At 69.4% G+C, this 56,399-nt stretch carries 51 protein-coding genes and 2 pseudogenes (2 of these 53 cut by a window edge); 27 read left to right on the top strand and 26 right to left on the bottom strand.

Going from position 1 to position 56,399, the window contains the following annotated elements:
* The 5 genes from NAEX_RS09180 to NAEX_RS54435 form a co-directional block, all read right to left on the bottom strand.
* Nucleotides 1–481: the 5' end (the start) of a hypothetical protein gene (locus tag NAEX_RS09180; protein WP_096327126.1), read on the bottom strand. The gene continues 1,187 nt to the left of window position 1, outside the view; only the first 481 of its 1,668 coding nucleotides appear in the window; the start codon lies at nt 479–481; its stop codon lies beyond the left edge, outside the window.
* Nucleotides 482–601: 120 nt separating this feature from the next.
* Entirely contained in the window at nt 602–1,831 is a 1,230-nt protein-coding gene (locus NAEX_RS09175) for an ABC transporter permease (RefSeq protein WP_096327125.1), read from the bottom strand.
* Nucleotides 1,828–2,562 (bottom strand): ABC transporter ATP-binding protein, encoded by a 735-nt coding sequence (locus NAEX_RS09170; RefSeq protein WP_096327124.1) that lies wholly within the window; start codon nt 2,560–2,562, stop codon nt 1,828–1,830. The genes NAEX_RS09175 and NAEX_RS09170 overlap by 4 nt, the downstream gene beginning before the upstream one ends.
* 15 nt (nt 2,563–2,577) lie before the next feature.
* Nucleotides 2,578–4,119 carry an efflux RND transporter periplasmic adaptor subunit gene (locus tag NAEX_RS09165; protein ID WP_096327123.1) on the bottom strand — a complete coding sequence of 514 codons (1,542 nt, stop codon included), beginning with the start codon at nt 4,117–4,119 and terminating at the stop codon, nt 2,578–2,580.
* A gap of 60 nt (nt 4,120–4,179) precedes the next feature.
* A complete protein-coding gene (locus NAEX_RS54435; protein ID WP_211302384.1) occupies nt 4,180–4,677 on the bottom strand; it encodes a tyrosine-type recombinase/integrase in 498 nt (165 codons plus the stop codon).
* Between NAEX_RS54435 and NAEX_RS49890 the strand changes: the two genes are divergently transcribed.
* A complete protein-coding gene (locus tag NAEX_RS49890) occupies nt 4,585–5,307 on the top strand; it encodes a DDE-type integrase/transposase/recombinase (RefSeq protein ID WP_170135582.1) in 723 nt (240 codons plus the stop codon). The genes NAEX_RS54435 and NAEX_RS49890 overlap by 93 nt on opposite strands.
* 508 nt (nt 5,308–5,815) lie before the next feature.
* Here the strand turns inward: NAEX_RS49890 and NAEX_RS09155 are convergent.
* The 5 genes from NAEX_RS09155 to NAEX_RS09135 form a co-directional block, all read right to left on the bottom strand.
* Entirely contained in the window at nt 5,816–6,187 is a 372-nt protein-coding gene (locus tag NAEX_RS09155; protein WP_096327121.1) for a hypothetical protein, read from the bottom strand.
* A gap of 859 nt (nt 6,188–7,046) precedes the next feature.
* Complete coding sequence (locus tag NAEX_RS09150) at nt 7,047–9,326, bottom strand: bifunctional SulP family inorganic anion transporter/carbonic anhydrase (protein ID WP_096327120.1); 2,280 nt, start codon at nt 9,324–9,326, stop codon at nt 7,047–7,049.
* Nucleotides 9,327–9,793: 467 nt separating this feature from the next.
* Nucleotides 9,794–10,696 (bottom strand): bestrophin family protein, encoded by a 903-nt coding sequence (locus tag NAEX_RS09145; RefSeq protein ID WP_096327119.1) that lies wholly within the window; start codon nt 10,694–10,696, stop codon nt 9,794–9,796.
* 349 nt (nt 10,697–11,045) lie between these two features.
* Nucleotides 11,046–11,414, bottom strand: coding sequence for a recombinase family protein (locus NAEX_RS54430; RefSeq protein WP_096327118.1), 369 nt, complete (start codon nt 11,412–11,414; stop codon nt 11,046–11,048).
* A gap of 584 nt (nt 11,415–11,998) precedes the next feature.
* On the bottom strand, nt 11,999–12,364 hold the full coding sequence (locus NAEX_RS09135) for a hypothetical protein (protein ID WP_096327117.1): 366 nt from the start codon (nt 12,362–12,364) through the stop codon (nt 11,999–12,001).
* A gap of 734 nt (nt 12,365–13,098) precedes the next feature.
* Between NAEX_RS09135 and NAEX_RS09130 the strand changes: the two genes are divergently transcribed.
* The 3 genes from NAEX_RS09130 to NAEX_RS09120 all read left to right on the top strand — a co-directional run bounded on the left by NAEX_RS09130 (nt 13,099) and on the right by NAEX_RS09120 (nt 16,776).
* Nucleotides 13,099–13,392 carry a hypothetical protein gene (locus NAEX_RS09130; RefSeq protein WP_096327116.1) on the top strand — a complete coding sequence of 98 codons (294 nt, stop codon included), beginning with the start codon at nt 13,099–13,101 and terminating at the stop codon, nt 13,390–13,392.
* 204 nt (nt 13,393–13,596) lie between these two features.
* Nucleotides 13,597–16,509, top strand: a complete 2,913-nt coding sequence (locus NAEX_RS09125) for an ATP-binding protein (RefSeq protein WP_170135581.1) — start codon at nt 13,597–13,599, stop codon at nt 16,507–16,509.
* A 54-nt stretch (nt 16,510–16,563) separates the two neighbouring features.
* Nucleotides 16,564–16,776 carry a chromate transporter gene (locus NAEX_RS09120; RefSeq protein ID WP_245913648.1) on the top strand — a complete coding sequence of 71 codons (213 nt, stop codon included), beginning with the start codon at nt 16,564–16,566 and terminating at the stop codon, nt 16,774–16,776.
* On the opposite strand, the gene NAEX_RS09115 is transcribed toward NAEX_RS09120, so the two are convergent.
* Nucleotides 16,716–17,219: a hypothetical protein gene (locus NAEX_RS09115; protein ID WP_096327113.1), complete on the bottom strand. Its 504-nt coding sequence runs from the start codon at nt 17,217–17,219 to the stop codon at nt 16,716–16,718. The genes NAEX_RS09120 and NAEX_RS09115 overlap by 61 nt on opposite strands.
* Nucleotides 17,220–17,757: 538 nt before the next feature.
* Here NAEX_RS09115 and NAEX_RS09110 point away from each other — a divergent pair.
* From NAEX_RS09110 to NAEX_RS09085, 6 genes are all read left to right on the top strand, one after another.
* Nucleotides 17,758–19,242, top strand: a complete 1,485-nt coding sequence (locus tag NAEX_RS09110) for an SLC13 family permease (RefSeq protein WP_170135580.1) — start codon at nt 17,758–17,760, stop codon at nt 19,240–19,242.
* A 696-nt stretch (nt 19,243–19,938) separates the two neighbouring features.
* The gene (gene coxB / locus NAEX_RS09105; RefSeq protein ID WP_096327111.1) at nt 19,939–20,940 is read left to right on the top strand and encodes a cytochrome c oxidase subunit II; all 1,002 of its coding nucleotides are present in this window, start codon (nt 19,939–19,941) and stop codon (nt 20,938–20,940) included.
* Complete coding sequence (ctaD, locus tag NAEX_RS09100; protein WP_096327110.1) at nt 20,937–23,447, top strand: cytochrome c oxidase subunit I; 2,511 nt, start codon at nt 20,937–20,939, stop codon at nt 23,445–23,447. Before coxB ends, ctaD begins: the two co-directional genes overlap by 4 nt.
* A gap of 11 nt (nt 23,448–23,458) precedes the next feature.
* Nucleotides 23,459–23,821 (top strand): hypothetical protein, encoded by a 363-nt coding sequence (locus NAEX_RS09095; RefSeq protein WP_096333563.1) that lies wholly within the window; start codon nt 23,459–23,461, stop codon nt 23,819–23,821.
* Nucleotides 23,821–24,495 carry a cytochrome c oxidase assembly protein gene (locus NAEX_RS09090; RefSeq protein WP_096327109.1) on the top strand — a complete coding sequence of 225 codons (675 nt, stop codon included), beginning with the start codon at nt 23,821–23,823 and terminating at the stop codon, nt 24,493–24,495. The genes NAEX_RS09095 and NAEX_RS09090 overlap by 1 nt, the downstream gene beginning before the upstream one ends.
* On the top strand, nt 24,492–25,565 hold the full coding sequence (locus NAEX_RS09085) for a c-type cytochrome (RefSeq protein ID WP_096327108.1): 1,074 nt from the start codon (nt 24,492–24,494) through the stop codon (nt 25,563–25,565). The genes NAEX_RS09090 and NAEX_RS09085 overlap by 4 nt, the downstream gene beginning before the upstream one ends.
* A 602-nt stretch (nt 25,566–26,167) precedes the next feature.
* Here NAEX_RS09085 and NAEX_RS52815 read toward each other — a convergent pair.
* The 3 genes from NAEX_RS52815 to NAEX_RS09065 all read right to left on the bottom strand — a co-directional run bounded on the left by NAEX_RS52815 (nt 26,168) and on the right by NAEX_RS09065 (nt 28,693).
* Nucleotides 26,168–27,010: an LDL receptor domain-containing protein gene (locus NAEX_RS52815; RefSeq protein WP_096327106.1), complete on the bottom strand. Its 843-nt coding sequence runs from the start codon at nt 27,008–27,010 to the stop codon at nt 26,168–26,170.
* Between the two features lie 542 nt (nt 27,011–27,552).
* Nucleotides 27,553–28,188 carry an IS630 family transposase gene (locus NAEX_RS09070; protein WP_170135336.1) on the bottom strand — a complete coding sequence of 212 codons (636 nt, stop codon included), beginning with the start codon at nt 28,186–28,188 and terminating at the stop codon, nt 27,553–27,555.
* A complete protein-coding gene (locus tag NAEX_RS09065; RefSeq protein WP_096325583.1) occupies nt 28,121–28,693 on the bottom strand; it encodes a helix-turn-helix domain-containing protein in 573 nt (190 codons plus the stop codon). Before NAEX_RS09065 ends, NAEX_RS09070 begins: the two co-directional genes overlap by 68 nt.
* A 188-nt stretch (nt 28,694–28,881) precedes the next feature.
* On the opposite strand from NAEX_RS09065, the gene NAEX_RS09060 reads away from it, so the two are divergent.
* The 6 genes and pseudogenes from NAEX_RS09060 to NAEX_RS54425 form a co-directional block, all read left to right on the top strand.
* Nucleotides 28,882–30,264 carry a transposase gene (locus NAEX_RS09060; protein ID WP_096325674.1) on the top strand — a complete coding sequence of 461 codons (1,383 nt, stop codon included), beginning with the start codon at nt 28,882–28,884 and terminating at the stop codon, nt 30,262–30,264.
* A gap of 107 nt (nt 30,265–30,371) precedes the next feature.
* Nucleotides 30,372–31,814, top strand: a complete 1,443-nt coding sequence (locus NAEX_RS09055) for an IS1380 family transposase (protein ID WP_143825749.1) — start codon at nt 30,372–30,374, stop codon at nt 31,812–31,814.
* 386 nt (nt 31,815–32,200) lie between these two features.
* Nucleotides 32,201–33,583 (top strand): transposase, encoded by a 1,383-nt coding sequence (locus tag NAEX_RS09050; protein ID WP_096325674.1) that lies wholly within the window; start codon nt 32,201–32,203, stop codon nt 33,581–33,583.
* A 399-nt stretch (nt 33,584–33,982) separates the two neighbouring features.
* Complete coding sequence (locus tag NAEX_RS09045; protein WP_143825521.1) at nt 33,983–34,429, top strand: helix-turn-helix domain-containing protein; 447 nt, start codon at nt 33,983–33,985, stop codon at nt 34,427–34,429.
* A complete protein-coding gene (locus tag NAEX_RS09040) occupies nt 34,339–34,944 on the top strand; it encodes an IS630 family transposase (RefSeq protein ID WP_245913942.1) in 606 nt (201 codons plus the stop codon). Before NAEX_RS09045 ends, NAEX_RS09040 begins: the two co-directional genes overlap by 91 nt.
* Nucleotides 34,941–35,180 (top strand): annotated as a pseudogene (locus NAEX_RS54425) (transposase); the annotation flags it as partial. The gene NAEX_RS09040 and the pseudogene NAEX_RS54425, both read left to right, overlap by 4 nt.
* A gap of 73 nt (nt 35,181–35,253) precedes the next feature.
* Here the strand turns inward: NAEX_RS54425 and NAEX_RS09030 are convergent.
* Complete coding sequence (locus NAEX_RS09030) at nt 35,254–36,165, bottom strand: lamin tail domain-containing protein (RefSeq protein ID WP_096327105.1); 912 nt, start codon at nt 36,163–36,165, stop codon at nt 35,254–35,256.
* Nucleotides 36,166–38,098: 1,933 nt separating this feature from the next.
* Between NAEX_RS09030 and NAEX_RS49885 the strand changes: the two genes are divergently transcribed.
* Nucleotides 38,099–39,361 (top strand): hypothetical protein, encoded by a 1,263-nt coding sequence (locus tag NAEX_RS49885; RefSeq protein WP_096327103.1) that lies wholly within the window; start codon nt 38,099–38,101, stop codon nt 39,359–39,361.
* Between the two features lie 246 nt (nt 39,362–39,607).
* Here the strand turns inward: NAEX_RS49885 and NAEX_RS09015 are convergent, their stop codons facing one another.
* The 6 genes from NAEX_RS09015 to NAEX_RS09000 all read right to left on the bottom strand — a co-directional run bounded on the left by NAEX_RS09015 (nt 39,608) and on the right by NAEX_RS09000 (nt 44,390).
* Nucleotides 39,608–39,868: a hypothetical protein gene (locus tag NAEX_RS09015; RefSeq protein WP_096327102.1), complete on the bottom strand. Its 261-nt coding sequence runs from the start codon at nt 39,866–39,868 to the stop codon at nt 39,608–39,610.
* 400 nt (nt 39,869–40,268) lie between these two features.
* A complete protein-coding gene (locus NAEX_RS49880; protein WP_170135579.1) occupies nt 40,269–40,412 on the bottom strand; it encodes a huwentoxin-IV family protein in 144 nt (47 codons plus the stop codon).
* A gap of 608 nt (nt 40,413–41,020) precedes the next feature.
* The gene (locus tag NAEX_RS09005) at nt 41,021–41,641 is read right to left on the bottom strand and encodes a hypothetical protein (RefSeq protein WP_096327100.1); all 621 of its coding nucleotides are present in this window, start codon (nt 41,639–41,641) and stop codon (nt 41,021–41,023) included.
* Nucleotides 41,642–41,668: 27 nt separating this feature from the next.
* Nucleotides 41,669–41,791 carry a hypothetical protein gene (locus tag NAEX_RS53735; RefSeq protein ID WP_256254135.1) on the bottom strand — a complete coding sequence of 41 codons (123 nt, stop codon included), beginning with the start codon at nt 41,789–41,791 and terminating at the stop codon, nt 41,669–41,671.
* Between the two features lie 496 nt (nt 41,792–42,287).
* The gene (locus NAEX_RS49875) at nt 42,288–42,452 is read right to left on the bottom strand and encodes a hypothetical protein (protein WP_170135578.1); all 165 of its coding nucleotides are present in this window, start codon (nt 42,450–42,452) and stop codon (nt 42,288–42,290) included.
* 75 nt (nt 42,453–42,527) lie between these two features.
* Nucleotides 42,528–44,390, bottom strand: coding sequence for an NHL repeat-containing protein (locus tag NAEX_RS09000; protein ID WP_143141572.1), 1,863 nt, complete (start codon nt 44,388–44,390; stop codon nt 42,528–42,530).
* A 386-nt stretch (nt 44,391–44,776) separates the two neighbouring features.
* On the opposite strand from NAEX_RS09000, the gene NAEX_RS08995 reads away from it, so the two are divergent.
* Complete coding sequence (locus NAEX_RS08995) at nt 44,777–45,040, top strand: hypothetical protein (RefSeq protein WP_096327098.1); 264 nt, start codon at nt 44,777–44,779, stop codon at nt 45,038–45,040.
* An 807-nt stretch (nt 45,041–45,847) separates the two neighbouring features.
* Here NAEX_RS08995 and NAEX_RS08990 read toward each other — a convergent pair.
* Nucleotides 45,848–46,864 carry a heme-binding protein gene (locus tag NAEX_RS08990; RefSeq protein ID WP_096327097.1) on the bottom strand — a complete coding sequence of 339 codons (1,017 nt, stop codon included), beginning with the start codon at nt 46,862–46,864 and terminating at the stop codon, nt 45,848–45,850.
* 249 nt (nt 46,865–47,113) lie between these two features.
* Between NAEX_RS08990 and NAEX_RS53730 the strand changes: the two genes are divergently transcribed.
* The 5 genes and pseudogenes from NAEX_RS53730 to istB all read left to right on the top strand — a co-directional run bounded on the left by NAEX_RS53730 (nt 47,114) and on the right by istB (nt 49,899).
* The gene (locus tag NAEX_RS53730; protein ID WP_275937634.1) at nt 47,114–47,239 is read left to right on the top strand and encodes a hypothetical protein; all 126 of its coding nucleotides are present in this window, start codon (nt 47,114–47,116) and stop codon (nt 47,237–47,239) included.
* Between the two features lie 102 nt (nt 47,240–47,341).
* The gene (locus tag NAEX_RS08985) at nt 47,342–47,653 is read left to right on the top strand and encodes a hypothetical protein (RefSeq protein ID WP_143825545.1); all 312 of its coding nucleotides are present in this window, start codon (nt 47,342–47,344) and stop codon (nt 47,651–47,653) included.
* A pseudogene (gene istA, locus NAEX_RS08980) lies at nt 47,650–48,354 on the top strand (IS21 family transposase); the annotation flags it as partial. The gene NAEX_RS08985 and the pseudogene istA, both read left to right, overlap by 4 nt.
* 218 nt (nt 48,355–48,572) lie before the next feature.
* Nucleotides 48,573–49,157 (top strand): Mu transposase domain-containing protein, encoded by a 585-nt coding sequence (locus tag NAEX_RS54420; RefSeq protein ID WP_420814115.1) that lies wholly within the window; start codon nt 48,573–48,575, stop codon nt 49,155–49,157.
* The gene (gene istB, locus NAEX_RS08975) at nt 49,138–49,899 is read left to right on the top strand and encodes an IS21-like element helper ATPase IstB (RefSeq protein WP_096327095.1); all 762 of its coding nucleotides are present in this window, start codon (nt 49,138–49,140) and stop codon (nt 49,897–49,899) included. The genes NAEX_RS54420 and istB overlap by 20 nt, the downstream gene beginning before the upstream one ends.
* Nucleotides 49,900–50,817: 918 nt before the next feature.
* Here istB and NAEX_RS54885 read toward each other — a convergent pair.
* Entirely contained in the window at nt 50,818–51,009 is a 192-nt protein-coding gene (locus NAEX_RS54885) for a CPCC family cysteine-rich protein (RefSeq protein WP_476703773.1), read from the bottom strand.
* A gap of 267 nt (nt 51,010–51,276) precedes the next feature.
* On the opposite strand from NAEX_RS54885, the gene NAEX_RS49870 reads away from it, so the two are divergent.
* From NAEX_RS49870 to NAEX_RS08960, 3 genes are all read left to right on the top strand, one after another.
* Entirely contained in the window at nt 51,277–51,810 is a 534-nt protein-coding gene (locus NAEX_RS49870) for a hypothetical protein (protein WP_170135577.1), read from the top strand.
* A 189-nt stretch (nt 51,811–51,999) separates the two neighbouring features.
* Nucleotides 52,000–52,566, top strand: coding sequence for a hypothetical protein (locus NAEX_RS08965; RefSeq protein ID WP_096327094.1), 567 nt, complete (start codon nt 52,000–52,002; stop codon nt 52,564–52,566).
* 309 nt (nt 52,567–52,875) lie between these two features.
* Entirely contained in the window at nt 52,876–53,238 is a 363-nt protein-coding gene (locus NAEX_RS08960; RefSeq protein WP_170135576.1) for a DUF309 domain-containing protein, read from the top strand.
* A 237-nt stretch (nt 53,239–53,475) separates the two neighbouring features.
* Here the strand turns inward: NAEX_RS08960 and NAEX_RS08955 are convergent, their stop codons facing one another.
* Genes NAEX_RS08955 through NAEX_RS08945 form a run of 3 tightly spaced genes read right to left on the bottom strand, consistent with a single transcriptional unit; the run spans nt 53,476 to nt 54,894 of the window.
* Entirely contained in the window at nt 53,476–53,907 is a 432-nt protein-coding gene (locus NAEX_RS08955; RefSeq protein ID WP_096327092.1) for a carboxymuconolactone decarboxylase family protein, read from the bottom strand.
* A complete protein-coding gene (locus NAEX_RS08950) occupies nt 53,904–54,521 on the bottom strand; it encodes an FMN-dependent NADH-azoreductase (RefSeq protein ID WP_096327091.1) in 618 nt (205 codons plus the stop codon). The genes NAEX_RS08955 and NAEX_RS08950 overlap by 4 nt, the downstream gene beginning before the upstream one ends.
* A gap of 1 nt (nt 54,522) precedes the next feature.
* The gene (locus NAEX_RS08945) at nt 54,523–54,894 is read right to left on the bottom strand and encodes a GNAT family N-acetyltransferase (RefSeq protein WP_096333561.1); all 372 of its coding nucleotides are present in this window, start codon (nt 54,892–54,894) and stop codon (nt 54,523–54,525) included.
* 139 nt (nt 54,895–55,033) lie between these two features.
* Here NAEX_RS08945 and pdxR point away from each other — a divergent pair, with 139 nt between their 5' ends.
* Nucleotides 55,034–56,399, top strand: partial view of a MocR-like pyridoxine biosynthesis transcription factor PdxR gene (pdxR, locus tag NAEX_RS08940; RefSeq protein WP_096327090.1) — the 5' portion only. The gene runs 53 nt beyond the window's last position; the window shows 1,366 of its 1,419 coding nt (coding positions 1–1,366); it begins with the start codon at nt 55,034–55,036; its stop codon lies beyond the right edge, outside the window.

Here is a 56,399-nt window from a genome sequence, read left to right as displayed (position 1 = left end):
CGACCGCGTCGCGGTCCTCGTGGTCGGCCGCGAGCAGCGCCCAGCCGAGGCAGCGCAGCTGCAGGCGCTCGCCGGTGTCCTCGGCCAGCGCGCGCGCGCGCGTCAGGGTCCACGCGTGGTGCTCCTTGCGCTCGTTGGCGGTCACCAGCGTCCAGTAGCGGACCCACCGGTTGGGCTCGCGGGCGCGGTCGGTGGCCAGGTCCATCAGCGCGCGGGCCTCGGCGTCGTCGCCGGCGACCACGACCAGCGCCGACATCTGCCACGAGCGGGTCCACGAGCCGGGGTGCTCCTCGTCGTCGACGCGCCCCCCCGAGTCGGCCGAGAGGATCTTGACCAGCGCCGCGCGCAGCGAGAACGCCGCCGGCGAGCCCTGCGACACCAGCACGCGCAGGTGGTCGAGCAGGTGCTCGCGGGCCTGCTCGCCGCCGTCGGCGAGCACCTGCAACATCTGATCGAGGTCGGTCGGCGGGGCGACGGGCATCGACTCCGACTATACCCGACGCCCGCACGCCACGCCCGCGCCGGCCCCGCCGCGACGCCGGGCGGGGCAGGCACGTTTTCGCACGATGCCCCGGAGGACATGCCCGATCGGACAGGCGAGCTACTCGTAGCGGAGCGCCTGGATCGGGTCGAGGCGCGAGGCCTTGTGCGCGGGGTAGAGGCCGAAGCCGACGCCGACCAGCGCGCTGCTGCCGAGGGCGAGGGCGACGATCTGCGGGTCGATCTTGGTCGCCCAGCCGAACTCGTTCGACAGGTAGGTGGCGACGCCGAAGCCGAGCGCGACGCCGAGGAGGCCGCCGACCGAGGCCAGCACCACCGCCTCGATCACGAACTGGACCAGGATGTCGCCCGGGCGGGCGCCGATCGCCATGCGCAGGCCGATCTCCCGCGTCCGCTCGGTCACGCTGACCAGCATGATGTTCATGATGCCGATGCCGCCGACCAGCAGGCTGACGAGGGCGATGCCGGCGAGCAGGCGGGTCATCGTCTCGGTGCCCTCCTGGCGGGCGCTGGCCGCCTCGGCCAGGCTGCTGACGGTGAAGTCGTCGGGCTCGTCGTCGCGGAGCTTGTGGCGGGCGCGCAGGAGCGCCGTGATCTCGGCCTGGGCCCGGCGGGTGTCGTCGGGCGTGGCGGCGCCGACGTAGATGCTGCCGCCGAGGTACTGCCGCAGGCCGCCCTGGACCTTGGCCGCGAACGTGCCGGCCGGCACCATCACCACGTCGTCGGCGTCCATGCCGTTGGCCGACTGGCCCTTGCGCGCGAGCACGCCGATGACCTCGAACGGCACGTTGTTGATCCGCACCGTCGCGCCGACGGCGTCGGCCGGGTTGCCGAACAGGTTGTCGACGACGGTCCCGCCGAGCACCGCGACCTTGGCCTTGGTGGTGACGTCCTGCTCGTTGAAGGGCCCGCCGTACTGGAAGGTCCAGTTGCGGATCTCGAAGTACTCCGGCGTGGTGCCCTCGGCCGAGGTCGTCCAGTTCTTGCCCTCGCCGAGGATCTGCACGTTCTGGCGCAGGCTCGGCGCGACCTTGGTGACGTAGAGCGTCTCCTTGCGGATCGCGTCGACGTCGGTCCACAGCAGCGTCGGCTGCGAGCCGGCCCCGCCGCGCACGCCGCTGGTCTGCGCCGAGCCGGAGCGGATCACCAGCAGGTTGGTGCCCATCTTGTCGAACGCCCGCTGGACCTCGGCCTTGGCGCCCTCGCCGATCGCCACCATCGCGATCACGGAGCCGACGCCGATGATGATGCCGAGCACCGTCAAGAACGAGCGCATCTTGTTGAGCAAGAGCGCCAGCACGGCCACGCGGAACGTGCTGAAGAGGTTCATTCCCCCTCCTTCAAGTTGGCCAGCGCCTCGCGGGCGTCGACCGGCGTCTGCGTGACGTCGGACAGCACCTTGCCGTCGCGCATCATCACGACGCGGCTGGTGAACTCGGCGATGTCGGGCTCGTGGGTGACGAGGACGATGGTGATGCCCGAGCGGCCGAGCTCCTGGAACAGCGCCATGATCTCGATGCTCGTGCGCGAGTCGAGGTTGCCGGTCGGCTCGTCGGCGAGGATGACCTTGGGCCGGTTGACGATCGCGCGGGCGATGGCGACGCGCTGCTGCTGGCCGCCCGAGAGCTGGGCCGGCGTGTGGTCGAGCCGCTTGCCGAGCCCGACCTTCTCGAGCGCGGCGATCGCCCGCTCGCGCCGATCGGCCGCGCCGACGCCGGCGTACACCATCGGCAGCTCGACGTTCTCCTGCGCGCTGGTGCGGGCCAGCAGGTTGAAGCTCTGGAACACGAAGCCGAGCACCTTGTTGCGCACGGTGGCCAGGTCGCCGCGCCCGAGCTTCGACACCTCGCGGCCGGCCAGCTTGTAGCTGCCGGACGTCGGGCGGTCGAGGCAGCCGAGGATGTTCATCATCGTCGACTTGCCGGAGCCCGAGGTGCCCATGATGCTGACGAACTCGCCCGGCCGCACCGCCAGCGACACGCCGCGCAGCGCCCGGACCTCGACGTCCTCCATCTTGTAGGTCTTGACCAAATCGGTGGCCTCGAGGATCGGCTCGGTCATCGTCGCGCTCCTCGTTCAGAACCCGCCGCGACGACCGCCGCCGCCGCCGCCACGGCCGCCGCCGCCGCCCATCGGGTTGAACGGCGACGCCGAGGCGGCCTTCGTCACCGGCTCGCCCCCGGTCGCGCCGACGATCACCTGCATCCCCTCGGCCAGCTCGCCGCCGACGATCTCCGTCATCGAGCCGTCGGTGATCCCGATCTGGACCTGCACCGGCTTCGGCTGGCCGTCGACCAGCACCCACACGGTGCGGTTGTTGGCGAGCTCGGAGCTCTGGCCCCGCCGCCGCCGCCGCTCGCCTTTCTCCGCCCTGGCGTCGCCGGGGCCGGCCTCGGCGGCCTTGCCTTCGATCGGGCCGGCGTCGGGGGCCTTGCTGTCGGCCGCCTTGGTGTCGGTCTTCGCCTCGGCCTTCGCGTCCGCCGCGACGCTCCTGCTGTCCGCGGCCTCGGCCTTCGCGTCGACGGCGGCGAGCTTGGGGTCCTCGGCCTTGGCCTCCTCGAGCTTGGTCTCGTCGAGCTCCTCGCTGCGCTTGCCGCCGCGCCTGCCGCCGCGCTCGCCCTCGGGCTTGGGGGCCAGCGCGGCGATCTTCGGGTCGGACGGCGTGAAGCGGAGGGCCGCGTTGGGGACAGCCAGCGCGTCGCGGCGCTCGTCGACGATGAACGTCACGCTCGCGGTCATGCCCGGGCGCAGCTTGAGCTCGTCGTTGTCGACGCGGACCACCGCGTCGTAGGTGACCACGTTCTGCAGCGTCAGCGGCGAGTTGCGGATCTGCGCCACCGTGCCGAAGAAGCGCTCGTTGGGGTAGGCGTCGACGGTGAAGCGGACCTTCATGTCCTGCTTGAGCGCGCCGACGTCGGACTCGGCCACGTTGGTGTGGACCTCCATCGCCCGCAGGTCCTCGGCGATCGAGAACAGCTGCGGCGCCGACAGCGAGGCCGCGACCGTCTGCCCGACCGACACGTCGCGCGAGATCACGACCCCGTCGATCGGCGACAGGATGGTGGTGTAGAGCAGGTTGACTTCGGCGGTGTCGATCGCGGCCTTGGCCACCGCCAGGGCCGCCTGCGCCGACTCCACGCTGGCCTTGGCGACCTTGTAGGCCGCGTCCGCGGCGTCGACCTCGGCCTGCGGCGCGACCTTGTCGGCGAACAGCTGCTTCGCGCGCTCGAGGTTGATGCGCGCGTTCTCGCGGTCGGCGATCGCCCGCGTCACCGCCGCCTGCGACGACTTGTAGCTCGCCTTCGTCTTCATCAGGTCCGACTGGAACAGGCTCGGGTCGATGCGGGCGATCACGTCGCCCTTCTTCACCTCCGAGTTGAAGTCGGCGTACAGCTCGACGATCCGCCCTGACACCTGGCTGCCCACCGCCACCGTCTTGACCGGCGACAGCGTGCCGCTCGCCGTGACCGTCGCCGTCAGCCGCGTGCGCTCGACCGGCTGCGTCCGATACTCGATCTTCGGCGCCTCGGCGACGGCGAAGCGCTGATAAGCATAATAACCACCCGCGCCGAGGAGCACGACGGTCAGGAGCGGCGCCAGGAAGCGAGGCAGAGCCATGCGTTCGTTGCACGTACCTAGCAAACGGCCATGACGCGAGCAACGGGACTCGGCGCGGAATTACCGCCGGTTTACGTCGCGTTTACAGGTGTCTCTCTTCGGAAGGGCAGCTACCCTACCGCTGGCGAGCTTTGGCGAGGATGTGCACTTCCGCGCCAGAGGGCTTCGCCAGTATTTCTCCGAACGCAGTTGCGTCGTGGTCGAAATGAAGTCGGCCAACCTCGAGCTGACCATGCCCGTCGCTTCCACATCGTCGTGGAGGTACTCCTGCAAGATCCGGAAGTCCGCGTGCCCCGTGATCTGCCGGATGACGTCGAGGGGGACCCCGGCCGGGCTCATTTGCTGGATTGCTCCGTGCCGCAGCGCGTGTGGGCCCGTCTTCATGCGGATGCCGACCTTGCGGTAAAGGCGTCTGCAAATACCCTCGACGTACGCGTCGGCGACGAGCGTAACCGGGCACTTGGGATGTACTGCCTCGGCTGGCCTGGCCGCCTCGATCGCTGGCAGCGCGGCCCTTCGAAGAAGGGCACGGGCTTCCAGCAGCCTGACGGCCCGCACCGCCACTGGCACGTCGACATCGCCTACATCAACCTCGCCGGCACGTTCTACTACCTGTGCAGCGTGCTCGACGGCTACAGCCGTTACATCGTCCACTGGGACCTCCGCGAGCCGATGACCGAGCGCGACGTCGAGTGCATCCTGCAGCGCGCCCGGGAGCTGTTCCCCGGGGCGCGGCCCCGCATCGTCACCGACAACGGCCCCCAGTTCATCGCCCGCGATTTCAAGGAGTTCATCCGCGTCGCCGGCATGACCCACGTCCGGATCTCACCCGGCTACCCGCAGTCCAACGGCAAGCTCGAACGCTGGCACAAAACGTTCAAGTCCACGGCCTTACGGCCCGCAGCGCCATCGACGATCGACGAGGCCCGTCGCGTCACCGCCGACTTCGTCGAGCACTACAACGCCCGCCGCCTCCACAGTGCCATCGGCTACATTGCGCCGGTCGACAAGCTCGCTGCCGCGAAGCTGCGATCTTCGTCGAACGCGACCGCAAACTCGAGGCCGCTCGAGAGCTCCGCCGTCAACGCCGAGAACTTGCTCGCCGACACCAAACCCACCATCATCCCAACCAGACCTGCCCACCCGCAAGTCCGTAAGCCGCACCTCCCTCGGTTGCATTCACGCTGAGCCAATACAGATCATGGCGAGCAGCTTGGGCTTGTTCCTCAGCACGAACTCTCGGACCACGGCGCGCATCTCCTCAAGCCTTTCCTCGTCCGGACTCGGCCCCGCGAGTTCGCTGGCCGCCTGTTCCGTCCACTCGACAAGGAGCACCTCAGGTGGGCGGCGAGCGGCGGTGAGGCTACAGCGTCGGCAAGAACCCCAATGTCTGCGCCCGAGCGAGGAGGGAGCGCCGGGCGGGTACGCTCGATGCGGTTCCCGTGCTGGCTCCTCCATGCCCCGCCCGGGCGACCGCGGGGCGCGCCGGGAGCCGCGGGGGTCACAGTCGAGCCAAGGTGCCTGTCGACCAGGAGCGCGGGTGACGAGGCGGGGCCCGCGACGGGACGGCGTGACCGACACCTCACGCCGTTCGGTCACCCGCTCCACGTCGCGCGACGTCACCGTCACGCTCATCCGCGCGTCGCGGTCGCGCGCGCGGTCGCCAGACCCGACCGCCGCCACCTCGCGCGCGCGCTCAAGGACTTTCCTCGAGGAGGAAGCCGTACTGGCGCACGGCCTCCTCGATGTTCGGGTCCAGGAGGCACTGCACGTGCACCGGCCGCTCGGTCACGCGCGCCGTGGTGATGAAGTCCCAGGTCACCGCGCCCTGGAGCGGCACGATCAGCCGCCTTCCGACCGGACCCGATGGAGCCTCGATCTTCAGCAGGAGCGACGCCTTGCCCCGGTCGCCCCGCATGTGCCCGAAGTCCTTGATGACCGCGACGTAGCGTTGCCCCTCGCTACGGACGCGCTCGTATGCCTTCTTCTCGCCGCTTGCGAGGCCGAAGACCACGCCTCCCGCGAGGGCGGCGACGAGCACGAGGAAAACGGTCATGGTCATGGCCATCGGCACAGCCTACACGAACCGCGCCGCGGAGACTTCGGGCCCATGCGATCCGGTGCTTGATGCCGCGCCTGAGTTCGACGGGCTCGGCGCGACCTTCCGGGTCCACCGCTCCACGGCCGCGCGGCGGCTGGCCAAGATCCGCGGCGACCTCGAGGCGGGCACCCTGAAGCTGCATCGGGAGCGCCTGGGCCTCGGCGAGGGGATGCCGCGAGCCTGGCCCGGCTGTTCCAGTCGCGGCTCGAGTCGTCGCTCCCGAGCGCGGTGCCGACCTCGCCGCGACCGCCGCGAAGCACACCTCCGCGCCCGTCGTCAGCAGGCGGTCCGTGCATGGGCAGCCATGATGCCTGTAAACCTGGGCGTACACCACCTCACGTCGCGGGCGTGCAGCCAGCACCACGGCCGGTGCCGCAGCGGGCGCTGCAGGTAGTGGGGCCGGTACCGATGGGTAGTTGACCGCTACGGTCGCGTCGGGAACGGGAGCCGGCCCCGACGCCTGCGCGGCGGATGCTTGCACCGCCTTGGTTCCCGCATCGACCGCAAGCACGCATACCGCGAACACGCCGACCACAGCAGCGCCGAGGACGCCGATCACGATCAGGATAAGCTGGCTGACCGTGACTCCGTGCCTGGGTTGGATGATGATCTGTTGAACTGGCGCCGGCATCGGGCCCGGCGGTGGCGGCCAGGTCGTCGTGGTGGTGGAGCTTGAAAAGGTCGAGCATGATGGACCATAGGACGACGAAGGCACCTGTCCAAGCCATGCAACACGGCGAGCGCCCGGGCGAGGATCGATATCCAGCTGCGTTGCTGGTAGAGGACCGACGGTTCCGGCCAGCCGGCCATCCGATCTTGGATCCAGTCATGCAAGATCAACACGCTCGACATCCGCTGCGAGATCGGATGCAGACAAGGGAGTGGCCCCGACGAGCGCCACGAACTGCTCTGAATCGTCGTCCCATGCGGAGAGCGCCCCCACGCCGATATCGTAATACCAGCCGTGCAGCTGCAGCTGTCCGGCGGCCAGCCGCTCGCGCACGATGGGGTAGGTCCGGAGATGTTCGAGCTGGAGCACGACGTTGGCCATAGCGGCGTCGGCCGGCGTCGCGTCGGCCGGCAGCCGGGCGAGCAGCGCTGCGGCCGGGCGGAGCCATTCGGCGACCGAGGGCATCCCTGCCGCCAGGTCGCGTGTCAGCAGCGCCGTCATCGCGCCGCACCCGGAGTGCCCGCACACGACTATCTCGGTGATGCGCAGGCGCGTCAGCGCGTACTCGACGGCGGCGCCCTCCGCGGGCATGGCGGCGTCGCCGGACGGCGGTACGATGTTGCCGAGGTTGCGCACCTGGAGCAGCTCGCCGGGGTCCGTCGAGGTGAGCAGCGTCGGGACGACCCGGCTGTCGGCGCAGCTGATGAACAGGGTGTGGGGGTCCTGCGCCTTCGCTAGCCGCTCGATCAGCAGGCGGCGCCGCCGGCCAGGGCTCTGCTGGAACCGCTGCGCGCCGGCGATCAGGCGCTCGATCGGTCGGGTCACGTGATCCGGGCTGAGCAGACGCAGCACGTCGGTCTCGGTGGCGGCCATGCGCGCGGCGATACGACCGCCCGGGTCGGCCGCGACGAGCTGTGCGACGTGCGTCTCCGCCAGGCCGACGATAGCGATCGTCCTTCCGCGCGTATCGATGTCGGTGAACAACCGCGCGAGCATCGCCGCGCCCGAGGGGTCCAGCGCGGTCACCTCGTGCAGCTCGAAGATAACCGCGCCGCGGGCCGGAAGCAGCTCGACCTCGGCCCGCAGCGCTTCGATGTACAGGGACGACTGACGCGTGATCGATCCGCGAAGAACGACACGAGCGGTGTCGGGCTGGTCGGCGGGTTCGACCGCCACCTTGATCTGGACGATCCGGACCACCGCGATCGCGAACGCCGCTCCGAAGCCCGTCCGCACGTCGAACAGCAGGTCGCCGAGCACGAGCGCCGCGAAGGTGACGCCACAGATCGCGGCGTCGGTCCGTGACGCCCGCAATAGCCCGAGGAACTCGCGCGGGTTCAGCATCCGCAGCGCGACGGCGACGAGGACGCCCGCGAGCGCGGCGAGCGGGATCCGGCCGAGCACCGGCCCGAGCACAAGGACGGTCGCGAGCAGGGCGACGGACTGTACAAGGGCGGCCCGGCGAGTCCTGGCGCCGGCCTGGACGTTGAGGGCCGTGCGCGAGATGGCCCCGCTGATCGGGAGGCCGCCGGAGAGCGCGGCGGCGAGGTTGCCGAGTCCCTGCCCGATCAACTCCTGGTCGGGGTCGTGACGTGCGACGGGAACCCGCGGGTCGACCGCCGCCGACAAGAACAGCGTCTCGACCGACGCCAGGGCGTAGAGCATGAGCGACGCGGTGAGCAGCGAGAGGAGGCCCTCGACCGGGAATGTGGGTAATTGCGACGCGAGGAGCGACGGCGGGAGTGCGCCTAGCGTCGGCGAGTCCAGGTGCAGGATCGCCGCGAGCAGCGTCGGTATGGCCACGGCCACGAACACTGCGGGCGCTTGCGGCAGCCACCAGGGTAGCAAGAGCGTGACCGCCGCAGCCGCAGCGCTGAGCGCGATCGCCGACGCCTCCGCGTCGCCGACGTATTGACCGATGTGTCGCACGACATCCACGATATGCGACGCATGGGGCGGCGGCAGGCCGAGCGCGCGTGGTAGCTGCGCGACCACGACGAGCGCGCCGATGCCTGCCGTCAATCCCAGGACGACGGGGACGGGCACGAACCAGATGAAGCGTCCGAGTCGGAATACGCCGGTGACGAGCTGCAGCACGCCGCACACGCACACGACGAGCATCAGCCCGCTGATGCCGTGCGTCTCGACGATCGCGGCGGTCAGCACGGTCATCGCGACGGCCGGACCGCTGATGGCGAGGGGCATGCCGCCGAACAGGGCGCAGACGACCCCGGCGACGATCGCGGTGACGAGCCCGGCGCCCGGCGTGACACCCGACGCCAGCGCGATCGCCAGCGACAGCGGCACCGCGGCGCATGCGACGGTCACGCCGGCGATCAGGTCGGCGCGGAGGTGGTCGCGCGAGACCAGCGGGCGCCACTCGTGTCTCAGCAGGCTGCGCAGTCCCAGGTCCCAGCGGGGACGCAAGCGTTTCATCGCGGGCTCCTCCGGGTCATAGTGGTCCTCTGGACATGAACATGCGAGCGTCGCCGTCGTGACCGTCGTCGTGCCCGGGGTCTGCGATGTCGCCTACCGGCCGGGATCGCGGTGATGCTGCCCCGGCGTGACGCTCATGGGCTTGCCGCCGTCGGTTCGACCGCTCGGGCAGCGGGCCAAATGGGGCAGGACTTGCGCCCGCGATCGGTATCCACCCCACGAGGCCGAGGCCGTCCTTCGTGTTCGGGCTGGGAGACATGCTGAACTCGTTCATGCCGTCGGTGGTTCGAGCACGATCTGTGGGTGAGGTCGAACGCGGCCCGGTGAATGATCCGGAGCGTTGGGAGATGTCGTGCCCGGTGGGGCGGCAGAGGCCGAACCGTGCGGAGCGGCGCAGCGAGCGCGCGCGAGCGACCGCCGCCATTCTCGTCGCGGGGCACGGCTCGTTCCTGGTTCGCACGTCAGGGTCATACACCGGCGCGTTCGTCGTCCGCGAGCAGCGTCATCAAATCGGCCTCGATCGCGCTGCAAATCGCTCGCAGCGGCAGGTGGCTCGCCCGCCCGGTGTCGAAGGGGTTCTCGAGCTCGTGTCCGATCTGATCGATGGCGAACAGGAGATACGCGACCAGCATCGTGATGAGCGGCGTCACCCACACCTGCGAGGTCTCGAGCGCGAGCGGCAAGCCGAGCAAATAGAGGAAGATGAACCTTCGGAGCTTGATGCTATGCACGCGTGGGAGCGCGGTCCGCAGGATCCGTTCGCAACTGCCGATGTGCTCGATGAGCGCCGCGCGCTCGCGGTCGATCACCAACAGGTCGAAGCCGTCGAGGCCGCCTTGCTCCCGAGCCTGGCGCAGTAGGCGGGCGAGCCGGCCGACGACGCGGCTCGGCATGTGTCGGGCGGCGAGTAGTTCGCGGGCGGCCGGAGGATCGCCCAGCACCCGCGTGAGCGCCTCTGCGTCGTCCTCGCCGGTGAGGGTCTGACGGGCAGCGTGACAGAAGACCGCGGACCAGCGGACGAACTGCTGGCGCCAGACGCGGTCCCTGGGCCCGTACTCCACGGCGCTGATAGCGAGGCTGCGCGACTGATTGACGATCCCGCCCCACAGCTTCCGCGCCTCCCACCAGCGCTCGTATCCGGTGCTGGTGCGCAGCGTGAGGAGCAGCGCGAAGAACCCGCCCGCATAGCCGAGATGGACCGGATCGGCGCCCTCCCAGGGGGACCACAGGTGCAGGAGCGAGACGAAGCACGCGTAGACGCCGAACAGCGCGGTCCTCGGCAGGACCTTCGCCATGACCGCGCCTCGCCAGGCGAGCGCGTCCTGCCAGAACGTGAGGCTCTCCGTCGGATTGGGCTGGGCTTTCGGCACGAGGAGCGACTCCGGCGACGAGAGCGGACGGGGGAACGATTGAACGACCACGTGTTCGGCTCCGAGTGTGGCCGAGCAATCATTCGCGTCCAGTGCCGACGCCGACCGCCGCCTGCGTCACGGTCTGGGTCGTACAGGGAACCCTCGTGTTCTCAGACACTTGCAACACCAAGCCGGAGTCGGGCTTGGAAACGGTTCTCGGCTTTGCGCGGAATCGAGCGGTCTTTGTCTGCCGCGCGTCGGCCGCTGCCCCGAAAGCAGCACGACGCGGGCGCACGAACGTTTGCCGCTGGGGACATCCTGTCCCTGAGCGCGGGCCATGGTCGCGCCCGCCTCCTGTTCGAATCCATCACCGCGGTCGCCGCCGATCTCGATCACGACGCCCGGCCTCAACAACTTCCGCCAGAACGACCCGCCGCGAGCTGCGCTTCCACATCGGCCAGTTGGTCTTGCCGGTGTCGCCCTGCATCCACTTCGGGTCGCGAGCGAACTTGTCTCGCTTGGCAGCGACCAGCGCACCCGCTTTGTGGGCACGCAAGGCGGCGATGGCAGCTTGAAGGCCCGGTCGCTCGGCCCAGGGGGTCGCGCCAGAGACGTCCTTGTCCTCGAAGACGGCGACAATGAAGAGCTCTTTGGATGCCGCCCATCGAGCAGGCTCATGCCGCTGTCCTTCAAGTCCAGCGACTTGCTCTTCCGTGCTGACCCGGAGATATGCGATGGCCTTGGCTGGGTCGCCTTTTCGTGCGGCGTTGGCTCATGTGATCGCAGCGTCAGGCCCTGATGTCGGCGGAAATGGGGTACACAGTCGCTCGGGCCTCCACAGGTCCGTGTCGCGCATGATAATAGGGCGGGCCAGGCGGACTAGCCAATGGAACCAGCAAACACTTTCATGCGGTCTGGCGCAGGAGCCGCTCGTAGGTGGCGTTGGTGACCGAACAACACGGCGCGGCGTACGGCGCCGCCGGGATGCCCGGCCACGGCGCGACCGAGCGCGGGGGCGTCAGCAGGAGCGTGCCGCGGCGAGGTCGAGCTGGCGCTCGGCGGCGAGGTCGGTCTCGATCCCCACGCGTGCGGGCACACGCGGGACGAAATCAAGCCTTCACCCGCGATTTGTTCGCTCCGGTCGCGCCGTCGGTCGTCGTCTCGACCGGCGAGACTCGGCCCGCGGGCCCACGAGCCGATCAGCGGAGAAGTTGCCAGGTCCGCACGCCGCCGCCGCCGTCGACCTCCCAGCGCCACGCCAGGAGCCCCGTCAGCCCAGGAAGCTCGTGTGCGGAGGTGAGCCGCGCGCACCACGACAAATTACTCCTCGCGCAAGCCCGCCGCGATCGCGGCCTCGCGGAGGCGGGTCTGCTCCTCAGCCGTCCCGCGGTCCCAGCCGTCCGCGGAGAGCACAGCACCGTCGATGGCGCCGCAGAAGATGCTGTAATCGATGTCGATCGCCCCGGAGACTGCGGCATTCCAGGTCCGGTCCTTCGCCGCCTCCCAGCAGAACCACACGTCAACGCCATCTCGAACGCGGACAACGCCAGTGCTGGCGGCCACATCGAGGTCGTCGAGCTCGGTGTGCAGAGCCGCCTCTCGGGCGGCCTGGAGCGCTGCATCTCGAAGAGCGCGCGAGGCGGCATCAGCGATACGCGGGTCGCTGCTCTCCAGGCGGGCAAGCACGGACTCGTCATCGATGGTGATGTCGTCGCGCTCGACGGCGCGGGTAGCTCGGGCGTTGACGGTGCCTTCGATTGTCTGACGCCCATCGTCCTGCTCGGCGCGGATGGTTGTGGTGACGGGGATACGATTGGTGTCATCGTGCCCCGATGGTACCGTCGCGGGCGGCGGCCGACCGGGCTCCGCGAGTGCCGGCGCGTCCGGGGCGCTCGCGGCAGATTCGCCCGGGCTGTTTTCGGGCGCTCCGGGTTCGGCGCAAGCCGCGAGCGTTGATCACCCTGATCGCAGCTCAGCCCATCGGGGCGCGCGGCCCCCAGGAGGGAGATCCGGGCGGTCGCCGAGGGGCCCACACCTCGCCGTCGCCAGTCCGTCGGGGCGGTCTGTTCCATGATCCGCACGACTCCCCGCTCGCGTGTCGGTGGGGCGACAAATCTTGGCAAGGTCTGGCGAGCAATGCTCGAGGCGTCGGAGTATGATGACATCGAAATGAGGTTTCGCCGCGGGCTTGGTCGACCGAACGGCGATTCAGGATACGGCAGGTTGCCGGCCGTGTCATCCATAGTCAAGTTGTATGGTTTCCATGGACCTGGAGCACCGATCCCCGGCGTCCGCCGCCGCGACCCGCGGGACACCCAATAGAATAGCTTGATTTACGAACCGCCCGATTCTCGAGCGATTCGTTTCGCGACAAAAGGTCGCTTGTGTGCCATCGAGAGAAATTGAAGGAGGATAATTGTATGCGCTTTACTCAATCATTCGCTCTGGTCGCCGTCGTTCTGTCCTTCGGCGCGACCCTGTTCGACGCGCGTTTCGCCCAGGCGGCCCCCTGCTGCAGCGCCCCGGTGTGCATGGAGGATCCGGACGCCTGCAAGATCTGCCGGGACTGCGTGTACGAGGAGGAGGCCGTGAGCTCCTCCGTCGAGGAATCCGGGTACGACGAGGCCGCGGGGATCTGCTACGCGCCCGTGGATGCGGAGCTGACTGTCACCGAGGACGGCGTCGACCACGAGCAGGGCTCCGACTGCCAGTGAGCGCAGGCCGTTGACCTGGCCCGCCCTGGGCCCGGTCCGGCTCCCGACCCGGCGAGAGTCGGGTCGGGGGTTCAGGAGCGTCGGGCGAGCGAGGCGCCCGGATGACGGTCGCGGACGATGCGACGCCTCGCTGGCACCAGAGGCGTGGTGGCGCGTCGATGTGGCGCGTCGATGTGGCTGAAGAGCGGGCGCCGAGGGCCACCGGTGAGCCGAGTATTCGTCAGACCCGGCCGGCGGGCGCCGGGTTTCACCGGCGTACCGGACTTATCCAGTGATCGAGCGCTGGTCTTCCGCCCGGTCCTCGGGCTGGCACCCTGCTATACATGGGGGATGGTTCAATCGCGGGACGATCTGCTGATGATCAAATCGGCAGCCGAGCTGCTCGGGATCAGCGAGGTCACGCTGCGCCGCTGGGACCAGACCGGCAAGCTGCGCGCCTATCGTCACCCGGTCAACGGCTATCGCCTGTATCGCCGCAGCGACGTCGAGGCGCTCGCGGGCGAGTCCGCCCCAGAGGCCCAGCCGCCGCCGCCGCTCGCCGCCGGGGTGGCGAGCTTCATCGGCCGCGCCGGCGCGCTCGCAGAGGTCGAGCAGGCGTTCGTCCGCGGGGCCCGGCTCGTGACTGTCGTCGGACCGCCCGGGGTCGGCAAGACGCGCCTGGCGATGCGGCACGCCGAGCGGCTCGCCGCCCCACCTCCTGGCGGCACCTGGTTCTGCGACGCGACCGGCGTGCGCCGCGAGCAGACCCTGCGAGCGGCGCTCGTCGGTACGTTCGGCCTGGTCGCGGCCGCCGCGTCGACGGAGGTTCTGGTCGCCGCGCTGGCGCGCCGCCGGCCGCTGCTGCTGCTGCTCGACAACGCCGAGGACCTCGACGCCGACGCGCGCCGGGCCCTGTCGAAGCTGTGTGTGCGGGTGCCTCAGCTGCACCTGCTCGTCACCTCGCGCGAGCCGCTCGGGGTCGGCGGCGAGGCGCTGATCGAGCTGCCGCCGCTCGAGCTTCCGGCGGAGGGGGCCAGCGGCGAGGCCGTGCTCGAGACCGAGGCGGTCGCGTTGATGCTGGCACGGGCCCGCTCGGCGCGAGCGCTCGCGCGTCACCCCGGCGAGCTGGCCGCGCTGGTGCGCGCGCTCGACGGACTGCCGCTGGCGATCGAGCTCGCCGCCCCGCACGTCGGCGTGCTCTCGCCGGCCGAGGTGCTCGCCCGTTTCGGTCCGCTGCTTGATGTCGCGCCGCCGGGCGGCCTGCGGTCGCGTCACGAGAGTCTGCGCGCGGCGATCGACGCCTCGTGGCGGATGCTCGACGACCCCAGCCGCAGCGCGCTCGCCCAGTGCTCGCTGTTCGCGTCCGGCTTCACCCTCGACGCCGCGGAGCAGGTGATCGCCGGGCCGCCCGGAACCGCGCCCCTGACCCTCCTCCGTGGTCTGCGCGATCGCTCGCTGATCACCATCCAACCCGGTGCCGACCCCGGCGAGGAGCGGCTCTCCCTGCTCGAGAGCATCCGCGTGTTCGCCCACGAGCGCCTGGACCCGCCCGTTCGCGCCGCCGCCGGGGAGCGCCACACCCGCTATTACCTGACGCGCGCCGAGGGGTGGGCCGGGGCCGTGCGCAGCCGGGGCGACGTGACGGCGCGCCGCCGGCTGATGCAGGAGCAGGTCAACCTGCAAGTCGCGTGCGCCCGCGAGCTCGCGCGGGCTCGCACCGGCGATCCCGCGGCCGCCGTCGACGCGCTGCGGCTGGCGCTCTGCCTCGACGCGCCGCTGAGCCAGCAAGGCCGCTTCGCCGAGCTGCTCGCCCTGCTGGACGCCGCCGAACCGCTCGCCGTCGCGGCCCCCGAGCCGCTGCGGATCCAGGCCTCGCTGGTCCGCGGCGAGGCGCTCGGGTGGACCGGACAGCTCACCCTCAGCCTCGAGGTGCTCGAGCGCGCGGTGACGCGGGCCGCCGCACGGGGTGACGCCGCCCTCGGGGGCGAGGGCCGGGCCTACCTGGCGTTGCGCCTGCACCAGGCGTCGCGGCTCGAGGAGGCCGTCAGCGCCGGTGAGCACAGCTTGCGGCTGCATGCTGGCGGGAGCAGCCGGCGGACCGAGGGCTCGACGCGGATCATGCTGGGGATCGCGCGCGGTAACCTGGGCCAGAACGAGGCTGCGCGCGCGGACACCGAGGCCGGGCGGAGGATCGCCGCCGAGCTCGGTGATCGCTGGTCGGAAGGGATCGCGCTGGCGAAGCTCGCACACCTCGATCAGGAGGCGGGTCGCTTCGAGGAGGCCCGCTTTTACTACGAGGCTTGCCTCCGGTGTATGCGCGAGGCCGGCGACGTCGTGTTCGAGGCGCTCTGCCAGTGTTACTTCGCGACGCTGGCGCACGAAGAGGCGCTCGCCGATATCGAGGGCACCGCCGACGAGGCCCGCCGCGCCTACGAGCGCGGGCTCATGATCCTCGACGCCGTGCGCCTGCCCTATTACGAGGGCCTGTTCCGCGGCTTCTTCGGCGCGTTCGAGGCGACCTTCGGCGCGACCGAGCGGGCGCTGGAGGCCTTCGATCGCGCGTCCGTGCGACTCGATCACGTCGGCCAGCCGGCCTATCTGGCGGCGCTCGACCTTCTGCGCGGCGCGCTCGATCGTCGCCGGGCCGTGCCGGGCGATCCGGAGCTCGCGCGCTCGCTGGCGGCCCGCATCCAGCGGACCGAGCCGTTCGTCGGCCGCTCGATGCATGTGCGCACCGCCCTGCGAATGCTCGCCGGGCCGCGCGACCGCAGCCCGGCGCCGGCGGCAGCCGGAGCCTGGACGGTCGGTCCCGAGGCGCGATGGTTCGCCGCTCCGGGCGGCCCGGTGGTCTCTCTCGGCCGGCGGGGGCCCGTGCGCCGCGTCTTCATGGAGCTCGTGACCCGCCGCCTCGCGGCGCCCGGCGCGGCGACGACCGCCGACGCGCTGATCGAGGTCGGCTGGCCCGGCGAGAAGGTCATGTACGAGGCGGGGCTCCGCCGCGCCCGCATGGCGATCGTCGAGCTGCGTTCGCTCGGCTTACGTGCCCTGCTCCTGACCCGCGACGACGGTTATCTGCTCGATCCGGCGGTGCCGCTCGCACTGGCCGAATGCGCGGCGGGCCAATGCCCAGGCGGGTGAAATTACGCGCTGAATCACCGCCGCAAGTGGCTGACCGAAGAGCGTTCCCTCGATTTGCTCGGCACGACCAACCTGATCCCGGGCCCGAACAGCACCGAGATGGCGCTCCACATCGGCTGGGAGCGCCGTCGCTGGGCCGGCCTCGTCGTCGCCGGCCTCGCGTTCATCGTTCCGGCGATGGCGATCACCGGCGCGCTCGCATGGGCCTACGTGCGATTCGGCGCGGTGCCGGCTTCGGGCTGGCTGCTGTCCGGGTCAAGCCCGTGATCCTCGGCGTTCCGGCCAACACCCTCGCGCCGAAGGTTGCGCTCGGGGATGTTATTGTCGAGCGGCAGGCGGCCGTCTTCGACGCGGGCGCTCTGCTCGCCGCACCACGCGAAGAAGGCGTCGACGAGCGGCCTCGATTTCTGGCTGCGGACCTGTTCTCGCTGTTTGCGGGGCGCGTCGAGGGGATGATGGGGACGCTCGCGCGGCTCGCGGGGCGGATCGTGGACGACGACGCCGGCGTAGACCTGGCCGCCAGCGACGGTGAAGCGCACGATGTCCGCGTTCTTCGCCACGGCTGCGATCGGAGCGACGTCGCGGCCATCCTGGCGCGCGCGCCAGATCGCGTCACCGGCGTGGAAGAGCACCCAGCCGTTGGCGGCGAGCACCTGATCCTTGTTGCTGCGGTGGCCGACGCGGCCAGTGGTCGGCACGAGCTCGCGCACGCTGACGAGTGTCCCGTGGCGTTTCTATCGCCTGTTGCTCGTGGACGGCGACGCAGCCTCGGCAACGCGAGGACAACGTCGTCGTCCGTGACGGCGAGCGCCTGAGCGGCGAGCCGGGCCTCGAACGCTTCCTCGCGGAGCGTCGACGGTGAGCTCGCCGAGGGTCACGAGCGGTTCCTCGGTCGGGATGCTCACCCCTCACAGCCGATGCTGCCGACGCGGACGCCGAGCTCGTACGGCGCCCTCGTCGCGTGGTCAGCGGTCAGCGATGACCACCACGGCGCGCTCGAGGCCGGCCATTGCCGCTCGACATCAGGGAGGGATGCTGCCACTGCTCTGCATCGAGCCGGCGTCGAGGTACGCGCTCAGCGCCCCGAGCCTTGGTCGCGTCTGGCTCCGACCGTCCGCCTGCCCCTGCGCCGGCGATAATCCGCGGGTCCCGCGCCGACCCAGCGAGCGGAGTCTTGAAAGCGGCTCCACGGCATGCGCGCGGCCCCGGACGGCCGCTCGTGGCCCTCGGCGCCCCCATCATGCGGGGATGCGGGAGATCAGTCAGACCCAGCCGAAGGACTCCGCGACCTCGACTTCGAGGAGCGTGCGGGGGATCGCGGGCGGAATCCTGGCGCCGCTCGCGTTCGCAGCGCTGTGGCTGGCGCCGCTCCCCCTCGAGCCGCGCGCGCATCACCTGGTCGCGATCTTTGCGGCGGTGCTGATCGCGTGGGTCAGCGAGGTCGTCCCGGTCGCGGTGACCGCGCTGATGGTCGCGCCGTTGCTCGTCGTGTGCGGTGTGACGGATGCAGCGAGCGCATTTCGTCACTACGCCGATCCGCTGCTCTTCCTCTTCGTCGGCGGCTTCATGCTCGCGGCTTCGATGCAGCGGCATGGCCTCGATCGCCGCTTCGCGTGGGCGGTGATCACCTTGCCCTTCGTGCGAGGCGTGTGGTGGCGAACACGGCTGGCAATCGTCGCGGCGGCGACGCTGATGTCGATATGGATCAGCAACACCGCCACCTGCGCAATCTTCGTTCCGATCCTGCTCGGCCTCCCCGCGATGGCGCGGTCGGACGCCAAGATCGATCCCGCGACTGCGCCGCTCTTGGCTTTGGCTTACGTCTGTTCGACCGGCGGGCTGGGCACGCTGGTCGGCACGCCGCCCAACGGGATCACGGTTCGGCACCTCGCCAATGCCGGGGTGGAGTTTGGGTTCGTCGAGTGGCTGGCGATCGGGGTACCCTCGGCGATCGTCCTCTCGATCGCGGCCACTCTGATCACGACGCGTGGCCCGCCGAACGCCTCGGAAGAGCAGACGGCTGTGCCTCCACCGCTCGGGCCGTGGTCGCGCGGCGAGCTCGTCACGGTCCTTTGCTTCGCCACCGCGATCCTCGGATGGACCCTGCCGGCGATCGTCGAGGCGATCGGGCTTCCGTTCGCCCGCGATCTCAACGCGCGTCTTCCCCCCGGGGCGGTCGCGGTCCTCGCGTGCCTGCCGCTCTTTCTGGTTCCTGATCCTGCGCGCCGCGAGGGCGCGGAGGCCGTGCCCCCAGTGCTTCCCTGGAGCACAGCCGTGCGTATCGACTGGGGCGTGATCCTTCTCTTTGGTGGAGGCATCGCGCTGGGCGCGCAGCTCGAAGACACCGGCCTGGCGAGCGCGCTGGCGGAAGGGATCGTGAAAGCGACCGGCGCGACCGACGTTTGGACGCTCTCGGCGATCGCGTGCTTGACCACGATCGTGCTCAGCGAGGTCGCCTCGAACACCGCGGCCGCGAACATCCTGGTGCCTTTGGTGATCGCGCTTGCCCGCGAGTTCGCGGTCTCACCGATCCCACCCGCGCTCGCGGTTGGCATCGGCGCATCGGTCGGCTTCATGCTGCCGATCGCGACCGCTCCGAACGCGCTCGTCTACGCCACCGGTCGTGTTCCTCAGGGCTCGATGATGCGCGTCGGGCTTCTGCTCGATCTCGCGTGCTTCGTGCTGGTGATGCTGCTGATCCGCGTGATCTGCCCCTTGATGGACTGGGTCTGAGGATTTCGCTTGCCCGCCCGCGCCAACAGCAGGCCCTCCTCGAGTGGCCGAGGCCGTCATCCCCGACCGCGACGGCGCCTGGGGGGGCGGACTCAACCAGTACGTCCACAACGACCCCAGGACCGGCTTCCACCCGGCTGGCCGTGAACTGGCTGTTTGACTGCTGGGGTCGTCGCGTTGCCAGCACGCGCAGCCCGAGTCGCTCGCTACAGGCTCGTCAGCGCCACCTCCGCCAGGCAAACGGATGAGTTCGCCTTCGGCTCCCACAGCTTGACGGAATGCCGGCTCTCTCGCATGCACGCAGAAGTCGAGCACGCCGTCGATCTGGGGACGTCGCGCTGCGACCATCCACATCGCCTATTGTCGCTCGACGGGGGCGGCGGGGAACATGATCGCCGAATTCCCGGCCGGTCTCAGTCGGCGGGGCGTACCAAGGCTGGGACCGTGCCGCTGAACGGCGATGTTGGCGGTTCTGGCGCCGGGTCTCGCGCATCTCGTGCGGGTCGCGGAGGAGGTCGTCGAGGTTGCCGAGTTGGACTGGTCGGCTAAATTCGTGGCGGCGAGGCCGTGACTGTGGCGAGCGGGGCCATGAACCGCATCTCGGCCCAAAGACACCGGTTCACTTCAGCTTGGCCGCCTTCGATCGTCGACCCGACCCAAACCGACCCCTCTCGACGACTCGATGCAGGCGCGACCATGGGCAACAACGTCAACAGAGGCTGGGCCGCGATCGGGGCGCTGGTCGCGGGTACGTCGGCGCTGGTCGGATGCTCGGGCCCGCAATCCACGCTGGACCCGGCGGGGCGTGGCGCTGCCCGCATCGCAGAGCTTTTTTGGGGGATGACGGCCGGAGCTGTGGCGATTTGGGCCGCGATGATAGGCCTCGCGCTCTACACCGTCGCCCGCAGGCGGACAGAGCCGAGCCCGAGGGCGCCCGCGCTCTTGATCGTCGGCGGCGGTGTGGTTCTCCCGATCGTCGTGCTCACCGGGCTGCTGGCGTGGGGGCTCGCCGCGCTGCCGCCCTTGCTCGCCGCTTCGGACAGCGACCGGACGATCGTCGTGACGGGCGAACAATTCTGGTGGCGCGTCCGCTATCTCGTGCCCGGCGGCGAGGCCGTCGAACTGGCGAACGAACTCCGGTTGCCCGTCGGCGAGGCGGTCGAGCTCCAGCTCGAGAGCCGCGACGTCATTCACTCGTTCTGGGTCCCGGCGCTCGGGGGCAAGGTCGACATGATCCCGGGGCGTCGCACCCGGCTGACGCTGGAACCCACGAGAACGGGCGTGTTCCGCGGAGTCTGCGCGGAGTATTGTGGCACCTCCCACGCCCGGATGGCGTTCGCCGTGGTCGTCTCCGACGAGCAGGAATTCGCCCGCTGGCTCGCGCAGCAGGCCGAGCCCGCGCGGCCGGCGACCGAGCCTCTCGCGGTCCGCGGCCAGGAGCTGTTCGTCCGGAGCGGCTGCGGAGCCTGCCACACCGTGCGCGGGACGGTCGCCGACGGTGTGATCGCCCCCAATCTGACCCACGTCGGCGGCCGGCTGAGCGTCGGTGCCGGGCTTCTTGCCAGCGAGCCGGACGGGTTCCAGCACTGGATCGCCGCGCCGGAGCGGCTCAAGCCCGGATCGGCCATGCCTTCCTTCGCCATGCTGCCGGCCGATGATCTCCAGGCCCTCGCCGCCTACCTGGAGGGACTGGAATGACGGGAGCGTCGCCAGGAGACGAGCAGCACGCACAGGCCGAGCGGTTGCTTCAGGTGTGGAAGATCCCGACCGGGTGGCGCTACTGGTCGGCGGTCAACAACGAGGCCGTCGGGCTCTGGTACATCGCGACGTCGTTCTTCTTCTTCCTGTTCGCCGGCGTGCTGGCGCTGCTCATGCGCACGCAGCTCGCCGTGCCCGAGAACGAGCTGTTGTCGGCGGACCTCTATGGCCAGACCTTCACCGTGCATGGCTCGGTGATGATGTTCCTGTTCGCAATCCCGATGTTCGAGGCGATCGCGGTGCTGCTCCTGCCGCAGATGCTCGGTGCGCGCGATCTCCCGTTTCCACGCCTGTCGGCGTTCGGGTTCTGGTGTTTCGTGCTGGGGGGCATCTTCCTGTGTGGCTCGATCTTCTTCGACGCCGCGCCGCGCGGCGGCTGGTTCATGTACCCACCGCTGACCTCCGGGTATCAGCCGGGGATCGGGGCGGACATTTGGTTGCTGGGGTTCTCGTTCATCGAGGTCGCGGCGATCGCCGGCGCCGTCGAGATCGTCGTCGGAGTGCTCAAGTGCCGCCCGCCGGGGATGCGCATCCACCTCATGCCGCTGTACGCCTGGTACGCCCTGGTGGCGTCGGCGATGGTCCTGTTCGCGTTCCCGCCGCTGATCGTCGGCAGCTTGTTGCTCGAGGTGGAACGAGCGTTCGGATGGCCGTTCTTCGACCCCGCGGGTGGCGGCGATCCGCTGCTGTGGCAACACCTGTTCTGGCTCTTCGGCCATCCCGAGGTCTACGTCATCTTCTTGCCGTCCGTCGCCCTGGTGGCGATGATCGTCCCGACGTTCGCGCGCCGGCCGATCCTCGGCTACGGCTGGATCGTCCTCTCCGCGATCGGCACCGGCTTCCTGAGCTTCGGCCTGTGGGTGCATCACATGTATACGACCGGGCTGCCAGGCATCTCGCTGGGTCTGTTCTCGGCGGCGTCGACGGCGGTGGCGATCCCCACCGGGGTCCAGTTCTTCTGCTTCCTGGCCACGCTCCTGATGGGGCGGGTGACCCGCTCGACCCCCATGCTGTTCGTGTTCGGCAGCCTGGCGATCTTCGTGTTGGGCGGCTTGACGGGGGTCATGGTCGCGCTGGCGCCGTTCGACTTCCAGGCTCATGACACGTTCTTCGTCGTCGCCCACCTCCACTACGCCCTGATCGGCGGCGCCGTGTTCCCGATCATCGCCGGCTTTTATTATTACTTCCCCCTCGTCAGCGGCAAGATGTTGTCCGACCGGCTGGGAAAGCTCGCCTTCTGGCTCATGTTCATCGGGTTCAACGTCGGCTTCCTGCCGATGCACTTCACGGGCCTGCGCGGGATGCCGCGCCGGGTCTACACGTACCCGGCCGGCCTGGGGTTCGACGGGCTCAATCTCGTCTCGACCATCGGCACGTTCATCCTGGGCGCAGGCGTCGCTGTGCTGGTCTGGGACCTGGTGCGCCCCCGGTCGAGGCAACCACCGGCGCCGCGCGACCCATGGAGCGCGGGGACGCTGGAGTGGGTGCAGGAGATGCCGGGGAAGCCGTGGGGGATCCGATCGATCCCGCAGGTCGACAGCCGCTATCCGCTGTGGGATCAGCCGAACCTCGTCCACGACATCGACGCGGGCCGCTTCTACTTGCCCGACGCCGAAGAGGGTCTGCGGGAGACGCTCGTCACCTCCGCCGTCGATGCTCGGCCTGTACTCTGCCAGCGTCTGCCGGGGTCGAGCTTCCTGGCACTCGCCGCCGCCCTGACGACGGGCGGGTTCTTCATCTTCGGCACCTTCCACTGGTGGCGTCCGGCGGTCGCTAGCCTGGGAGCGGCGCTCGCTGTCATCCTGTTCTGGCTGTGGACGGGGACCGCACGCCGCCCGGAGAAGGACGAGAAGGACGTCGGGAGCGGCTTGAAGCTCCCGCTCTACGCGTCGGGCCCGGCGTCGATCGGCTGGTGGGGCATGTTCATCACGATGCTGGCCGACCTCACGGCGTTCGTGTCCCTCGTGTTCGGCTACTTCTTCTTCTGGACGATCCACGACGAATTCCCGCCGACCCCGAATCCAGGACCTGGCGTGTTCTGGCCCGGTGCCGCGGCTGCGGCGCTGCTGACGTCCTGGGGCGCGACGGTGCTCGCGCGTCGCTGGAACCGGCGCGACCGGGCGTTCGGATGCCACGCGGCGTTGCTGGGCGGCGCGGGGGTCGCCACGGCAGGCGGCGCTGCGCTCATCGCTGGACCCGTCGTCACGGGCCTCGACCCCGCGAGCCATGCGTACCCCGCGACGGTCTGGCTGCTGGTGCTCTGGACCGCGACTCACGTGGCGATCGGGGTCGTCATGCAGCTCTACTGCTGTGCGCGCCGGCTCGTGGGGCATATGACCGCGCAGCACGACGCCGACATCCACAACGTCGTGCTGTACTGGCACTTCACCATCCTCACGGTCGTCATCACCGTCGCGGTGATCGCGGGCTTTCCGTTGTTGGCATGAGGACCGGCACGATGACGACGGAGCACCAGGAGCAGCGCGAGAGCCTATGGATCCTCACCGCCGCGCCTGCGATCTGGTTGTCGCACTTCCTGCTGTCATACATCACGGGCGCGATCTGGTGTGCGAAGTTCGCCGGCTCTGACGGGTCGCTGGGGGCCGTACGGGTCGCCATGGCCGTCTACACGTCCGTCGCGCTCGGGGGGCTCGCGCTCATCGGCTGGCGCGGCCGCCGACGCACAAGCGCGAGCCCGCGAGGTGAGGCCGGTGCGTCGGACCGTTTCCTCGGTCACGCGAGTCTTTTGCTTTCCGGTCTGGCCGCGGTCGCGATCCTGTACGCATCGCTGGTAGCCGTGTTCATCAGGAGCTGCCGATGATGCGTCGCGTGCTCCAGGCGCTCGGGTTGCTCACGCTCGCGGCCGTGTGGTTCGGACCGCTCCCGCGGCTCGCCTCGGAGTCTTTCTCGGCGCACATGATGATGCACATGGGCGTGGTCGCCGTGGCCGCGCCGCTGCTCGTGCTCGGCGTCGCCGGCGGACGCCTCGACCCCGTGCGCAGGGTCCCCGCACCGTTCGCGCCGATCCCCGCCTCGATCGTCGAGCTCGTGGTCGTGTGGGGGTGGCACACGCCAGCGCTGCACCACGCCGCGCGCCATGGTCCGATCGGGCTCGTCGTCGAACAGGCGACGTTCCTCCTCAGCGGCCTCTTCGTCTGGCTGTCGGCCTTCGGCGGCGATGCGGGTCAACGCGGCGAGCGCACCGCCGCGGGTGTGGTCGCCATGCTGCTCACGTCCATGCACATGACGCTGCTGGGCGCCCTCTTGGCCCTCCCACCGCGGGCGCTTTACGAGCACGCCGGTGGCTCCTCGCTGACGCCGCTCCAGGATCAGCATCTCGGCGGGGCGATCATGCTCTCGGTCGGCGGGCTCGCGTACCTGCTCGGCGGCCTCGGGCTCGTGGTCGCGTTGCTGAAGCGGTCGCGCGGCCCCGACGCGCCGGAGACGAGCGCGATGGGGGTCGACTGGAAGGCGCGGGGAGGGGGTCAGCCATGAAAGGCAGGTCGATCCTCAAGGCGGGGGCGCTCGCGGCGTTGCTGGCCGCGGGCGGGTTCCTGCTCGCCGCCTCGGGGATCGTCCCGATCAAGGCCAGCTCCGGCCACTTCGCGATCACGGAGTGGTTCTTGAATTTCGCCAAGCGTCGCTCGGTCGCGACACATACAATCGGCGCAGAGGAGCCCGCGCTCGACGAGACCTGGCTGGTGCTCAAGGGCGCGGGCCACTACGACCTCGGCTGTCGCCCGTGCCACGGCGCCCCCGGCTCGCCGCAGCCACGAGTCGCGCGGGCGATGACCCCTCCGCCCCCCTTCGGGCCCGAGATCGCGGCGTGGGAGCCCGAGGAGCTGTTCTACATCGTCAAGCACGGCATCAAGTTCACAGGCATGCCCGCGTGGCCATCGCAGCAGCGAGACGATGAGGTACGCGCGGTGGTCGCGTTCTTGCTGACGCTGCCGGACACGGATGCCGAGGCGTATCGCCGACTCGTGCATCGGGAGGAGGTCGCGGCGAGCCCGGACGAGTCGCTGGTCGTGCTAGGAGAGTGCGCGCGGTGCCACGGGGTCGATGGCTGCGGCCGGGAGCTCCCCGCATTCCCCCGGCTCGCTGGGCAGCGTAGCGAGTACCTCGTCGCCGCCCTGCAAGCCTACGCGGACGACCAGCGCCACAGCGGGATCATGCAACCGATCGCGGCGGGCTTGCACGTCGACGATGTGCGCAGATTGGCCGATTACTATGCGGACCTACCGGGCTGCCCGCCGCTGGCCGCCAAGTCCGCATCCGCGAGCACGCGCGGCGAGAGGATCGCTTACCTCGGCGTTCCGGAGCGGCGGGTCCCTTCGTGTACCGACTGCCACGGGCCCGGGTTTCCCGACCGCAGCCTGGCCGCGCCCGGGCTCGCCGGACAGTATGCCGAGTACCTGGTCTTGCAGCTCGAGCTGTTCCGGTCGCGGCAGCGGGGTGGGGGGAGCCACGCGCACCTGATGGATCCAGTGGCGAGCCGCATGACCTCGGAGCAGATGTACGATGTGGCCATGTACTACTCCTCACTGCCACCGACCGGCCAATGAACGATCAGGCGTGCTTCGATCGGGCGGATCGGGGCTTGCGGAGCGCCTTTCCTGGGAGCAGGTCGAGCGCCCGCGACGGCCTTCGTCGCGCTCCCCCTTGCCATCAACGTCGACGGCAATCCGTCCGGACTTCGACACGCTCTTGCGCTCGGAAGTTGGCCTACCCGACCCGGACATCGTGGCTCGCCTGGACTCCGTCGTGTCGGCCGTCGCCGAGTGCGGGCAGACGCTCCAGTGAGTGGACGGCCTATCGCGCGCCCCTGCAGCGCCGCCTCCGCGGGTAGGAAGTATACTCGCGCCGATGTCGGAGCCGAGTGACTGGGAGCTCGCGCAGGCCTGGCGCGACAAGCAGCCGGGGGCCGGCAACGCGCTGGTGTCCCGCCACTACCGCGAGGTGTCGCGCTTCTGCAACAAGGTCGCCAGCGGCGACGACGCGGCCGACCTCGTGCATCAGACCTTCCTCGGCGCGCTCGAGTCGCTGCCGCACTTCGGCGGCGAGACCAGCTCGACCCGACGACCGGAAGTATCCCAAGTCCGAACAGCCGCGTATCGCGTGCGGGTGCGCGACGACCTCGCAGCCAACGTGCGCGGAGTCGCCACGGTCACGGACAATCCGCTTCGTCGGAGCCGTCCCGGCAGTCCTCGTATCCGTCGCACACATCGTTGGTCGGGTAGTATTCGCTGCCGTCGGCGCACCCGAACGAGTTCGGGCAGCCCTTCTCCTCCGAGGCGTCCATGCAGTCGATGATGTCGTTGCACTGCCAGGTCTCGGGGATCTGCTCGCCCGAGGTGCACTGGAAGGGTTCGATCATGTTGCACTGGATCTCGACCTGGGCCGTCGTCGACATCGGCAGCGACGGGCAGTCCTTGGTCTGCTCGTAGAACGGTTGCAGGCACGCGAGCAGCGGCGCCGGATCTTGGGCGCACACCACGTCGGCGGTGCACATGACGATCTGCATGTACGGCTGCGTCATGCAGTCGAAGAATTCCTCGACCTCGGGGACCTGGCTGTACAGCTCGCATCCGCACGGGGTGAGCGCCTCGTCAGGCGGGATGAACGAGAGGCAGGTCGCCACGTCGGGGTACAAGCCGATGTTGACGTTGCACTGGCATCGCGCCTCGTTGAGCTCCGCCGGGAGGGTCGCGGTGTCCATGCACTTCTGCAGGAGCTCCCCGGCGCCCTCTCCGGTCGTGCCGGCGGTCGTCGATTCTCCGGTCGCGTCCGTCGTGTCCGTGCCGTCCGCCGTCGACGTCCCGGTCGTTGGCGTGGCTGTGGTCGTGGGGTCGGGATCCGCGGTGGCGGCCGCGCTCGTGTCCGGCTCCGCGGCCGTGGCGGCCGTGCCCGCGTCGGTCGCCGCCTCACCGTTCCCGGCGCCATTGCACGCGGGCGCCAGCGCCAGTAGTACGCCGAGGAGCCCCGCAGGGGAGTGCGGTGGAAGCGTCATGAGCGGTTGTCTCCTTGCAGATAGCGACTGTACCAACGGCTGCGACGGCGATTGCATGCACTTCGCTACGAGCTCGACGAACAGCGCCGTGATGTCGTCCTCACCTCCGCGCATGTTCGCGTGCCGAATCGCGGCCGGCGCGGCGCCTCACGTGATGCGCAATACGCCGAACGATCCCCCCGCTGCCCAAACCGCCGCGGATCTCCACCAAACGGGGGCTTGGGAGGGGGACGGGTTGTCGCCCTTGCCCCTCGCTGCCCCTCCGTGCCCCAAGCCTGCCCCAAAACCGCAGGCTGACGTGAGCCTCCGGGTCGGCGCGCCGAGCGGCGGCGAGTTGAGCGCGGCGGCCGAGTCGCCCTGAGCAGAACTCGCAGCTCGAACGACCCGCCGTGGCGCCGTTCAGGCTCAGGGGTCCTGCCCCATGCGCCGGGCGCCTCGGCCATGGCAGCTTAGCAGGCCGCCGGTGGCGAGCTCGGCGCAGCGAAGGCGCGGGCTCGTCAACGCGCGCCGTCGAAAATTCTGGCGAACTACGCCGGGCAGCGCTAGTGCTCCGACCGCGACGTAGTGATCTGGCTGATTCTGAACACCGCTCGGGCTTGCTCCTTGGTGAACCGCCAAGTGATCTTCCGCCGCCGGCGGTGGGCGTCCTTGTTCCACAGAGACGTTCGACGGCGCAGTTCGGAGAGAGAGCCGATCCGAAGCCGTCCAAGGCATTCACGTGACCATAAGCTCGCCTCGTTCTCGGCAGGGTTGAGCCAACTCCCGTGCTTGGGAGTATAGTGCACGGTAAACCGGCTCCAAAGCTCGCGCCCCGCGTCATCGCCGAAAGCGGTGCATAACGAGTTCTGGCGGTGGGTGTTAAGATTGTCCATGACGAGGTGAATTGTCCGCGCCGAACGATATCGTTGAGCTATCTTGCGGAGAGCCCGAGCGAACTGCTTCGCCGTGCGGTTCGGCGTCGCATAGGTCAGGTGGCGCCCTGCCTTGGGTTCGACGATGCAGAAGACATTTGCGGTTCCGCGCCGCACGTATTCATAGTCTTGACGGGCCATGCGGCCAGGTGAGGCTGGCCGGCCAGGTCGAGCGGGGTCTCGAAGCACGACCGGTCGTTCATCCAGAGCGACGACCGGCTCCGACGCGTCGGCTGGTCGCGCCAGGGTGTCGAGGACGTCGTCCATCCGCGCGACGTACTCCTCGTCGATCTGAGGAACGCACCACATTTTTTTCCCGCCACGGTTTGAGCGCGTGGTTTTTCAGCAACACCCGGATCGTCTCCCGGCCGACTTGGTCGACGAGCTTGCGTTTCATGCACTCCTCGACGATGAGCATGATTGTCCACCGAGCGCGTCCTTCAGGAGGTGGCCCGCAGACCATGGCGACGATCGCGGCTTCTTGCCGAGCATCGAGCTTCCGCGGTGGGACCGGTCGCTTCGCGTCCTTGAGCGCGACCTCGACGCCCGCAGCGAGATACCGCTCTCCAACCCGCCGAACCGAGGGGACCGCCGATCCAACCGCTGCCGCCGTCGCCGCCAGCGTCTTCCCCTCGTCCAGCAACTGCAGCATGCGAATTCGCTTCCAGGTCCGCACCGTGAGCCGCTCCCGGGCTTTTCGGCGCAGGAGCTCTCGATCCTCGTCCTTGAGCTTGAGTCCGGGGAACCGGGGCCGCGGCTTCTTCTGCCTCATGGCACCCGTAGATCACGTTCCAGGTCAGAGCGCAAATTCGCGCATCGTTTTCGGATCGCTACCTTACGGTCGCAGCACTAGCAGCCCGTGGTGAAAGTCGCGGCAACCACGCCGCGAGGAACCTCGCGAGCAGCGGAGCGGCGCGCGGTATCGCGCTCTGCGATGAAAGCTGATAAAGTGGCTTTGCCATGGCCATGGGGCACGACAACGGGGAGCAGCCGACGCTGTTCATCACGTATGACAAGTTGCAGGGGCTCGGGCACCCGTTCTACGAGGCGCTCGACAAGCTGCTCCGGAAGCACGGCTTCGACCGTTTCGCGGAGAAGCAGTGCGAGCCGTTCTACGCCGAGGTGATGGGACGACCGGGCCTCGCGCCGGGGGTGTACTTCCGCTGCTTGCTGATCGGCTACTTCGAGGGGATCGGCAGCGAGCGGGGCATCGCCTGGCGGGTCGCCGACTCGCTGAGTCTGCGGCGGTTTTTGGGGCTCGGCCTGGAGAAGCAGCCGCCGGATCACTCGACGATCTCGCGGACGCGGCGTCGGCTGAGCACCGACGTGCACGAGCGGGTGTTCACGCGGGTGCTGGAGCTGGTCGCCGAGCATGGCCTGTTGCGCGGCAAGACGCTCGGGATCGACGCAACGACACTTGAGGCGAACGCGGCGCTGCGATCGATCGTGCGCCGCGACGACGGACGCGCGTACAAGGAGTACTTGACCGACCTGGCGAAGGCCGAGGGGATCGAGGAACCGACGCGCGAGGACCTGGCGCGGCTGGACCGCAAGCGGCCGAAGAAGGGCTCGAACGACGAGTGGGTACACCCGCACGATCCCGAGGCGCAGATCATGAAGATGAAGGACGGCAGCACCCACCTCGCGCACAAGCACGAGCAGGCGGTCGACCTCGAGACCGGCGCCATCGTCGGCGTGACGGTGCACGGCGGCGCTGCGGGCGACACGAAGACCATCGAGAAGACGCTGGAGGTCGCCGACGCCAATCTCGCGGAGGTGCGCCAAGAGGGCTCGGAGAAGGCCAGGGAGCAGATCGCCGAGCGCGTCGAGGAGGTCGTCGCCGACAAGGGCTACCACAGCAACGACGTGCTCACGAGCCTCGAGGAGGTCGACGTACGCAGCTACATCCCGGAGCCCGCGCGTGGTCGCCGGCGGTGGAAGGACAAGCAGGCCGAGCGTGAGGCGGTGCACCGGAACCGCCGCCGCGTGAAGCGAGGCAAGAGCAAGGAACTGCAGAAGAAGCGCAGCGAGCTGGTCGAACGGCCCTTCGCGCACATGCTCGACTCCGGCGGAATGCGCAGGGTCCACGTCCGCGGTCACGACAATATCCTCAAGCGGCTGGTCATCCACGCCGCCGGATTCAACCTGAGCTTGATCATGCGAAAGGTCCACGGAATCGGGAAACCGAGGGCCCTCCAGGGCCTTCGGGCCGCGCTTTCTGCCGTGCTCGTGGCTGTCCTCACGCTTCTGCGGTGGCTCGGAGCGCTTCTTGACCGCCATTCGCGGCACTCCCTACCGGGAGCTCGACTTCCAGAGCACGTCGCTCACTCGAGATACGCATGAGCGATTTCGTCTCACCGACTTCTACCTCGGGCTGCTAGTCCGGATTTCTCACCACGGGAAGGAATTCCGGCCGCACTTCCCGAGTTCGAGCGGGTGTGAAACGATTGCTGACCACCCAGGGGTACGGCCGGAACACGACAAGGTGTATCCGCACCGAGTTCGATTTTCAACCGGCCGGGCGGAGGCGTGTCGAGGCCGCCTTTGACGGCGGACGGGTCAGCTCGGACGGGGGCCTGCTGTTGCTGCGGGAGCTGACCGAGAGTTCAGGTGTGTTTCGGGACTTCGCGGCCTGCTTCCGGGACCACCGCGACCCGAGCCGCATCGAGCACACCGTCGAGGAACTGCTCGCGCAGCGCGTGCTGGGCCTGCTGTGTGGTTACGAGGACCTGAACGACCACGACGTGCTCCGCGACGATGCCTTGCTCGCGCTGGCGATAGGCAAGGCCGATCCGACCGGCGAGCAGCGCAAGCGGGTGCGCGACCGGGGCCATGCGCTGGCGGGCAAGAGCACGCTGAACCGCCTGGAGCTGGCGAAGCCCACGGTGGCCGGCGACGAGCGCTACAAGAAGATCAGCTACGACGACCACGGCATCCAGCGCCTCTTCGTCGACACCTTCCTGGCCGCGCACGATCGGCCGCCCGCCGAGATCGTCCTCGATCTCGACGCGACGGACGACCCCGTACACGGCAAGCAGGAGGGTCGCTTCTTCCACGGCTTCTACGACAGCTACTGCTACCTGCCGCTGTACGTCTTCTGCGGCGACTTCATCCTTGGCGCCGCGCTGAACACCGCCGACAAGCAGCCAGTCAGCGGCGCGGTCGAGGAGCTCGAGAGGATCGTCAGTCAGATCCTCGCTCGCTGGCCGGCCGTCCGGATCATCGTGCGCGGCGATTCCGGCTTCTGCCGCGACGAGGTCATGCGCTGGTGCGAGGACAACGGCCTCTTCTTCGTCCTCGGCCTGCAGAAGAACTCGCGCCTGATCGCCGAGATCGAGGACGAGATGACGCAGGCCCGCACCACCTCCGAGCAGACCGGCAAGGAAGCACGCGTCTTCAAGGACTTTCGCTACGAGACCAACCGGACGTGGTCGCGAGAGCGCCGGGTGGTCGGCAAGGCCGAGTACACGACGGACAAGGAGAATCCGCGCTTCGTCGCCACCAACCTCTCGCAGGACGAGTACGACGCGCGCTCGCTCTACGAGGACCTCTACTGCGCTCGTGGGGACATGGAGAACCGGATCAAGGAGCAGCAGCTCGGCCTCTTCGCCGACCGCACCAGCGCCCACACGCTGCGCGCCAACCAGCTCCGCCTGTGGCTGTCGTCCGTCGCCTACATGATCCTCAACGAGCTCCGCCGGATCGCCCTCGCCGGCACCGAGCTCGCCCACGCCCAGGTCTCCACGATCCGCACGCGGCTGCTCAAGATCGGCGCCATCGTCACCGCCTCGGTCCGCAGGCTCCGCGTCTCCCTAAGCTCGGTCTTCCCGCTCCAGCACGTGTGGTGGCGCGTCCTCGAGAACCTCCACCGCCATCACGTCATGAGACGCTGACGGCCTCGACATCCGTCACTCAAAGGGCGCGCCGCGCTGCGCGCCGGGGCTCGTCTGTCCTTATGCGCAGGTCACCCCAAACACGCAGCCGGCTTTGTAATCCATCTAACAGCTCGATCTCGCGCCAGCAGTGGGGCGTAACGAGCGCACCTCCCGGCTCACGTCGACGGCGTCCAACACCCTTCCACCAAGCCCCCTGACAGGCGCTTGGCGGGCCCCCACCCATCCGTGGTGAGAAATCCGGACTAGGCCATGTCCGAAATCTCGAAAAACGCCTAGCAGCCCGTGGTGAAAGTCGCGGCAACCACGCCGCGAGGAACCTCGCGAGCAGCGGAGCGGCGCGCGGTATCGCGCTCTGCGATGAAAGCTGATAAAGTGGCTTTGCCATGGCCATGGGGCACGACAACGGGGAGCAGCCGACGCTGTTCATCACGTATGACAAGTTGCAGGGGCTCGGGCACCCGTTCTACGAGGCGCTCGACAAGCTGCTCCGGAAGCACGGCTTCGACCGTTTCGCGGAGAAGCAGTGCGAGCCGTTCTACGCCGAGGTGATGGGACGACCGGGCCTCGCGCCGGGGGTGTACTTCCGCTGCTTGCTGATCGGCTACTTCGAGGGGATCGGCAGCGAGCGGGGCATCGCCTGGCGGGTCGCCGACTCGCTGAGTCTGCGGCGGTTTTTGGGGCTCGGCCTGGAGAAGCAGCCGCCGGATCACTCGACGATCTCGCGGACGCGGCGTCGGCTGAGCACCGACGTGCACGAGCGGGTGTTCACGCGGGTGCTGGAGCTGGTCGCCGAGCATGGCCTGTTGCGCGGCAAGACGCTCGGGATCGACGCAACGACACTTGAGGCGAACGCGGCGCTGCGATCGATCGTGCGCCGCGACGACGGACGCGCGTACAAGGAGTACTTGACCGACCTGGCGAAGGCCGAGGGGATCGAGGAACCGACGCGCGAGGACCTGGCGCGGCTGGACCGCAAGCGGCCGAAGAAGGGCTCGAACGACGAGTGGGTACACCCGCACGATCCCGAGGCGCAGATCATGAAGATGAAGGACGGCAGCACCCACCTCGCGCACAAGCACGAGCAGGCGGTCGACCTCGAGACCGGCGCCATCGTCGGCGTGACGGTGCACGGCGGCGCTGCGGGCGACACGAAGACCATCGAGAAGACGCTGGAGGTCGCCGACGCCAATCTCGCGGAGGTGCGCCAAGAGGGCTCGGAGAAGGCCAGGGAGCAGATCGCCGAGCGCGTCGAGGAGGTCGTCGCCGACAAGGGCTACCACAGCAACGACGTGCTCACGAGCCTCGAGGAGGTCGACGTACGCAGCTACATCCCGGAGCCCGCGCGTGGTCGCCGGCGGTGGAAGGACAAGCAGGCCGAGCGTGAGGCGGTGCACCGGAACCGCCGCCGCGTGAAGCGAGGCAAGAGCAAGGAACTGCAGAAGAAGCGCAGCGAGCTGGTCGAACGGCCCTTCGCGCACATGCTCGACTCCGGCGGAATGCGCAGGGTCCACGTCCGCGGTCACGACAATATCCTCAAGCGGCTGGTCATCCACGCCGCCGGATTCAACCTGAGCTTGATCATGCGAAAGGTCCACGGAATCGGGAAACCGAGGGCCCTCCAGGGCCTTCGGGCCGCGCTTTCTGCCGTGCTCGTGGCTGTCCTCACGCTTCTGCGGTGGCTCGGAGCGCTTCTTGACCGCCATTCGCGGCACTCCCTACCGGGAGCTCGACTTCCAGAGCACGTCGCTCACTCGAGATACGCATGAGCGATTTCGTCTCACCGACTTCTACCTCGGGCTGCTAGTACAGCCGGTCCGAAGTTCTTCCGGTGTTCGTCGTCGGTTTGCTCGCAGAAGGCCGCGCGCTGACCCTCGCGCCGCACCTCGAACACATCAGGTTCGGAGTTCCGTCGCTCCACTTCACGACATGAAGCACGCCTATTATGCACGTGGCGCACCCAACATCAGTCGGCCCTTCGATAGAGTATGTTCCTGGTTTCGGCTCCGGTTCGTCCACATCTTCATGTTGGTGCAGATCGCAGGATCTGCACAGACTCTGGCCTGACAGCATGTCCGTCACGTCTTGATCCTCTGCGACTGGATCAAGGCTCTGCAGGATACGGCTGAGCCAGCTTGCGCGAAAGCGCTCATGTGCTCTTGCAGAGCATGCCCACGCCGATCTCTGTCGACCTTCGGATCCGCATTGTTGAGGCCCGCGTACAGGACGGGCAGACCTACGAGCAACTCGCCGAGCGCTTCCACGTGGGACGGGCGACCGTCGATCGAGTGCTGCGCCTCCAGCGAGAGACCGGTTCGGTCGAGCCCAAGCCGCACGGGGGCGGAGTGGAGCGGCGGATCACGGCCCGGGAGCAAGATTTGATCGTGGAGCTGGTGCGGGCGCGGCCTGACGCGACGCTCGCCGAGTTGTGCTTCGCGCTGCAAGTACGGGCCGGGGTCCAGGTCAGTCGTTCCACCATGTGCCGCGAGCTTCAGGAGCTCGGCTTCACGAGGAAAAAAAATCGCTGGTTCCCCGAGAGCAGTGCACGGCCGCAGTCGTGGCGATGCGCGACGCCTTCGTCGCGCAGATGCAGTCCTGCGACCCCGAGCGCCTGATCTTCCTGGACGAGTCCGGCTCGCACATCTCGATGACCCGCGCTCGAGCGTGGGCACCGCGAGGAAAGCGTGCCCATGGCGTCGTGCCACGGAATCGCGGCCGTGTGACGACGATGCTCGGCGCGCTGTCGATCGACGGCATCGAGGCGATGATGACCGTCGAGGGCGGCACGACGGCCAAGGTCTTCCTCGAGTTCATCGACAAGCATCTGGCGCCGAAGCTCCGTCCGGGCGACATCGTGGTGATGGACAACCTCGGTGCCCATCACGCGACAGGCGTCCGTGAGCGCATCGAGGCGCGCGGCGCGACGGTCGTCTACCAGCCGCCGTACTCGCCCGACCTCAATCCCATCGAGCTCGCCTGGTCGAAGATCAAGACCGCCCTTCGCGGCCTCGGGGCCCGAACCGGCCCACTCCTCAAGGCCGCGATTTCCGCCGTTGCGGCTCTCGTCACCCCAACCGATGCGGCCGGTTGGTTCAAACACTGCGGCGTCAGCACGCCTCAAGGCGTATGAAACCTGCTGTGAGAACGCCTTCCGCCTGGAAGATGGGTCGCGGCGCCATCAACCACGCAAGGCGCGCCCCGCGGCGAACACAACTTCGTCTGTCGCGCGCGATCGGCCCGCGCCGTACCGAGCAAGACTTCGTGGACCACATCGCGCGCACGGTCGACAGCGATCCCGACGCGCGCTGGATCTTCGTCCTCGACAATCTCAACACCCACAACTCCGAGGCGCTGGTCCGATTCGTCGCCCGGCGCCTCGGAGCGTGCCGAGTAGCGCCAGCAAAGCCGCTACGCCCAGGAGCGAGCCGGCGCGAGCGCCTCACCGGCACGGAGGATTGGGGGCGCCAGGCGTGCCGGTGTTCATCGGGGGAGCGTACTCCTCGAGGGCGCGGCACCAGGATTCGGGGTCGTCGTTGGCGGTCGCGTCCTCGTGGCCCGGGTCGAGCTGCAAGCCGTCGCCGGTGCCGTACGGCCAGAGACCCGCGAAGTACTCGACGATGTCGACGGGGAGCTCGGCACAGGCGAGGGTGATGATGCCATTGGTGTCGTTGAGCGCGATGGCGTCGCCGTACGCATGGTCGACGGTGATGCCGCCGTTGACGGCGGCGTCGGTGGTCTTGCCCATGAGCACCAGGGCGCCGGGCGCGATCACGAGGGGGCCGCCGGCGTCGATCGGGAACGCGGCGCCGACCTCGACGTCGGAGAGGGTGCAACCATTCAGGTCGACGTGTCGATCGCTGACGTTCTTGAACTCGATCCATTCGCCGTTGTTGTCCCCCAACTCGCGCACGTCGATCATCATCTCGACGAGGATGACCTCGCCGGCGGCGGGGTGCGCCGGATCGACGCACGCGCCCTCGACGCAGTTCTGGGGCGCCGTGCACGGGTTGGGCTCGCAAGGGTCGGTGGGCTCGGTGGTGGCGTCGCCGGTGGTGGTCCCGGTGGTCGGCGCCTCGGTGGTGGCATCGCCCGTGAGCGTCTGGCTGGTGGCGGACCCGGTGGTCGGCGCCTCGGTGGTGGCATCGCCCGTGAGCGTCTGGCTGGTGGCGGACCCGGTGGTCGGCGCCTCGGTGGCGTTCGGCGCGACGTCCGTCGTGCTGCCGGTCGGTCCGTCGCTGTCGCTGGCACCCGTGGTCGGGGCGGATGGATCGCCGGTGCCGCCGCCGTTGCACGCCGGGAGGAGCGCGAGGGTGAGGAGCGTGTGCGAAGCGCGCTTCGTGGTGGTCTTCATGGGCGGCGAAAATATTGATGCGGACCCATGCGGGCAATCAGCCGCCGCCCCATGCGCACAATCGCTACCCGCGCAGCACGTCCGTCAGGCCGATGATAGCGAGGGCGACGATGCCCGCAAGGTATCGTTCGACAAACTGCGTCATGATGCCGGGCCGCGGGCGAGGCGCGCTGATACGGCGCATTGTCGTTAGCGCGAGGATTCACCGCGACTTCGCAGCGTAGGCCGCGGCGTGGGCGTGGATCGTGGCCGACAGCGTGTCGAAGTCGACCTTGAGGCCGTGGGCGGAGACTCGTAGGTCTGCCTGTCTTGCGCACGTGCTTCGACGATACGGATCCGGATGTCGGTGGAAAGTGCTGCGGGCATGCCCTTCCATGGGCACCGGACTTCGGGGCGCGCAACCGCGCGCACAGCTTGGATCCAGTCACTTGAGCGGCGCGCAAGGCGTCGCTCCTCCGTCACGAGCAGTTCCCGGGCACGGGCACCAGCTGCAGCGTAGCCGCGCACGACGCGATAGCCGCAGTGCGGGCCTCACTGCGTGGCGGGCGCAGCGGCGGGCGGGGGCTTGCCGTCAACGGTGCCGCGTTCGGCCCTGTCGCCGGTCCGCGCTGGGACGCGGCCGACGACGGCCGCGAGCGCGGCGAGCTGGGCGCCGCCTGCCGCTCGCGCGCCTCGTCGGCCGCCGCGAGGGCCTTCTCGACTTCGGGCAGGGCTTCCACTTGCCGCTGCTCGGCGAGCTCCGCGGGTGATGAGATCTTGACGTTCCGGGAATGCGGGGTGCGAACGCGGACCGACCCGCTTCGCCTGCGCGAGCTCGACGCTTCACCACGTATGAATTTCCGATCGCACGGCAGCAGGACCAGTAGCGAGCAGCGCCACGGCGATGTGGACGCGCAGGGCGAGCGGCCAGATGGGCTCCTGATGCTGCTGCCTGAACCGGACCGCCACCATCTGCCTGACTTCTTCGTCGGACCAAGGGCCGAGTCGCCGGGCGGGCGCCAGCATCCGGAGCTGATCCCAGTGGGATTCTGTTAGCGGCAAGTGGCCGAGAAGGACCGCGAGTCGTGAATCGACGTCGCTCACCGCCAGCGCGAGCGTGACGGAGGTGCAGCGGCGTAGCTCGTCGGCCCCGGGCCGACCGAGGGCGAGACATCCCCGACGAGCGGCACCGCCGGACCCACCACCGGTGACCTGGCCGCCTGCGCCGGCGCCCTCACTCAATTGATGCGGGCGCGGGTTGAGCTCACAGCGGCCGTTGCGGCACGAGACGCTCGACCGCTTCGCTGACGAAAGTCTCATGCGCATCATACGAGGAGACGGCTTCGCGGTATCGCCCACGGCCCCGGCGGTCGATGAGCCCTGGGCGTCAGCCGTCGCGTGCTCCTGCGCGAGGTCGGCGTTGCTCTTGCCCGTGAATTCTCGAGCGTCCGGCGCGGCCGACGGTCGCCGCCAGACCGACGATATGAATAGCAGCCGGCGAGGCGGTCGCAGCGGCGGAAATCAGGCCCGTTCGGGCGGTTCTCCGCGCGCCCCGCCGGGTTCGCGGGCCTCTGGCAATTCCCTGAAATTCGCGGCTGCCACGGCGCGGAGAGGGGGTTCTCGCCGCGCGTGTCGGCGGCATCGTTTGCGCTTCGCCACACCGTAGCTTTGCCTACCCGGGACTACCAACCAATAGTTCCACGGAAGCGCTCAGGCGGAACTGTCTCGCCGGCGGCTTTCGCGTCAGAAAAGGCAGGGCGACATGGGCCAGGGCTTCGGCGAGGGCGGCATGCTCTCGCCGTCGCCATGAGACGAGAGGATAAACGTGCGAGGTTGTCGTTCGACGCTGTCTGACGACGCTCGCCTCGATGTCGCTCCCCCGACCCGGCGGCGCTCCTGCCGCTGACGTCGACGGAGTGTGTGCGTATCGATCCAAGCAAGTTCGAGGTGTCTCATGTCATTCACGATTCCATTCTCATCCTCCGCGAGTTCCCTCGCGGGTCGCCTCACCCGCCGCGCCGCGCTGCTGCTCGGCATGCTCGCCCCGGCGCTGTCCAGCTGTGACGAGCCGATCGACGAGGCCGACGAGGCCGACGAGGTCGCCGTCGACGAAGACGAGCTCACGCTCAGCGAGGAGCTGGAGGAGGAGCTGCTGTCCCGCAGGGGTTGGACGAAAGCCGACGACCCGCGCCTCCTCAGCAGGGACTTCAACTACGAGCTCGACGATCTGCCGCGCTCGGGCTGGGCGGACCGCGTGCCGTGGCCGGGGCACTACTGGCCGGCCTACAACGACAGCATCAACTACCGCTGGGCGGGCTCGAACGTCCGCTCACCGGCCGAGAAGTACGGGGCGGCGTTCGGCCGCGCCGGGGTCGCCGCGGTCATTTCCAACCGATTCGGCGTCGGCAGCGTCGCCGGCAGATCGTGCCGGTACGACTCCGACTGCGGCAATGTGGAAAGGGTCCAGTGCGGCCGCCGGCGCGGCGAGTCGCGCGGCCGGTGCATCGAGAGGTGGCTGGGCATCTGCCACGCGTGGGCGCCCGCGGCCATCATGGAGCGCGAGCCCAAGAGGGGCATCACCTACAACGGGGTCCGCTTCGAGATCTCCGACCTCAAGGCGCTCATCAGCCTGGCCTACACCGAGGGTCTGTCGGTCCGCCTCATGTCGCTGCGCTGCAACACGGTCGGCGGCGCCAACAGCCAGGCGTGCCGCGACACCAACCCCGGCAGCTTCCACGTCGCGCTCGCCAACCTGCTCGGGGTCCGCGGCGATTCGTTCCTGTTCGATCGGACCTACGACCGTGAAGTGTGGACCCACCCGGTGGTCGGCTACAGGGTCACGCACGACCAGCAGGTCTCGGCCGCGACCGCGAACGCCATGCTCAGAGTCGGCGGCTCGAGTTACCGCTTCAACGGCCACGCGGCCGAGCTGAGGCGCCTCCGCACCGAGGTCTATTGGATCAACGAGGCAAGCCCCAGGTACAGTCAGCAGCTCGTCGACAACGTGGCGAGCTTCACGATCACCGAGGTCTACGACTACATCCTCGAGCTCGACGCCTACGGCCGCATCATCGGCGGCGAGTGGGTCGGCGGGTCGAAGCGCCGCCACCCCGACTTCGTGTGGCGGCCGATGACGAAGAGAAACACCACGGTGGCCGGCGTGGTCCGCTACAGCGAGGTGGAGCACCTCATGCAGTTGGCCGGCGGCGGGCGCTGAGCCCGGCGTGCGAGGCTGCTTCGGCGCCGCGAGGACGGCGGGCGAGGCGGCCGGCGTGGCCGGCGGCACCAGCCTCGAGGCGCTCGTGGGCAGAGCGCCCCTTCCACCTCGTGACCTGGGCGATCAGCGGCGGTAGCCGCTCGCCTATCTGGGTTACGTCGGCGCTGCGTGATCGACGAGCGAGACATTCCGGAAGACGTTGGCACCTCCGTAAGAGACGTCTCTGCGCGAGCGCCGGGGGGCGTATCACGCGGCACAGGTCCATGGTTTCGGGCCACGCGGTCGATCGACCGGCGGTCCGCGACCGCTCGATGAGCAGTCGATCCAGAGGCGCGGCAAATGTGCGTGTAGACGCGCCTGCGCCTCCAGCGTCACGAGCGGCGCGAACAGAAGCAGCAAGCGCAGGTGTGTGAGGTTCTCGAGCTGGCGATAGCCCTCGTCGGTGAACGTCTCAACGTCTTTGAGCGTTAGCCGCCAAAGCTTGCCGAGCGTGCCGATGTGCGTCATCGCGGCGTCGGTGAGCCTCCCGCATGGCGATGGACCGGTCGCTGCGGAAGACCTGCAACGTCACTCGCGCGCGGCGGTCGACTGCCGAGGGGCTCGTCATCCCTCTGCCCGAGGACGGCCTGCTGGAGCGCGCCGTCAGCGGCGCCGACGTTGCCCGGGCGTCGAGCAGCTTGGCGACCGAGCGGTCGAGCAGGCGTCGCTACCGGAGTACGTGCCGCTCCCTGCGCCTCGTGAGGATGCTGGCGGCCCGCCCGAAATGATCAGCGAGGCGGCCGGGACGCCCCACCTGCTCGCCATCGATGCCCAGCGCGTCTACTGGTTCGACGTCGGCGTGCCAGACATCCCGTCGGCCCCGTGGGGAGCGGCTCCGTTGCCGCACTGCAGTCCGAAAACATAGCTGCTACCCCGGCAGCGGCGCACACAGCTGCCCGCCCAACCCGTCGGGCGAACAGACGTTCGGTGGGCAGCAGTCGCCGTCCTGCGTGCAGCCGTCGCCGTAGCCGACGCACGCGTCGCCGCACTTGCCGTCTTCCGCATAGGGCACGCAGAAGCCGTCGCAGCAGTCGGGTCGGTGCAGTCCTCGCCGGCCGGGAGGCACTCGCCGCCCATGTCGGCGGCCATTAGGCAGCGCTTGGGGAACTGGCCGAACATGTCGGGAGGCTTGGGCTCGTCGCACACGCCCGTGCAGCACTGGCAGTCGGTCTCGCACAGCTCGCCGCTCGGCAGGCACACAAAGTCGGGCTCGCCACAAGTGGCCGGGCCCTGCTTGGTGCAGCGGAGGACGCCGTCGCCGTCGGGGCCGCGGACGCCCGAGCAGCAGTCGCAGCGCAGGGCTCGCCGGCGGGGCGGCAGAAGGGCGGCTTCCTGCACCCGAGCTCGGCGTCGCACAGCGACGAGCAACAGGCGTCGTCGCTCTCGCAATCCTCGCCGATCGCCAGGCAGGCCGGGCCGTAGCCCTCGCACGTCCCGTCGTTGCAGGTGCCGGAGCAGCGGGGGCACCGCCACCCTGGCTCCTCGGTCGCTGGTGGGCCGCCTATTTCGTGTTGGGCCCGGACCTCCTGCTCGCCGTCCTTCGTGGCGGCGCCGCGCCGCATCCTGGGCCCGAACTGCGCCGCCGAGCTGCCGCGCGCGTGGAACTTCGCCTGACGGCCGTCAGCAGGCGTAGCACTCGGCCTTTCCGCGCCCGGCCTTGAACGGCTTCAGCAGCTCGGTCACCGCCAGCAACGCGTACTTGCCCTTCGTCTTGCCCGCGCCCTCGCTGCGGATCACCGCCTGAAACTCCTTGGGATACGCCCTCACGTCGTCCTTCTCGACCGCCCTGGCCAGCTTCCCGGCCATCGGCGAGTCGGGCGCGAAGTCGCAGAGCACCACCGCCACCTGGCGCATGCACGCGTACTTGTCGCGCTTCGGCGCCAGCACCGCCCCGCCGCCGGGCAGCGCCTCAAGCTCGAGCTCAAGCAGCGACGTGCCCGGGTGCGGCCCCTTCTTCGCCTCCGCCTGCAGGGCCGCCAGCAGCCAGGTCTCCGACTCGTAGATGCCTTTGAGCGCCTTGGGGACGATCGCCGGCCCCGCCTTGACTCGCTCGCGCAGGGCCGCAAGCCGCTCGGCCCAGCTCGTCCCGCCGACCTTGAACCCGGGCACCAGCTGCTTCAGCAGCGTGTTGCCGTAGGTCTTCTCGACCCGCGGGATGATGGCGCGCCAGTTGCGTTCGAGCTGGGCTCCGAGGTCGGAGGTGTTGAGGACGAAGCGATAGCGCAGGACGGGGGTAGCCATGCTAGCGAGCGTACTACGATCCGCGCCTCACCCCGCCACCAGCGCGGCGATCTTCTCCCGCTCCGACGCGTCGGGCAGGCGACCGGAGCCGGCGCGCACGTTGTCGGCCATGGGCCTCGCCGAGCTCGTCGCCGGCAGCGGACAGTGCACCAGCTTCGGCCAGATCTTCCTGAAGTTCCTCCTCGGGCACCCCACACGGCGGCGACCAGTAGCTCGAGGTCGATGCCCTCGCAGCGGCACGCCTCGACCACTACCGGGTCGCCTCGGGGCCGCACCCCATACAGCTCCAGGCGCGCGCGTTGACGCGGTCGCTCGGCGAGGCGCTGGAGCGCCGGCGGGACCGCCTGCAGGCGAGCTCGCTCGCCCGCGACTGGTGCCGCACCTGGATGCGCGTGCACGGGCCGCTCTCCTCGGGGGTTGACCATCGTCCATTACGTCGGCCAGGAGTCGCTGGGTAGGATGTTGTCATTGGGCGCTCGGAGAGGCTCAGGGCGGCGGTACGGCCGACGCCAGGAAGCCGACGACGAAGCCGTGGCCCAAGGGCTGACCCGCGGACCCCGAGAAGGGAAACGCGTGCTCACCAACGGTCAGCGGCGCGATGTCCCGCTCTCCGCGCACACCGGGGCGGAGCTGGGTCCCGGAGCCATCAGCGAACGAGCGCGAACAGGGCCACAGCGTCCAGGTCGTGGCGGGCGATCGACGACATCCGCGCGACCGACAGCGCGCGGGTAGTGCCGGAGATTGTGGGCCAGCTCGGCGCGCCCGCCAGTATGGCCGCCACCGTCGCCGCCACCAGCGTCGGTCGGGCCACGAAGAGGCCAATGTTCGGCAGCTCGTTAGCGTCGTCGCTATCGTGGGTCGCGGTCGAGCGTCGCGCGCGGCGGCCTCACGGGCCGAAGACGACGACGAAGCCGTCGGCCTCGCCCTGGCTGGTGACGACGCCGGCGCCGAGGTCGATCTCGCCGTAGAAGTCGCCGGTGACCGCGACGGAGCCGGTCGCGGACCCGGCGATGCCGGCGCCCGTCTGCGTGCTGCCGCCCGTGAGGCCCTTGCTCCACCCGTGCTGGCCCTTCGGCGTGAATTTGCCGACGAACACGTCGTACGCGTTGTCGTCGGAGCCCAGCAGGTCGCCGCCGAGATCGCAGCCGTATTGAAAAGTCCCGGTGACGAGGACATTGTCGAGACCATCGGTGGCCACACGCCGCGGGACCGAGCCCTCCTCGCACAGCGGTCGGCTCCACAGGTGGGCGCCGTCTCCGTCGAATTGGGCGAGAACGCCGAGGAGCAGGGGGCCCTCCAGCGCGCCGCCGCCGAAGTCGATGACGCCGTTGGTGCTGCCGGCGACCGTGACGCGGCCCTTGCTGTCGACGGCGAGGCCGCCGTACGGGCCCTGGACGCCGACCTCGCCGAAGCGCTCGCCCCACAGGGCGTCGCCCGCGGGGTCGAGCTTGAAGAGGAATATATCCTGGTCCGAGACGCAGACCAGCGGACCGCTGCCGGGATCGAGGGTGCCGTTGAAGAAGCCGGTCGCGTAGGTGTTGCCAGCCGAGTCGGCGGCGATGCCGAGGCCCTGCTGACCGGAGGCATCGCCGAAGCCGCGGCTCCACACGTGTCCGCCGGTGCCGGTGAGCCGGGCGACGAACACGTCGGAGAGCCCGGCGGACGTCAGCGTGGCGCCGCCGAAGTCGATGCCGGTGTTGAACTCTCCGGTGAGCAGGAGGTCGCCGTTCGGGGCGACGGCCAGGTCCATCACCAAGGCGCTCTGCTGGGAGTGGAACGGCTTGCTCCACACGTGCACGCCGTCGTCGTTGAACTTGACGGCGAAGAGGTCGTAGTTCGGGGTCAGGTTCTGCACCGTTTTGCCGCCGCCGAAGTCGATCAGGCCGCGGAAGTGTCCGGCCACGACGATCCCTCCCTCCGGCGTGAGCGCCATGCCGTAGGGCGGTCCCCCCTCGTAGTCCAGGTCGCCGAAGTGCTTCGCCCACAGGAGCTCGCCCGCGGGCGACCACTTGGCCAGGTACGCGCTCTTGCCGGGGTTGTCGAGCGGGCCGTCGCCGAAGTCGATCGGGCCGTCGCCCCACGCGAGGACCACGACGTTGCCGGCGGCGTCGATGGCGACGCGCTCGCCCTCGTCGTACCCGGTGTCACCGAACGTCACCGCCCATTGCTGCGCGCCGTCGCCGAGGCACGGATCGGCGCCGTCGCAGTCCTCGTCGCCGTTCTCGTCGCAGGTCTCGAGCGCGGGGACGACCTCGCCCTCGCACGGCCCCCAAATGCCTTCGGGGCCGCACTGTTGCTCGCCGGCCTTGCACTTTCCGACGCCCGCGGTGCCCTTCGTGCCGCTGTAACAGACCTGCGATTCGCCCGGCATGCACTCGCCGGGCATGGCTGTGTCGGTGGTCGAGGCGTCGGTGGTCGTCGAATCCGTGGTCGAGGCGTCGGTAGTCGTCGAGTCGGTGGTCGTCGAGTCGGTGGTCGAGGAATCGGTGGTCGCCGTCGAATCGGTCGACACACCCTCGGTGGTCGTGCCTTGCGTCGTCGTGGGGTTGTCCGTCGTCAGGTCGCCGTTCGTCGTGCTGCCCTCGGTCTCGGTGCCGGTCGTCGTCGGAGCCTGCGTCATGCCCCCGACTGTGCTGTCGGTCTGGGTCGAGTCGACCGTCGCGGTGTCGGTGTCACCCGTCGAGGCGCCGGGCTCCCCCGGACAGGCGGCGAGCAGCGCAGGGAACAGTGCATAACGAAGCTGTGGCATGGGCCCATGTATCCCATAGATCCGTCACTCGCAATGCGAGTCGACTCGAGGTTCCGAGCCGGCAGGAACAACCCTCAGCCCGCCACTCGCGCAGTCGCTGGTGCATGCGCTCGCGCGCGGTCTCACGCCGGCGTGCGCCTGCGCCCGTGCGGCGCTATGCGTCGTCGTCTCCGGGCCCGGTCCGAAAAGTCCCACGATGAGACCATGTGCGCCAGCCGCGCCGGTGCTGAGCAGCCGAGCAACCGGTGGACGCAGCGCGTCACCCGAGGCGCCCAGTTCGCAAGCGCTCAACCGCCCATGGTTAGCCGTCCGCGGCGGACGTCCCGCTCGCTTTCGTCGCCCAAGTCAAGATTGATCGACGAACTACCAAACGGTAGGTCGGCGTCGTGGACGCCAAGCGATACGAGAAGGCCATCGTTGAGATGTTCTTCAGAGAGTACCGACCTCCCCTTTTTTGGGTCGAACCCTCGACAGCGGCCGATCACCACGTGCTCGGGCGGCACTCCGAGGTGAAACGTCAAGTTGATGTGGCCGTCTGTCGTGGTGACGATGAACGCCCCTTCCTTATGGTCGACGCAAAGCGCCGGGCCGCGAAGCTTGAGGTCAACGACATCCTCAAGCGTTACGACGTGCAGCTCGATGGACGCTAATGAACCGCGGCTGCGCTTCCGGGCTGTATCCGAGTAGTCCGAACTGGTCATTTGCCAGGTCCGCGCAGTCCTGCGGCGCGGCGGGGGAGGGGACCGCGCTCGCGGGCGGCGCAGCGGGAGCCGTCGGCGCCGGCGCGGGGGCCCGGCGCGGACGGCGAGGGCGAACTGCTCGAAGCGAGCGCTCGCATGCGAGCCTCCCGGGTTTTCAAGAGCCCCTTCTCCAAAACTTCTCCAAGACTGCGGTCGATCTGAGTCGATTGGCGAGACAGAAGTGGACTTTAGAGAAGAGCGAAAACGCGAGTAAACGCGGTGGGTTAGGCCGATCCGCCAAGGAAGTCGCGCGGTTTTGCTTTCGGCCCTGGGTTTCCCGTCGGTTTACGTCGCGTTTACAGGTGTCTCCCTTCGGAAGGGGCAGCTACCCGAGCTTTGGCGAGCTTTGGCGAGGATGTGCACTTCCGCGCCAGAGAACTTCTCCAGTATTTCTCCGAACGCAGCCGCGTCGTGGTCGAAATGAAGTCGGCCAACCTCGAGCTGTGCAACGAGGGCTTGGGCGAGGAGGCGGTCCGGCGAGGAACTGCGGGGGAGCACAAAGCTTCGTCTCGTCCTCGAGGTCCTTCTCACGCTTCGTCTCGATGGGTGTGGCGATCTGGTCGGTGGCACGGGAGAGAACACTGCCGAGGCGTTCGCGGATGTGCTGAACTTGATGCTTGCGACATCATAGAACGGATGAGCCACGCTTCCGCAAGGTGTCGCCCGCGGGCCCGTGCCCGCGGGCGAATTCTCGAGGCAAGACGGCGCCCGTGATCGTCAGCGCACCTTCGTGAGCGTCGCCACCGAGACGTGCGGCCAGCTCAGGCCATCGAAGTTCAGGAGGACTCGCTGCGTGTACTGGAGCTGGTGCGTCACGGTGTCGCCGGTCTGGACCGTCTCGATCCAGAAGATCGCGTCGATCTCGACCGCGTTGGCGTTCGGCCCGAGGAAGGCGATGTTGGACGTGCCGCCGCCCGAACTCGGCGGCGGGGTCCGGTTCGCGCTCGAGATCTGCAGGACCGTGGTCGACGTGATGCGCTGCTCCCGAATGACGGTCTGCAGCACGGAATTGGGGTTGTTCACCATCTCCTGCGTGATGCCCCGGATGTCGTCGGGCTTGCTGCGGAAGTCGGTCGGGATCGAGAGGTTCTGCTCCGGGAAATCGGTGATGGGCTTTGAAGGCTGGCCTATGGGGAAGGGGAAGATGTCGTTGTCGGCGATCTCGGGCGGCCCGGCGACGACGCTCCCGGCGCCCTGCACGACGATCGTGGTGCCGTGCGGGATCGAGGCGAGCCTGGCGACCGTCGCCGGATCTTGCGGGTCCGTCGTCGCCGGGACGTTCAGCCAGATCCCCGGCTCGACGTGCAGGCCCGCCGGTTGACCGTTCGGTCCCTTCACGTTGGCGTCGGAGATCTGCTGCAGGTACGTCAGGCCGAAGAGGGTGATGTCGGGCTGGCCGAAGAGCCCGCGATTCGGGATCTGGCCGAGGCTGTCGCCGAACTCGAGCGTCTCGATCGTGCTGTTGAGCTCAAGGAAGCGATCCTGCTTTTTGGTGGGGTCGGGGAACGGGCGCCAGATCTGGTTGAAGCCCTTCCCCTGCCAGGTGTTAGCGCCGGCCAGGATCCGCGTGAATTCGCCGACGAGACATGCCGCCGGTGTCGCAGCGGCTCGGCGGATCCTGCCTGATGTGTAAGCCAGCCAACCAATCGGGCTGAGGGTGAACCCGGCCAGCTGGCCCTTGAGTTGAAATCGTGGACGGGAACGGCGCTGCGGGTAGAGAGGTGCTGCCGTCAAGAAAAGGGTGAGCGCTGCGGTGTGTGGCAGCCCGCAGCGCTCGGTGTCGAAGATGACCCTAAGGTCAGGCGATGATCGACGGGTGAAGGTACCGCGGCGATCTCAGGAAGGCAAGTGGATGTCGACGGCGGAGTGGCGACGCCATCGACGACGAGGGGGGATTCCGAGCATTTCTGTGCGGGCGGTGCCGACAGCTCGTCGTGCTGTGCCGCCGGTGTGATCGAGGTGACCTTTACTGTGGGCTAGCCTGTGCTCGAGCGCAGCGGCGAGAGTCGCTGCGCCTTGCGGGTCGTCGATACCAACAAACCCCCGCTGGAGCCCATCGGCACGCGGCGCGCCAGCGACGATACCGCGAAGCGGTTCGGCAGAAAGTGACGCATCAGGGTCTTCCCGCAAGCGAGGGCGTCGGCAGGCTCCGGAGTGACGCGGCCGAGACCACCACGGAGGTGGTCGGCGCGCGCAGGAGCGAGGAACCACATGCTGGAACGACCATGGCGTTCGGAACTTGTCCTGAAGGACAGCCGGGCGATGCTGACCGTGAGATCGCGGTCGCGGCGACTGCTCGAAGCGGACCTGCCGTACCTGGGCGAGGAGAGGCTGGCGCTGCGGCACATCCTGGAGGGCCTGGCCTTGTGGCAAGGCCCGCCGCTCATGCTTGCGTGCGATGTGGACGCGGGTCTGACGGATGGATCCGGCAGCGCCCGCGCCGTCCCCGGGCTCCTCGTGCCCCCAAGCCCCCTGGTGCGGGCGTCGATCGGCGTCCGCGTGACGGACCGAGGTGAGCCATGAAGCGCATGACCCCCGAGATCGAGGCGGAGATCGTGCGTCTCCATTCTGCGGAGCACTGGCCGATCGGGACCATTGCTCGTCAGCTCACGATTCATCACAGCGTCGTCCGTCGCGTGCTCGGCCGCAAGGAGCTCATGGGCCCGACGCTGAGCGAGCGGCCGTCGATCGTCGATCCGTACCTCCCCTTCATCCGCGAGACGCTCGCCGCGTACCCGACGCTGTCCTCGAGCCGGCTGCTCGCCATGCTCAAGGAACGCGGCTATCCCGGCCAGAAGTCGCGCCTGCGCGAGGTCGTGGCGCGGCTGCGGGCCCGTCCGAAGGGCGAGGCATTCCTGCGACTCCGGACCTTGCCCGGCGAACAGGCGCAGGTCGACTGGGCTGACTTCGGGACGCTGAAGATCGGCCGCGCCGAGCGCCCGCTGATGGCATTCGTGGTCGTCCTGAGCTGGTCGCGTCGACTGGTCGCGCGCTTCTACCTCGGGTCGCAGATGCCGGTCTTCCTCGCCGGCCACGTCTACGTCCTCGAGCGTCTCGGCGGGGCGCCGCGGGAACTGCTCTACGACAACCTCAAGAGCGCCGTGGTCGAGCGGCGGGGTGACGCCATTCGCTTCAACCCCACGCTGCTGAATCTCGCCACCCACTATCGCTTCGCCCCGAGGGCCTGCGGACCGCGGCGAGGCAACGAGAAGGGTCGCGTCGAGCGAGCGATCCGCTACCTTCGTGAGGCCTTCTTCGCGGCCCGACCTTCGACGGACTGGACGACCTCAACGCCCAGCTCGAGGCCTTCTGCGACGGCCCCGCGATGGATCGGCGCTGGCCCGAGGATCAGACCCGCACCGTCCGCGAGGCCTTCGCCGAGGAGCAGCCGCGGCTACTGCCGCTGCCGGACGCGTCCTTCCCGTGCGAGACGCACGTGCCCGTGCACGTCGGCAAGACACCCTACGTCCGCTTCGACCTCAACGACTACTCGGTCCCGCACCGCCACGTCGAGAGCGAGCTCATCGCCGTCACCGGCATCGACCGGATCCGCATCGTCGACGGCGTGAACGTCGTCGCCGATCACCCGCGGAGCTATGACCGCGGCGCGCGGGTCGAGGATCCGCGCCACGAGAGCGCGTTCCTCGAGCACAAGGCCGCCGCCAAGCAGCACCGCGGCACCGATCGCCTCGTCGTCGCCGCGCCCAGCACCCGGACGTTTCTGATCCGCGTCGCGGAGCGGGGCCACAACCTGGGCACCGCCGTCGCCCAGCTCCTGCGCCTGCTCGACGAGTACGGCGCCTGTCCTCTGGAGCAGGCGATCGCCGAGTGCGTCCAGCGCGACGTGGTCGACATCCCCGCCGTCCGCCAGCTGCTGCAACAGGATCGGCACGCGATCCCGCGACTGCCCGGCGCCCAGCCGCAAGATCCGCGGCTCCGCGACATCGTCGTGCGACCGCACGCGCTGGCCGACTACGACCTCCTCACCGGCACCGACCAGGAGAACGATGACGACGAATCACGATGATCCCCTCCGCCGTCGCGCCGCCGCGCTCGGGCTGCACGGCGTGCTGACGCACTGGCACACCCACGCGCGCGAACCGTGGCTGCAGCGCCTCATCGAGATCGAGGAGGTCGAGCGCAAGCGCCGGAACTACGAGCGGCGCCTCCGCGACGCGCAGCTCTCCGCGATCAAGCCGCTCGCCGAATTCGACTGGAAGCACCCGAAGAAGATCGACCAGGGCCACATCCAGGAGCTCTTCCAGCTCCACTTCCTCCGCGACGCGACCAACGTCGTCTTCATCGGCCCCAACGGCGTCGGCAAGACCATGCTCGCGCAGAACCTCGCGCTGCACGCCCTCGGCCTCGGACACACGGCTCGCTTCGTCTCGGCCTCGGCGATGCTCACGGACCTGGCCTCGCAGGACGGCGCCCTCGCGCTCAAGCGCCGACTCCATCGATTCGCCAAACCCGAGCTCCTGGTCGTCGACGAAGTCGGCTACCTCAGCTACTCCGATCGCTCCGCCGACCTGCTCTTCGAGGTGCTCAATCAGCGATATGGCCGGGTCTCCACTGTCGTGACCACCAATCGGCCATTTAGCGAATGGAGCGCGATCTTCCCCAATGCCACCTGCGTCGGCACGCTGGTCGATCGCCTCTGTCACCACGCCGAGATCGTCGAGATCGCCGGCGACTCCTACCGCCTCAAGGAGGCCAAGGACCGCCGCTCACGCCGCTCGCAGCGCGCCAACGCCGTCGCCGCGGAGTAACCAGCACCCCCTCGCTCAGGCCGGCGCCCCGCGGGACGCCGGCCTCGGCGCGCGCGCTGACCGGCGAAAATAGGCGCGGCGAAACGCGGCGGCGAGATGCATCGGCGAAGTACGTCGGCAAACTCTGTCGGCGGAACGCGTCGGCGAAGTCTGTCGGCGAAACATGTCGGCGAATTCGCGCGGATCGTGCCCGGCGATAACACCAGGTGCCGGGCAACAGCGAGAGCAAGCCCAATGGGTCCGGCATCGCGGCCTGGGCCGCATGATGGATGGGCGGGATGGGTAGCAGCGACACTTCGGTCTTGATGGCCATGTCGATTCTCCTGAATACGGCGGTCGGCCGGCTTGCGAATGGGCGGAGAGCCCATCGCACCAGGAAACCAATGCCGCTCCACAATGTCAAGCCGCCGGCTGTTTGGAGCTTCAAACGCTCCTGCGCGATCGATCGCTGATATATCCGCGCGGCCCGTTATCGCGCTCGCGTGGATAGGCTGCCGGGGCGACGTGTCGCTGGCCGACGCTGACGGCGACGGTGCCCATGCGTGGACCGGCGTGCTCACGGGCCTCGACCTCGCGGCGACAGCTTCCGCTTCGCGCTCGCGGCGATGCGGCCCACGAGCGTGCCCCGTCTACGGAACCTTGGAGCTGACGAGGAGCACCATGATCTTCGGGTCTACCGCGTCCGAACGGCAGACATCGCTCGCGCATCGCCGCGGCCCGGTACGCGCCTCCCCGAATACCGCATGGCCACCGCCCGGGGACCATGTTTACGCTGGCGGCTCCTTTACCGTCGAGCGCACTGCGGCCGTAGCGCTCGACCTCGCTTGTCTCTGCAGAGTGTCGCCGATCGCCGTCGCGCTGCGGCGGTTTGGAGATCGGTAGCGGACGGCGAGCCCCGCTATTACTGCGTCTCCCCCTTCAGGACCTGGCCCTGCGCGCGATCTCGCTTCTCTGGTCGGCGGGCAGCACGGGAGCGCGGTACGCTTTGTCGCAGGCGCCGAAACGCGCGAAATTCACCCGAGCCTCGGGGAGGAGCAGGTGATTGGGTCCGGAGGGCTTGCGCGGAGAAGGCGAGTTTCGCGCGTACTGGCAAGTCGCGAGCGCTCGCATGGGGGCGTGGTCTTCCGCGGACGAAGCGCTCGGGGTGGGCGGCGTGGAGGGGGGCTGTCCTGACGGACAGGATGGCCTCGGTGCGGCCGTAACGGCCCCCAGGTGCGCGCGTTCTCGCGCTTGCGAATTCACATGATTTTTGGGACAGGTTGACGTCGCCTCCGCCTGCGAGCCCCGACGATCACGAGCAGGGCGAGGACCCCGTGCGTCCGGTCCGCGAGGCCGCAACCCGCACAGCCGGCCTTGTCGCCGCTGCCTCCGCCGCCCGTGTTGCTGCCCGCGCCGCCGCCCGTGGAGCTGCTCGTGCCGCTGCCCGTGGTCCCCGGCTGGCCACCGGTCGTCGGGGTCGCCTCGGTACTGCCGTTGCTCGTGCCAGGCGACGTGCTGCTGGTGCTGCCGCTGCTCGTGCCACTGTTCGTGCCGCTCGTGCTCTCCGTGCTCGTGCTCGTGCTCGTGCTGCTGGTGCTGCCGCTGCTCGTGCCGCTGCTGGTGCTGCCGCTGCTCGTGCCGCTGCTGGTGCTGCCGCTGCTCGTGCCGCTGCTGGTGCTGCCGCTGCTCGTGCCGCTGCTGGTGCTGCTGCCGGTCTCGCTCCCACCGGACGTCGTCTCACCGGCCGGGAGGCACAGGTCGATGGCCTGGCAGGTCTCGCCGTCGCCCCGGCAGGTATCCTCAGGCGAGCATGCGCCACCGTGGACGTGTTGTGGCTCTGGAAAACAATCGAGGACGCGAATGCACGCCTTCGTCGCCTGGCAGATCGTGCCGTCGGGACACTCGTCGTCGTTCGTGCAGACCAGGGCGTAGCACTCCGCACCGCAATGGCCGGTGCCCCCCTCGCTGCCGGGCGGGCAGTCGTCCGGCGGCCGGCGGATGACATCGGCGCGCGCGGGGCCGGGGAGCAGCGCGAATGCGGCCGCGAGGGGCCAGACGAGGCGCACAGGGCGACACAATTTCACGGTTTCCTCGACGCCACGGTATCATCCGCCGATCGTGATGAACAGCCGTCACCTCGCCGCGCTGCTGCTCGTGGCCGGCCTCGCGTGCGAGCCTCCGGCGCGGCCCTGTCCGGCGGGTACCGTCGCCCACGCCGAGCGCGCACGCTCGCTGGTCGCGGCGGTCCGCGGATCGCGCGTCGGACCCGCGATCGCCGGCGCGAGCCCGACGATCTGCTTCGGCGGCCACGCGCGCGGCGCGGTGCTCCCCGACGGCGTCGTCGTGCTGGCGGACTCGCTCGACGACCCCGCCGCCGCCGCCCGACTGGCGCACCAGTGGATGCACGTCGCCGACGGGCTGCACCACTTCCCCGCCTCCGACGTGCCGTGCGATCGCCAGCTCGCGGCGGCGCTGGCCGCCGAGGCGCGGGCGATCGTTGCCGAGATCGAGGTGTGCGACGAGCTCGCGTGCGACGCGGCGCCCTTCTCGTTCGCCGCCGAGGTGCGGGTCGCCGCGCCTGCCGAGCGCGCGGGCCTCGTCCTCGCGCGCTTGCAGGCCGAACCCGAGGCCGACGGCCTCGCCGTGCTGGTCCGTGACTATCGCACGCGCTGCCCCGACGAGGGATGAACATTCGAACATGTCTACAACGACATGGTCCTTCAAACACCTTACGTCGAGCGCTCCGTCGACCGCAGCAGCCCCTGGCACGTGGCCCGCGTGTGGCGCTGGTCGGCCGGAGGAGCGCGGCGGTCCTGGCGACGACTTCCTGGAGGCGGTGGCCGGCGGGGCGGAGCTCGACGGCCGTCCCGGTGCGGACACCATTCACACCCACGGCGGCCACCCTATCATCACCCCGGGCGAGGGCGCGGACAGCCAGCGCGCGGCAGTGCGACGAACGGATGACCCCGCTTTCGATCGATGGATGGAGCGGGGCCGATGACCGTGCCGCCGACGAGCCTCGACACGCCGCTCGCGCGCGGCGTCGCGCTGTTCAACGCAGGCGCCCATTTCGCCGCCCACGAGGCCTGGGAAGACCGCTGGCGCGCCGCCACCGACCCGGAGGAGCGCCGCCTGCTGCAGGGCCTCATCCAGGTCGCCGCGGCCCATCACAAGCTGCGCGTGCAGGGCAAGCCCGAGAGCGCCGCGCGGCTGCTCGCGCGCGGCCTGGCCAAGCTCGACGCGTGTGCGACGGACGCCGGCGGCCTCGCGCTCGCCGAGTTTCGTGACGCGACGCGGGCGTGGTTCGCCGCCGAGTCTCCACAGCGCCTCCCGGGGCCCCTGCTGTCGTTTCGGCAGTGACCCCCCTGCCATCGACGAATCATCCCACCGCGCCGACCGCTTGCTCTCCACCGTCAATGATGCTGTCTGGGCAGGCAGTCCCAGGAGGGCCGCTTCGGGCACGACCGGCGTCGTCTCCCTTGGCGCAGGAAGGGGGTCCGAGGACGCGCTCGTCCTCGGTGAGCGCGTGTGGTACCGGCCCGCCAGCGCTCGTGCGGGAGCGGCTGCAGCGGGCCTCGAACCGCATCCGACGTGCCGTCAGTGACGCGCGGCGATCGCCACGCGGTTGAGCGCATTCATCAGCGCGATCGCCATCGTCAAGTCGGAGATCTCCCGCTCGCTGAAGTGCTCCGCGAGCGCGACGTAGCTCGCGTCGGGCGCGTGGGTGCGGGCGATATCCGTCACCGCCTCGACCCATTCGAGGGCGGCGCGCTCGCGCGGGGTGTAAGCAGCGCTCACCCGCCAGCCGGCCAGGGCGTCGATGCGCCTGGTCGTCTCGCCGCCGTCGCGCAGCGACTTCGAGTGCATCTCGAGACAATACGCGCAGCCGTGAATCTGCGACACGCGCAGGTACACGAGGTCGATGAGCGGCCGGCCGAGCGGACCGCGGAGAAGCGCGGCGTGGGCGGCGTGGAAGCCCTGAATCACCTCGGGCGAGAGGGTGGCGTAATCGTAGCGGGGCATCGTCATTCCTCCGGTAGTTGCAGATCCAGCCAGGCGCGCGCGCGTCGCTCCGCGGCGTGCACCGCCTCCGGACCGCGTACGAGGCTCTCGAGGATGTGAAATCGGACGTCGCGGATCCCCAACACCGACAGCACGTGCTGCAGGTAGGGCGTGACGAAGTCGGGCTGGCGCGGCCCATCGCCGGACACGACGCCGCCGGCGCTCACGACCACGTAGGTCGGTCGGTCCGCCAGCAGACCCTCCTTGCCGCGGGGCGTCAGCGCGAAGCTGCGGCGCGCCCGCACCACGTGGTCGATCCACGCCTTCAGCGTCGACGGCACCGTGAAGTTGTGCATCGGCGTCGCGATCACCAGGCGGTCGGTCGCCTCGAGCTCGGCGATCATCTCCTCCGAGCGCGTCAGCGCCTGGCGGTCCGCGGCGGCGTGGTGCGCCTCCGGCGTCTCCATCGCCGCGGCGTAGGCGGCGTCGATGTGCGGCGGCGGCTCGACGCCGACGCGCCGGATGATCAAATTCGCGTCGGGCGAACGCCGCAGCAGGCGCTCGACCACCATGCGGCCCACCCGCTCGCTGTGAGACGCCGCGCCGCGTGGGCTGGCGTAGATGGCGAGGATCGCGGACATCTCAGACCAGGCTCCGGCCGAAGTGCATACCGACCGCCAGCAGGCCCTGGCGGAAGTAGAAGCGCTGCGCCAGCGTGTTGGCCATCCCGGTGTCGAGCACCAGGCGGGCGCAGCCGAGCCGGCGTGCCTCCTCGACGACGGCGGAGAGCAGCCGCTCGCCGAGCTGCTCGCGGCGGACATCCTCTCGCACCACCAGGTCGTCGACGTACACGAAGCGGCCGTAGATCAGGTTCTCCTGCTCGCGGTAGCCGGCGAGCCCGAGCGGCTCTCCGCCGCGCCAGGCGGCCAGGAGGCGGTAGCCTTGCGCCTGCTGGCGACGGACCCGCGTGCAGAGCTCCTCGGCGTCCCGGAGGCCCGGCCGCAGGCCCGCCATCGTCGTGTAGCAGGCGCGGATCTCGTCGTCGTGCTCCGCGTGGCGCAGCGAAATCTCGTCGGTTGCGATCGTCACGCCGCGAATATGTGCGGACCATGTCCTGGCCAGAAGGTCCAAGATCTGCGAAAATCACTGGGACATGTCCGCCACGGCGTTTTCGCTGACGCTCGACCCCTCGGAGGACACACCCTATTACCGGCAGATCTACGCGCGCGTCCGCGACGCGGTCGCCGACGGCCGGCTGCGACCCGGCGATCGGGTGCCCTCGATCCGCGGCCTGGCGAGCGACCTGGGGCTCGCGCGGGGCACCGTCGAGGCCGCCTACGACTTGCTGATCGGCGAGGGCTATCTGCTGCCGCAGGGCCAGGCGGGCACCCGCGTGGCCGCGATCGGCCCGCACGCGGCCCGGCTCGGCCGTCCCGGTCCGGCCGGTCCGGCCGCCGCGCTGCCGGACCGGCGGTCGGTGCGTCCCTTCCAGCTCGGCCTGCCGGCGCTGGACGCGTTCCCGCACGCGCTGTGGGCGCGCCTGACGGGCAGGCGGCTGCGCGACGCGACCCGGCTCGACGACGGCTACCCGGCGCCCGCGGGCGACCCGCGCCTCCGCGAGGCCATCGCGGCCCACCTGGCGCTCTCACGCGGCCTCCGCTGCGCCCCGACGCAGGTGTTCGTCACGGCGGGCTACCGCCACACCCTCGATCTGGTGGCGCGCACCCTGCTGGGCCCGGACGACGAGGTGTGGGTCGAAGATCCCGGGTACCCGCCGACGCGCCTGCTCGTCGAGGCGCACGGCGCGCGGGGGGTGCCGGTGCCGGTCGATGCCGAGGGCCTGCGTGTCGCGGAGGGCCGCCGCCGCGCCGCGCGGGCCAGGCTCGCGGTCGTCACGCCGTCGCATCAAGCCCCGCTGGGGGTCGCGCTCGCCCTGCCGCGCCGCCTGGAGCTGCTCGCCTGGGCCGCCGGAACCGGGGCCCGGGTGCTCGAGGACGACTACGACGGCGAATACCGCTACGAGGGCCGGCCGCTGCCCGCCCTCGCCAGCCTCGACCGCGAGGGCGTGGTGTACTACGCCGGCACCTTCAGCAAGGTGCTGCTGCCCGCGCTGCGCCTCGCCTACGTCGTCGTCCCCGAGCGGGACGTGCCCCGCTTCGAGGCGACCTGCGCCGCCTTCCACGGCGGGTGCCCGCAGCTGGTCCAGGCGGTCGTCGCGGACTTCATGCGCGAGGGTCACTTTGCCCGCCACGTGAAGAAGATGCGCGGCCTCTACGCCCGGCGCCGGGCGGCGGTGGTCGAGGCCCTGCACGCGGTGTTCGGCGCGCGCCTCCGCGTCGCACTGCAGGCGGGCGGCATGCACCTGCTCGTGCGCCTGCCGGGCCGCGCCGACGACCGTGAGCTGGCCCGCGCCGCGGACCGAGCAGGCCTGGCGCTGCAGGCGCTCAGCGACTGGCAGCACGACCAGCCGGTCGAGCCGGGGCTGCTGCTCGGCTTCACCAACGTCGCCGGGGCGGCCG

It is taken from the genome of Nannocystis exedens, assembly GCF_002343915.1.
Classification (GTDB): domain Bacteria; phylum Myxococcota_A; class Polyangia; order Nannocystales; family Nannocystaceae; genus Nannocystis; species Nannocystis exedens.
This window is presented reverse-complemented; position numbering and strand designations above follow the sequence as displayed.

What these genes read in the sequence shown, in the direction of transcription:
- NAEX_RS09175 (WP_096327125.1), bottom strand. Translation starts at nt 1,831, where the DNA reads ATGAACCTCTTCAGCACGTTCCGCGTGGCCGTGCTGGCGCTCTTGCTC.
- NAEX_RS09150 (WP_096327120.1), bottom strand. Translation starts at nt 9,326, where the DNA reads ATGAAACGCTTGCGTCCCCGCTGGGACCTGGGACTGCGCAGCCTGCTG.
- NAEX_RS49885 (WP_096327103.1), top strand. Translation starts at nt 38,099, where the DNA reads ATGTCATTCACGATTCCATTCTCATCCTCCGCGAGTTCCCTCGCGGGT.
- NAEX_RS54885 (WP_476703773.1), bottom strand. Translation starts at nt 51,009, where the DNA reads ATGCGAGCGCTCGCGACTTGCCAGTACGCGCGAAACTCGCCTTCTCCG.
- NAEX_RS08960 (WP_170135576.1), top strand. Translation starts at nt 52,876, where the DNA reads ATGACCGTGCCGCCGACGAGCCTCGACACGCCGCTCGCGCGCGGCGTC.
- NAEX_RS49890 (WP_170135582.1), top strand. Translation starts at nt 4,585, where the DNA reads ATGTACTGCCTCGGCTGGCCTGGCCGCCTCGATCGCTGGCAGCGCGGC.
- NAEX_RS09030 (WP_096327105.1), bottom strand. Translation starts at nt 36,165, where the DNA reads ATGAAGACCACCACGAAGCGCGCTTCGCACACGCTCCTCACCCTCGCG.
- NAEX_RS09095 (WP_096333563.1), top strand. Translation starts at nt 23,459, where the DNA reads ATGACGACGGAGCACCAGGAGCAGCGCGAGAGCCTATGGATCCTCACC.
- NAEX_RS09015 (WP_096327102.1), bottom strand. Translation starts at nt 39,868, where the DNA reads ATGACGCACATCGGCACGCTCGGCAAGCTTTGGCGGCTAACGCTCAAA.
- NAEX_RS08955 (WP_096327092.1), bottom strand. Translation starts at nt 53,907, where the DNA reads ATGACGATGCCCCGCTACGATTACGCCACCCTCTCGCCCGAGGTGATT.
- NAEX_RS09165 (WP_096327123.1), bottom strand. Translation starts at nt 4,119, where the DNA reads ATGGCTCTGCCTCGCTTCCTGGCGCCGCTCCTGACCGTCGTGCTCCTC.
- NAEX_RS09085 (WP_096327108.1), top strand. Translation starts at nt 24,492, where the DNA reads ATGAAAGGCAGGTCGATCCTCAAGGCGGGGGCGCTCGCGGCGTTGCTG.
- NAEX_RS08945 (WP_096333561.1), bottom strand. Translation starts at nt 54,894, where the DNA reads ATGGCGGGCCTGCGGCCGGGCCTCCGGGACGCCGAGGAGCTCTGCACG.
- NAEX_RS09065 (WP_096325583.1), bottom strand. Translation starts at nt 28,693, where the DNA reads ATGAGGCAGAAGAAGCCGCGGCCCCGGTTCCCCGGACTCAAGCTCAAG.
- NAEX_RS08950 (WP_096327091.1), bottom strand. Translation starts at nt 54,521, where the DNA reads ATGTCCGCGATCCTCGCCATCTACGCCAGCCCACGCGGCGCGGCGTCT.
- NAEX_RS09000 (WP_143141572.1), bottom strand. Translation starts at nt 44,390, where the DNA reads ATGCCACAGCTTCGTTATGCACTGTTCCCTGCGCTGCTCGCCGCCTGT.
- NAEX_RS09110 (WP_170135580.1), top strand. Translation starts at nt 17,758, where the DNA reads ATGCGGGAGATCAGTCAGACCCAGCCGAAGGACTCCGCGACCTCGACT.
- NAEX_RS09005 (WP_096327100.1), bottom strand. Translation starts at nt 41,641, where the DNA reads ATGGCTACCCCCGTCCTGCGCTATCGCTTCGTCCTCAACACCTCCGAC.
- ctaD (WP_096327110.1), top strand. Translation starts at nt 20,937, where the DNA reads ATGACGGGAGCGTCGCCAGGAGACGAGCAGCACGCACAGGCCGAGCGG.
- NAEX_RS09155 (WP_096327121.1), bottom strand. Translation starts at nt 6,187, where the DNA reads ATGGCCATGACCATGACCGTTTTCCTCGTGCTCGTCGCCGCCCTCGCG.
- coxB (WP_096327111.1), top strand. Translation starts at nt 19,939, where the DNA reads ATGGGCAACAACGTCAACAGAGGCTGGGCCGCGATCGGGGCGCTGGTC.
- NAEX_RS09130 (WP_096327116.1), top strand. Translation starts at nt 13,099, where the DNA reads ATGCGCTTTACTCAATCATTCGCTCTGGTCGCCGTCGTTCTGTCCTTC.
- NAEX_RS09060 (WP_096325674.1), top strand. Translation starts at nt 28,882, where the DNA reads ATGGCCATGGGGCACGACAACGGGGAGCAGCCGACGCTGTTCATCACG.
- NAEX_RS09045 (WP_143825521.1), top strand. Translation starts at nt 33,983, where the DNA reads ATGCCCACGCCGATCTCTGTCGACCTTCGGATCCGCATTGTTGAGGCC.
- NAEX_RS09170 (WP_096327124.1), bottom strand. Translation starts at nt 2,562, where the DNA reads ATGACCGAGCCGATCCTCGAGGCCACCGATTTGGTCAAGACCTACAAG.
- istB (WP_096327095.1), top strand. Translation starts at nt 49,138, where the DNA reads ATGACGACGAATCACGATGATCCCCTCCGCCGTCGCGCCGCCGCGCTC.
- NAEX_RS52815 (WP_096327106.1), bottom strand. Translation starts at nt 27,010, where the DNA reads ATGACGCTTCCACCGCACTCCCCTGCGGGGCTCCTCGGCGTACTACTG.
- NAEX_RS08965 (WP_096327094.1), top strand. Translation starts at nt 52,000, where the DNA reads ATGAACAGCCGTCACCTCGCCGCGCTGCTGCTCGTGGCCGGCCTCGCG.
- NAEX_RS09050 (WP_096325674.1), top strand. Translation starts at nt 32,201, where the DNA reads ATGGCCATGGGGCACGACAACGGGGAGCAGCCGACGCTGTTCATCACG.
- NAEX_RS09090 (WP_096327109.1), top strand. Translation starts at nt 23,821, where the DNA reads ATGCGTCGCGTGCTCCAGGCGCTCGGGTTGCTCACGCTCGCGGCCGTG.
- NAEX_RS09070 (WP_170135336.1), bottom strand. Translation starts at nt 28,188, where the DNA reads ATGGACGACGTCCTCGACACCCTGGCGCGACCAGCCGACGCGTCGGAG.
- NAEX_RS08985 (WP_143825545.1), top strand. Translation starts at nt 47,342, where the DNA reads ATGCTGGAACGACCATGGCGTTCGGAACTTGTCCTGAAGGACAGCCGG.